Source organism: Telluria sp. AZSoR62 (genome assembly GCF_058111565.1).
Map to the genome: position 1 here is coordinate 54624 of NZ_JBYTST010000004.1, position 56745 is coordinate 111368.

At 68.3% G+C, this 56745-nt stretch carries 47 protein-coding genes and 2 tRNA genes (1 of these 49 cut by a window edge); 19 read left to right on the forward strand and 30 right to left on the reverse strand.

Annotated elements, in window-relative coordinates:
• Positions 1-117 precede the first annotated feature (117 nt).
• From AC3XQU_RS08155 to AC3XQU_RS08180, 6 genes are all read right to left on the reverse strand, one after another.
• Positions 118-1362, reverse strand: coding sequence for a glycoside hydrolase family 1 protein (locus AC3XQU_RS08155; RefSeq protein ID WP_489873656.1), 1245 nt, complete (start codon positions 1360-1362; stop codon positions 118-120).
• Positions 1363-1464: 102 nt separating this feature from the next.
• Positions 1465-1821, reverse strand: a complete 357-nt coding sequence (locus AC3XQU_RS08160; RefSeq protein WP_489873657.1) for a translation initiation factor Sui1 — start codon at positions 1819-1821, stop codon at positions 1465-1467.
• 13 nt (positions 1822-1834) lie between these two features.
• Positions 1835-3211 (reverse strand): multicopper oxidase family protein, encoded by a 1377-nt coding sequence (locus AC3XQU_RS08165; protein WP_489873658.1) that lies wholly within the window; start codon positions 3209-3211, stop codon positions 1835-1837.
• The gene (locus AC3XQU_RS08170) at positions 3208-4578 is read right to left on the reverse strand and encodes a TolC family protein (RefSeq protein WP_489873659.1); all 1371 of its coding nucleotides are present in this window, start codon (positions 4576-4578) and stop codon (positions 3208-3210) included. Before AC3XQU_RS08170 ends, AC3XQU_RS08165 begins: the two co-directional genes overlap by 4 nt.
• The gene (locus tag AC3XQU_RS08175; RefSeq protein WP_489873660.1) at positions 4578-4931 is read right to left on the reverse strand and encodes a hypothetical protein; all 354 of its coding nucleotides are present in this window, start codon (positions 4929-4931) and stop codon (positions 4578-4580) included. The genes AC3XQU_RS08170 and AC3XQU_RS08175 overlap by 1 nt, the downstream gene beginning before the upstream one ends.
• Before the next feature lie 57 nt (positions 4932-4988).
• On the reverse strand, positions 4989-5387 hold the full coding sequence (locus AC3XQU_RS08180) for a hypothetical protein (RefSeq protein ID WP_489873661.1): 399 nt from the start codon (positions 5385-5387) through the stop codon (positions 4989-4991).
• A gap of 116 nt (positions 5388-5503) precedes the next feature.
• Between AC3XQU_RS08180 and AC3XQU_RS08185 the strand changes: the two genes are divergently transcribed.
• A complete protein-coding gene (locus AC3XQU_RS08185; protein ID WP_489873662.1) occupies positions 5504-5899 on the forward strand; it encodes a hypothetical protein in 396 nt (131 codons plus the stop codon).
• A 46-nt stretch (positions 5900-5945) separates the two neighbouring features.
• Positions 5946-8624 (forward strand): bifunctional acetate--CoA ligase family protein/GNAT family N-acetyltransferase, encoded by a 2679-nt coding sequence (locus AC3XQU_RS08190; protein ID WP_489873663.1) that lies wholly within the window; start codon positions 5946-5948, stop codon positions 8622-8624.
• Between the two features lie 158 nt (positions 8625-8782).
• Here AC3XQU_RS08190 and AC3XQU_RS08195 read toward each other — a convergent pair whose 3' ends face one another.
• The 3 genes from AC3XQU_RS08195 to AC3XQU_RS08205 form a co-directional block, all read right to left on the reverse strand.
• Positions 8783-10030, reverse strand: a complete 1248-nt coding sequence (locus tag AC3XQU_RS08195; protein ID WP_489873664.1) for a DEAD/DEAH box helicase — start codon at positions 10028-10030, stop codon at positions 8783-8785.
• 108 nt (positions 10031-10138) lie between these two features.
• The gene (locus tag AC3XQU_RS08200; RefSeq protein WP_489873665.1) at positions 10139-10264 is read right to left on the reverse strand and encodes a hypothetical protein; all 126 of its coding nucleotides are present in this window, start codon (positions 10262-10264) and stop codon (positions 10139-10141) included.
• Between the two features lie 69 nt (positions 10265-10333).
• On the reverse strand, positions 10334-11011 hold the full coding sequence (locus tag AC3XQU_RS08205) for a hypothetical protein (protein WP_489873666.1): 678 nt from the start codon (positions 11009-11011) through the stop codon (positions 10334-10336).
• 215 nt (positions 11012-11226) lie between these two features.
• Between AC3XQU_RS08205 and AC3XQU_RS08210 the strand changes: the two genes are divergently transcribed.
• The 3 genes from AC3XQU_RS08210 to AC3XQU_RS08220 all read left to right on the forward strand — a co-directional run bounded on the left by AC3XQU_RS08210 (position 11227) and on the right by AC3XQU_RS08220 (position 13902).
• Positions 11227-12522 (forward strand): sensor histidine kinase, encoded by a 1296-nt coding sequence (locus AC3XQU_RS08210; RefSeq protein WP_489873667.1) that lies wholly within the window; start codon positions 11227-11229, stop codon positions 12520-12522.
• Positions 12515-13294, forward strand: a complete 780-nt coding sequence (locus tag AC3XQU_RS08215) for a LytR/AlgR family response regulator transcription factor (protein WP_489873668.1) — start codon at positions 12515-12517, stop codon at positions 13292-13294. Before AC3XQU_RS08210 ends, AC3XQU_RS08215 begins: the two co-directional genes overlap by 8 nt.
• A 101-nt stretch (positions 13295-13395) precedes the next feature.
• Positions 13396-13902 (forward strand): hypothetical protein, encoded by a 507-nt coding sequence (locus tag AC3XQU_RS08220; protein ID WP_489873669.1) that lies wholly within the window; start codon positions 13396-13398, stop codon positions 13900-13902.
• Positions 13903-13905: 3 nt separating this feature from the next.
• On the opposite strand, the gene AC3XQU_RS08225 is transcribed toward AC3XQU_RS08220, so the two are convergent.
• Positions 13906-14901, reverse strand: a complete 996-nt coding sequence (locus AC3XQU_RS08225; RefSeq protein ID WP_489873670.1) for an aldo/keto reductase — start codon at positions 14899-14901, stop codon at positions 13906-13908.
• A gap of 213 nt (positions 14902-15114) precedes the next feature.
• On the opposite strand from AC3XQU_RS08225, the gene AC3XQU_RS08230 reads away from it, so the two are divergent.
• Positions 15115-16449 (forward strand): NAD(P)/FAD-dependent oxidoreductase, encoded by a 1335-nt coding sequence (locus AC3XQU_RS08230; protein ID WP_489873671.1) that lies wholly within the window; start codon positions 15115-15117, stop codon positions 16447-16449.
• 57 nt (positions 16450-16506) lie between these two features.
• On the opposite strand, the gene AC3XQU_RS08235 is transcribed toward AC3XQU_RS08230, so the two are convergent.
• Positions 16507-17244, reverse strand: coding sequence for a sensor histidine kinase (locus tag AC3XQU_RS08235; protein ID WP_489873672.1), 738 nt, complete (start codon positions 17242-17244; stop codon positions 16507-16509).
• Between the two features lie 188 nt (positions 17245-17432).
• Here AC3XQU_RS08235 and AC3XQU_RS08240 point away from each other — a divergent pair, with 188 nt between their 5' ends.
• A complete protein-coding gene (locus AC3XQU_RS08240; RefSeq protein WP_489873673.1) occupies positions 17433-17888 on the forward strand; it encodes a hemerythrin domain-containing protein in 456 nt (151 codons plus the stop codon).
• 39 nt (positions 17889-17927) lie between these two features.
• On the opposite strand, the gene AC3XQU_RS08245 is transcribed toward AC3XQU_RS08240, so the two are convergent.
• Entirely contained in the window at positions 17928-19550 is a 1623-nt protein-coding gene (locus tag AC3XQU_RS08245) for a response regulator (RefSeq protein ID WP_489873674.1), read from the reverse strand.
• Positions 19551-19811: 261 nt separating this feature from the next.
• Here AC3XQU_RS08245 and AC3XQU_RS08250 point away from each other — a divergent pair, with 261 nt between their 5' ends.
• Positions 19812-20261: a hypothetical protein gene (locus AC3XQU_RS08250; RefSeq protein ID WP_489873675.1), complete on the forward strand. Its 450-nt coding sequence runs from the start codon at positions 19812-19814 to the stop codon at positions 20259-20261.
• A 370-nt stretch (positions 20262-20631) separates the two neighbouring features.
• On the opposite strand, the gene AC3XQU_RS08255 is transcribed toward AC3XQU_RS08250, so the two are convergent.
• From AC3XQU_RS08255 to AC3XQU_RS08270, 4 genes are all read right to left on the reverse strand, one after another.
• Positions 20632-21630 carry a response regulator gene (locus AC3XQU_RS08255; RefSeq protein ID WP_489873676.1) on the reverse strand — a complete coding sequence of 333 codons (999 nt, stop codon included), beginning with the start codon at positions 21628-21630 and terminating at the stop codon, positions 20632-20634.
• Positions 21631-21762: 132 nt separating this feature from the next.
• Entirely contained in the window at positions 21763-24831 is a 3069-nt protein-coding gene (locus AC3XQU_RS08260) for a hybrid sensor histidine kinase/response regulator (RefSeq protein ID WP_489873677.1), read from the reverse strand.
• Positions 24828-25886, reverse strand: a complete 1059-nt coding sequence (locus AC3XQU_RS08265) for a uroporphyrinogen decarboxylase/cobalamine-independent methonine synthase family protein (RefSeq protein WP_489873678.1) — start codon at positions 25884-25886, stop codon at positions 24828-24830. Before AC3XQU_RS08265 ends, AC3XQU_RS08260 begins: the two co-directional genes overlap by 4 nt.
• A gap of 113 nt (positions 25887-25999) precedes the next feature.
• Positions 26000-26839 carry a response regulator gene (locus AC3XQU_RS08270; RefSeq protein WP_489873679.1) on the reverse strand — a complete coding sequence of 280 codons (840 nt, stop codon included), beginning with the start codon at positions 26837-26839 and terminating at the stop codon, positions 26000-26002.
• 360 nt (positions 26840-27199) lie between these two features.
• Here AC3XQU_RS08270 and AC3XQU_RS08275 point away from each other — a divergent pair, with 360 nt between their 5' ends.
• From AC3XQU_RS08275 to AC3XQU_RS08285, 3 genes are read left to right on the forward strand one after another with little or no spacing between them, the layout of a single operon-like run.
• Positions 27200-29173: a TOL_0244 family TonB-dependent receptor gene (locus AC3XQU_RS08275; protein ID WP_489873680.1), complete on the forward strand. Its 1974-nt coding sequence runs from the start codon at positions 27200-27202 to the stop codon at positions 29171-29173.
• A 27-nt stretch (positions 29174-29200) separates the two neighbouring features.
• Positions 29201-29791 carry a TOL_0243 family YfiR-like periplasmic protein gene (locus AC3XQU_RS08280; RefSeq protein ID WP_489873681.1) on the forward strand — a complete coding sequence of 197 codons (591 nt, stop codon included), beginning with the start codon at positions 29201-29203 and terminating at the stop codon, positions 29789-29791.
• A 5-nt stretch (positions 29792-29796) separates the two neighbouring features.
• The gene (locus tag AC3XQU_RS08285) at positions 29797-31683 is read left to right on the forward strand and encodes a sensor histidine kinase, YfiR-like protein-associated (protein WP_489873682.1); all 1887 of its coding nucleotides are present in this window, start codon (positions 29797-29799) and stop codon (positions 31681-31683) included.
• Positions 31684-31800: 117 nt separating this feature from the next.
• Here the strand turns inward: AC3XQU_RS08285 and AC3XQU_RS08290 are convergent, their stop codons facing one another.
• The 3 genes from AC3XQU_RS08290 to AC3XQU_RS08300 form a co-directional block, all read right to left on the reverse strand.
• Positions 31801-32346, reverse strand: a complete 546-nt coding sequence (locus AC3XQU_RS08290; RefSeq protein ID WP_489873683.1) for an FxDxF family PEP-CTERM protein — start codon at positions 32344-32346, stop codon at positions 31801-31803.
• A 485-nt stretch (positions 32347-32831) separates the two neighbouring features.
• Positions 32832-32908: transfer RNA gene (locus AC3XQU_RS08295), tRNA-Arg, on the reverse strand.
• Between the two features lie 167 nt (positions 32909-33075).
• A tRNA-Arg gene (locus AC3XQU_RS08300) sits at positions 33076-33152 on the reverse strand.
• A 107-nt stretch (positions 33153-33259) separates the two neighbouring features.
• Here AC3XQU_RS08300 and AC3XQU_RS08305 point away from each other — a divergent pair.
• Positions 33260-37183, forward strand: a complete 3924-nt coding sequence (locus AC3XQU_RS08305) for a sensor histidine kinase (RefSeq protein WP_489873684.1) — start codon at positions 33260-33262, stop codon at positions 37181-37183.
• An 8-nt stretch (positions 37184-37191) separates the two neighbouring features.
• On the opposite strand, the gene AC3XQU_RS08310 is transcribed toward AC3XQU_RS08305, so the two are convergent.
• Positions 37192-38139, reverse strand: coding sequence for a D-2-hydroxyacid dehydrogenase (locus tag AC3XQU_RS08310; protein WP_489873685.1), 948 nt, complete (start codon positions 38137-38139; stop codon positions 37192-37194).
• 191 nt (positions 38140-38330) lie between these two features.
• On the opposite strand from AC3XQU_RS08310, the gene ligD reads away from it, so the two are divergent.
• Complete coding sequence (gene ligD, locus AC3XQU_RS08315) at positions 38331-41000, forward strand: DNA ligase D (protein ID WP_489873686.1); 2670 nt, start codon at positions 38331-38333, stop codon at positions 40998-41000.
• 4 nt (positions 41001-41004) lie between these two features.
• Here the strand turns inward: ligD and AC3XQU_RS08320 are convergent, their stop codons facing one another.
• The 4 genes from AC3XQU_RS08320 to AC3XQU_RS08335 all read right to left on the reverse strand — a co-directional run bounded on the left by AC3XQU_RS08320 (position 41005) and on the right by AC3XQU_RS08335 (position 44884).
• Entirely contained in the window at positions 41005-42489 is a 1485-nt protein-coding gene (locus AC3XQU_RS08320; RefSeq protein ID WP_489873687.1) for an App1 family protein phosphatidate phosphatase, read from the reverse strand.
• A gap of 92 nt (positions 42490-42581) precedes the next feature.
• Positions 42582-42815, reverse strand: a complete 234-nt coding sequence (locus tag AC3XQU_RS08325; RefSeq protein WP_489873688.1) for a hypothetical protein — start codon at positions 42813-42815, stop codon at positions 42582-42584.
• 3 nt (positions 42816-42818) lie between these two features.
• Positions 42819-43889 carry a non-homologous end joining protein Ku gene (ku, locus tag AC3XQU_RS08330; protein ID WP_489873689.1) on the reverse strand — a complete coding sequence of 357 codons (1071 nt, stop codon included), beginning with the start codon at positions 43887-43889 and terminating at the stop codon, positions 42819-42821.
• Between the two features lie 29 nt (positions 43890-43918).
• Complete coding sequence (locus AC3XQU_RS08335) at positions 43919-44884, reverse strand: SDR family oxidoreductase (protein WP_489873690.1); 966 nt, start codon at positions 44882-44884, stop codon at positions 43919-43921.
• A 164-nt stretch (positions 44885-45048) separates the two neighbouring features.
• On the opposite strand from AC3XQU_RS08335, the gene AC3XQU_RS08340 reads away from it, so the two are divergent.
• The 4 genes from AC3XQU_RS08340 to AC3XQU_RS08355 all read left to right on the forward strand — a co-directional run bounded on the left by AC3XQU_RS08340 (position 45049) and on the right by AC3XQU_RS08355 (position 50322).
• Positions 45049-46518: a GGDEF domain-containing protein gene (locus AC3XQU_RS08340; RefSeq protein ID WP_489873691.1), complete on the forward strand. Its 1470-nt coding sequence runs from the start codon at positions 45049-45051 to the stop codon at positions 46516-46518.
• Positions 46519-46577: 59 nt separating this feature from the next.
• A complete protein-coding gene (locus AC3XQU_RS08345) occupies positions 46578-48209 on the forward strand; it encodes a SulP family inorganic anion transporter (protein ID WP_489873692.1) in 1632 nt (543 codons plus the stop codon).
• A 51-nt stretch (positions 48210-48260) separates the two neighbouring features.
• Positions 48261-48416, forward strand: coding sequence for a hypothetical protein (locus AC3XQU_RS08350; RefSeq protein ID WP_489873693.1), 156 nt, complete (start codon positions 48261-48263; stop codon positions 48414-48416).
• A gap of 121 nt (positions 48417-48537) precedes the next feature.
• Entirely contained in the window at positions 48538-50322 is a 1785-nt protein-coding gene (locus AC3XQU_RS08355) for a DUF1302 domain-containing protein (RefSeq protein ID WP_489873694.1), read from the forward strand.
• 3 nt (positions 50323-50325) lie between these two features.
• Here AC3XQU_RS08355 and AC3XQU_RS08360 read toward each other — a convergent pair whose 3' ends face one another.
• Positions 50326-50958: a 1-acyl-sn-glycerol-3-phosphate acyltransferase gene (locus tag AC3XQU_RS08360; protein WP_489873695.1), complete on the reverse strand. Its 633-nt coding sequence runs from the start codon at positions 50956-50958 to the stop codon at positions 50326-50328.
• Positions 50959-51238: 280 nt separating this feature from the next.
• Here AC3XQU_RS08360 and arsC point away from each other — a divergent pair, with 280 nt between their 5' ends.
• Positions 51239-51586, forward strand: a complete 348-nt coding sequence (gene arsC / locus AC3XQU_RS08365; protein WP_489873696.1) for an arsenate reductase (glutaredoxin) — start codon at positions 51239-51241, stop codon at positions 51584-51586.
• On the opposite strand, the gene AC3XQU_RS08370 is transcribed toward arsC, so the two are convergent.
• Complete coding sequence (locus AC3XQU_RS08370; protein WP_489873697.1) at positions 51587-52795, reverse strand: right-handed parallel beta-helix repeat-containing protein; 1209 nt, start codon at positions 52793-52795, stop codon at positions 51587-51589.
• A gap of 133 nt (positions 52796-52928) precedes the next feature.
• Entirely contained in the window at positions 52929-53366 is a 438-nt protein-coding gene (locus AC3XQU_RS08375) for an acyl-CoA thioesterase (protein ID WP_489873698.1), read from the reverse strand.
• Between the two features lie 129 nt (positions 53367-53495).
• Between AC3XQU_RS08375 and AC3XQU_RS08380 the strand changes: the two genes are divergently transcribed.
• Positions 53496-53843 carry a hypothetical protein gene (locus AC3XQU_RS08380; RefSeq protein WP_489873699.1) on the forward strand — a complete coding sequence of 116 codons (348 nt, stop codon included), beginning with the start codon at positions 53496-53498 and terminating at the stop codon, positions 53841-53843.
• 25 nt (positions 53844-53868) lie between these two features.
• Here AC3XQU_RS08380 and AC3XQU_RS08385 read toward each other — a convergent pair whose 3' ends face one another.
• The 3 genes from AC3XQU_RS08385 to pepN all read right to left on the reverse strand — a co-directional run.
• Positions 53869-54255: a VOC family protein gene (locus tag AC3XQU_RS08385; protein WP_489873700.1), complete on the reverse strand. Its 387-nt coding sequence runs from the start codon at positions 54253-54255 to the stop codon at positions 53869-53871.
• Between the two features lie 61 nt (positions 54256-54316).
• Positions 54317-55027: a hypothetical protein gene (locus tag AC3XQU_RS08390; protein WP_489873701.1), complete on the reverse strand. Its 711-nt coding sequence runs from the start codon at positions 55025-55027 to the stop codon at positions 54317-54319.
• Between the two features lie 3 nt (positions 55028-55030).
• Positions 55031-56745, reverse strand: the 3' portion of a protein-coding gene (pepN, locus tag AC3XQU_RS08395; RefSeq protein ID WP_489873702.1) for an aminopeptidase N. The gene runs 931 nt beyond the window's last position; the window shows 1715 of its 2646 coding nt (coding positions 932-2646); its start codon lies beyond the right edge, outside the window; it ends in the stop codon at positions 55031-55033.

The following is a 56745-nucleotide window of genomic DNA, read 5'->3' on the forward strand; positions in this document are numbered from 1 at the left end:
GTGGATGGGCGACAAGGCCGGCGGCCCGTCAGCGCGCAGTATGCAGCGCATCTCCCGGATGATCAATGCGGGGTGCATCGCAGGCCTGCCAATGCCGCATCCGCGTCGCGCGAATCGTCAGGACCAGTCCTTGTCCGCCTGGGGATCGAGCCGGTGCGCCGCATCGACCACGTCCTGCAGATCCACCGGGTCGCTGAAGGGGGCCTCATCGAGCTGGGTGACACGGTTCAGTTCCTTTTGCCAGCGCCGCAACTCGTCGACGAATTCCGGGTGCGGCACGCGCTTGAGGTCCCCGTTGTCCTCGACCACGTCGCAGATCCCGTTGTGCACCCACTCCCCGGAATGCCAGTCGGGCATGTCGACCGCGGGGAACATGCAGATCCCCTGCAGGTCGATCCCGCGCCGCACCGCCGCCAGCGATTCTTCCATCACGTCCTTGAGCCAGCTGGCGCGCCCCTGGCCCAGGCCACTGGTCTCGCCGATGATCATCGGCCGGCGGTAGCGCGTCCAGATCATCTCCAGCATGTCGCACAGCGGCGCGATGCGGTCGTCGCCCGGCGGCAGCGGCGCATGCGGGCCCTGCTCGCGGTATTCCATCTGCCCGAACGAATAGGCGTTGGCGCCGACGATGTCGAGGATCTCGGGCGAGCCGCCGAATTCGGGATGCTCGCGCCCGAACAGGATGTCCCAGGCGAGGAAGGTGTCGACATGGGTCTCGTGGCGCGCGGCCTCGATCTGGTCGGGGCGCTCGCGCGGCGCCACCACCCACACCAGGGGGTCGACGTGCACCATGCGCGCTTGCGGATCGACTTCGCGGATCGCCTTCACCCCCGCGATCGCGGCGCGCGACAGGGCCAGCAGCAGGCGCGTCCTGTCCTCGCGGCTGCACTGGTAGGGCGCGGCCCAGCCCCATTCGCCGGCGCAGAAGGAGAAGAAGGTGATCTCGTTGATCGGCGTGAAAAAGTGCGGGCCGCGCACCTCCGGCACGACGTATTCGGCGGCGGCGCGGCAATAGGCCGCGAAACGGCTGACGAAATCGTCCGAGAACGGGTCGAGGTCGTCCGGGTAGCCATAGTGGCACAGGTCCCAGATCGGCAGGATCTTCGATGCGTTCATGGCTTCGATATACGGGTCGACGCAGGAAAAATCGTAATTGCCGCCCTGGTCCACGGTCGGCCAGGGGATGCCTTCGCGCGCCACCGCGATGCCCAGGCTGGCCAGGATCCGGTAATCTTCCAGCGCATGGCGGTCATGCCCCGTTTCCGCCACCAGGTTGCGCCGCACGCCGCCCTTCCACAAGAAGTTGGAGCATTCGAAGCCGGACAGGAAGAAGGTGGGGAAGATGCCTGGATGACGTGCCATGCGGGGCTCCTTTGCGGTGTGAGGTAAGCGCAGCCAGAGCCGCAGATTACCCTTCACCTGCCCCGCGCGGCGCAGCGCAGGGCGCGTGCCGGACAACGGTGCTCAGCCGCCGGAGCGCCTTGGCCTGTGCCCCAGCTTCTCGAGCGTTGCCATGACCAGCTCACAATGGTCGCCCTGCACCTCGACCACGCCATCCTTGACCGTCCCGCCCGAGCCGCAGGCAGTGCGCAACTGCTTGCCCAGCACGGCCAGTTGCGCAGCGTCGAGCGCCAGGCCCTTGACCAGGGTGACGCTCTTGCCGCCCCGGCCCTTGGTCTGGCGCGAGACGCGCACCACGCCGTCGCCCGCGGGCACGGCGCCGGCCTTGCACGCGCACTGCGCGACGGGGTGCCGGCATGCCGGGCACATGCGCCCGCTCTCGGTGGAGTAGACCAGGCTGCTGCCTGCACTGTTTTTCATGCCGCCCCCACGCTCAATGCCCGTGCCCATGCGGCTTGCGCACCTGGTGCGGTGGAGCCGCCGGCTGCGCGGGCGCGGCCGCCTGCGGCGCCGCCGGCGCCGCCGGCAGGGGACCGGTCCACTCGTGCGCCACGGTCCCCGCCGGATGGCGGTACCAGCCCGGGTCGCGGTAGTCGCCGCGTGCGAGGCCTTCGCGCACCTTCAGCACCGTGAACATCCCGCCCATTTCCATGTTCCCGAATGGCCCCTTGCCGTCCATCATCGGCAGCGTGTTTTCGGGCAGGCGCATCTTCATGTCACCCATCGAGCCGCCCTTGTCGCCCATGACCATATAGCCCGGCACCAGGTCGTTGATCTTGCGCGCCACGCCGCGGTGGTCGACCCCGATCAGGTTGGGCACGTCGTGACCCATGGCGTTCATGGTGTGGTGCGACTTGTGGCAGTGGAAGGCCCAGTCGCCCGGATTGTCGGCCACGAATTCGATGGCGCGCATCTGGCCCACGGCGATGTCGGCCGTGACCTCCGGCCAGCGCGCGGAAGGCTGGACCCAGCCGCCGTCGGTGCCGGCGACTTCGAAGCGGTGGCCGTGCAGGTGGATCGGGTGGTTGGTCATGGTCAGGTTGCCGACCCGGATGCGCACCTTGTCGTTCAGGCGCGCCACCATCGGGTCGATGCCGGGGAACACGCGGCTGTTGAAGGCCCACAGGTTAAAGTCGAGCATGGTGTTGGTGCGCGGCGTATAGCTGCCAGGCTCGATGTCGTAGCTCGAGAGCAGCAGCACGTAGTCGCGGTCCACCGCATGCTGGCGCGGATTCTTCGGGTGGGTCACCCAGAAACCCATCATCCCCATCGCCATCTGCTGCATCTCGTCGGCATGCGGGTGGTACATGAAGGTGCCGGCGTGGCGCGCCACGAATTCGTAGACGAAGGTTTTCCCGGGCGGGATGCCGGGCTGGGTCAGGCCGGTGACGCCGTCCATCCCGCAGGGCAGGATCTGGCCGTGCCAGTGCACGCTGGTGTGCTCGGGCAGCTTGTTGGTGACGAAGATGCGCACGCGGTCGCCCTCGACCACTTCGATGGTCGGGCCCGGGCTCTGGCCGTTGTAGCCCCACAGGTTGGCCTGCATGCCGGGCGCGAATTCGCGCACCACCGGTTCGGCCACCAGGTGGAATTCCTTGACGCCGTCCTTCATGCGCCACGGCAGGGTCCAGCCGTTGAGGGTGACCACCGGGTTGTAGGGACGGCCGCTCGGTGGATGGAAGGGCGCGGCGGTGGCGCTCGATGCCTGGACGGGCGCTTCGGGCAGGCCGGCGGCGCCGGCCTTGCTGACCAGCGAGGCGCCGAGGACGGTGACGCCGGCATTGGCGAGGAAGTTTCTGCGGTCGGTCATGGTGTCTGTTCCTGGTGCGGATGCGCGGCGGCATCCGGGCGGCCGCCGAGCGCGCTGTCGAGCGCGGCGTCGGCGAGCCAGAATTCCTTGAGGGCGTCGAGATAGCTGCTCACGGCCTGCGCCTGCTCGCGCGAATCGCTCAGCAATTCGAAGGGACTGGCCAGCATGCCGTTGTAGCGCAGCAGGGTTTCGTCGGCGATCTTCTTGCGCAGCGGGATGACCTCGTCGCGGTAGTGGCGGGCCAGGTCGTAGCTGGCGCGGTAGCCGAGATAGCTCTCGCGCGCCTGGCTGCGGGCGGTCACCCCGATGTCGGCCACGCGGTGCAGGGCCTGCATGTAGGTCGCCTCGGCGCGCGCCACACGCGCGCCGCCCCAGTCGAACAGCGGCAGTTCCAGTCCGACCTCATAGCCCTTCGCGCGTTCGGCGCCGGTCTCGCGCTTGTCGTGCGCGCCGAGCTCCAGCACGTTCACGAAGCGCGTCGTGCGCGTCAAGCCAAGGTCGGCGGCCGTGTGCTGCGCGGCCAGGCGCGCGGCCTGCACGTCCAGGCGCCGCTCGAGGGCCGTCTGCTCGATGCGGGCCGGTTCGCGCGGCGCCGTAGGCAGGTCGGGCAGGCGTTCGGGCAGGGTGTAGCCGGCCTGGCTGCCCCACAGGCCGAGCTGGCGCGCCAGGCCTTCGCGCGCGGCGTCGAGTGCGCGCGCGGCGCGCATCACGCCGGCGGCGGTGTCGGCATAGGCCGCCCGCTCGCGCGCCAGGTCGAGCGTGCTGGCATTGCCGGCCTTGACCATGCGTCCCATCAGTTCCGCGGCCGCTTCGGCCGAGGCATTGACCTGGCGCGCATAGACCAGCGCCTGCTGCGCGGCGACCGCCTCGACCCAGGCCTTGCGGGTCTCGATCGCATGGCGCTCGATGGCTGCCGCAACGCTGAGCCGGGCCGCCTCGAAGCGCCGGGTTTCCATGCGCTGGCGCAGCGGCAGGGTGAGCAGGCCGGCCAGGTCGAAGGAGATCGAGCGCTCGATCTCGACCTCGCCGCCGCCGGCCAGGCGCGAGAAGCCGAGCGAGGGATTCCTCAGGCGCGCGGCCTGGGCCAGGTCGGCCTGGGCCACGCCGACGTCCCAATAGGCCGCCTGCAGGCCCGGGTTGTTGAGCAGGGCGATGCGCACCGCTGCGTCCATCGACACCGGCTGCGCGAGCAGGGCGTTGACCTCCTGGTTCAGGGCCTGGGCGTCGCTGCCCGCCAGGCGCGGCGTGGCGCCGGTGCGTTCCTGCACCATGCGGGCGACCTCGCTGGCCGCGTGTTCGGGGCTGGTCGTCGCGCAGCCGGACAGGGCGAGGGCGGCGCAGGCCAGCGTCAAGGTAGAAAGGCGCATCAGTGCCGTCCTTCCTTGCCGTGGCCCGCATGCGCGCCGTGACCCGCATGCCCGCCATGCTCGCTGGCAGGCTGCGGCGCCGCCTCGGACGGCTCGGCTGCACGCGGCGCCGGGCGCTGCGGCATCGTCAGCATCATCGAGTTGTAGCCGGATACGGTGCGGTTGGCCTCGATCCAGTGGCGGTCGGGCGTGGCGGCTTGCGCCTCGGCGGCGCGGTAGGCGCCAGGGGCGCGGTAGCGCGTCTCGGGCACCGCGGCGGCGGCATCGTCGGGGCGCGGCGGCGCGCCGGCGCAGGCGTGGAAGCTGGCCAGCGCGAGCAGGGCGGCGCAGGCCTTGAATAGGGAATGGGACATGCAAACCTCGTTCGGTCGAATACGGGGCAGCCGCGCGTGACGCTGCGGCCGGGCGGATCAGGCGAGGAGGAGGCGGGGCGGGCGCTCGGGGAGGTCGGGGGCGATTGCGGCGACCCGCGCCTGGGCCGCGCCGGGACCGCAACTGCAGGGGCAGCAATCCGGGGACGCGCTTGACGCCGCCGGTGCGATGGCGGCGCCGACCGAGCAGGCGGCGCAGTTACCGCATGTTTCGTGGTGGGGTTCGCCGTCGTCCGGGGCCTGCTGCCCCGCTGCCTGCTGGTGGCAGGGCGGCTTGGCCTCGTCGCCGCGATGGCTTGCAGCCTGCGCCGGGACGCCGTGGGCGGCCGGGGCCGCGCTCGTTCCGTGCGCGCAGCGCATCGCCGCCGCGGCAAATCCCTGGAAGGGAACCGCAAGCAGGACGAACCAGACGAGGAGGGTACGGGCGAGCATCTTCACCGGGGCATTCTAGCATGGGTTTTTACAACACTCCCGGGCTGCAAAATTGCTGGCACACGGCTCTACTGTTAGTATCCTTCCAGACTATTTACAAGAATGACACCAGGAGCGCAGCGATGGAGATCCTCTCCCGCCTGTTCGAACCACGCCGCAGGAAGAACCAGGAAGAGATCGCCAGCCGCGCCGCGCAGATCGTGGTGCAGGTGCTGTTCGACGTCGGCGCGGACCGCTTCCTCAACGGCAGCATCCGCCTCGACCGCCAGTTCCGCCTGCGCTTCTACGCCGCCCCGCCGCTCGCCTCGCCCGACACCCTGGCCACCTTGCCCGTGTTCGAACTGAGCGAAGCCCACGTGTTCCGCGCCCATCTCCAGGGCGCCCGGCTCGATGCCGCCACCGTCGGCCGGCACACGCCCTTCCTGGTAGATGGCCTGATGCGCGAATTGCGCGCCCGCTCGCCGGCGCTGTGCGCCTTGCCCGCCTCGCGCGCCGGCAAGACCGCATCCGCCGGCTGAGCGGTACGGTGCGCGCCGCCTTTCGAAGCGGCGCTATGCTCTCCGCATGAGCGTACGCAACCTCCAGCACCTGTTCGCGCCCGGCTCGGTGGCCCTGGTCGGCGCGTCCTCGCGGGCCGGCAGCGTGGGCGCGACCCTGCTGCACAACCTGCTGGCGGGCGGTTTCAAGGGCGAGGTCTGGCCGGTCAATCCCAAGTACCAGGAGCTGGCAGGCCGGCGCTGTTATGCCGGCGTCGCCGAGCTGCCGCAGGCGCCAGCGCTGGCCCTGATCTGCACGCCGCCGGCCACGATTCCGGCCATCGTGCGCCAGCTGGGCGAACGCGGGACCCGCGCGGCGCTGGTCTTGAGCGCGATCCCGCAGGGCGCGCGCGACCTCAAGGGCCGCAGCCTGCGCCAGGCGATGCTCGACGCCGCCAATCCCTATCTGCTGCGCCTGCTGGGCCCGAACAGCGCCGGGCTGCTGGTCCCTGGCCTGGGCCTGAATGCCAGCGTGGCCCACAGCGGCGCGCTGCCCGGGCGGATCGCCTTCGTGTCGCAGTCGGGCGCCTTGATGGCCGGGGTGCTGGACTGGGCACGGACGCGCGGCATCGGCTTTTCGCACTTCGTCGCACTGGGCGACGCGGCCGACGTCGACCTGGGCGACGTGCTCGACTACCTGGCCAGCGATGGCGGGACCGGCGCCATTTTGCTGTACGTGCAAGACCTGCGCCACGCGCGCAAATTCATGTCGGCCGCGCGCGCGGCGGCGCGCAGCAAGCCGGTGCTGGTGCTCAAGGCCGGCCGCCAGGACGATTCGCTGCCGGCCGCCGCCAGCGAAAGCGGGGCGCTGGCCCATCCCGACGACGTGTTCGACGCCGCGATCCGGCGCGCCGGCATGCTGCGCGTGTACACCACCGACCAGCTGTTCTCAGCGGCCGAGACCCTGGCCTATGCGCGCCCGCTGCACGGCGAGCGCCTGGCCATCGTCAGCAACGGCGCCGGGCCGGGCGTGCTGGCGCGCGACGCGCTGGCCTATGGCGGCGGGGTCGAGGCCCCGTTTTCAACGGCGTCGCTGGAACGGCTCGATGCGCTGCTGGCGCCGGGCTGGCGGCGCGGGAACGTGGTCAACCTGCAGGGCGGGGCGCTGCCCGCGGTCTATCGCGAGACGGTCGAGATCCTGCTGCAGGACCCGCAGGTCGATGCGGTGCTCGTCATCCAGTCGCCCACTGCCACCGTGGCCAGCCGCGACGTGGCCGACGCCGTCGCGCCGCTGGTGCGCACGGCGTCCAAGACCATCCTGTCGTGCTGGCTGGGAGGCGCGTCGGTAGCGGACGCGCGCGCGATCGCGTCCAACGCGCGCCTGCCGGCCTACCGCACGCCGGAAGACGCGGTGGCCGGCTTCCTGCAGCTGGTGCACTACCGGCGCAACCAGAACCTCTTGATGGAGGTGCCGCCCTCGATGGCCGGCACGGTGGCGCCGGACCGCGCCGCGGCGCGCGCACTGGTGCGCGAAGCCCTGGCCAACGGGCGCTACCTGCTGTCCGACCCCGAGACCAAGGCCATCCTGCGCACCTATGGCATGGCGGTGGTCGAGTCTCGCGCGGCGCGCGACATCGAGGCGGCGGTGCAGGCGGCGCAGAACATCGGCTATCCGGTGGCGGTGAAGATCCTCACGCCCGACGTGATGCACAAATCGGACTTCGGCGGCGTGGCGCTCGACCTCGATACCGGGGAAGCGGTGCGCGCCGCGGCTGCGCGCATGCGGCGCCGGCTGGGCGAACTGTTCCCGGAGGCGCGCTTTGAAGGCTACGCGGTGCAGGCGATGGTCCGGCGCGGCAATGCCCACGAGCTCATTGTCGGCGCCGCGCTCGACGCGGTCTTCGGGCCCGTGATCGTGTTCGGGCAGGGCGGGGTGACGGTGGAGGTGGCCGACGACCATTCGGTCGGCCTGCCGCCGCTGAACCTGGTGCTGGCGCGCGACCTGGTCGACCGCACCCGCGTGGCGCGCCTGCTGGCCGGCTACCGCAGCCGGCCGGCAGTGAACATGGACGCGGTGCTGGCCAGCCTGGTCCAGGTCTCGCGCATGGTGTCGGACATTCCCGAGATCGTGGAGCTGGACCTGAACCCGCTGCTGGCCGACGCCAAGGGCGCCGTGGTGCTGGATGCGCGCATGCGCCTGGCGCTGGCCGACCGCTCCGGCAGCACGCTCGACCGCCTCGCGATCCGGCCCTATCCGCGCGAGCTGGAAGAGACCGTCGAGTGGAATGGCGCGCCGCTCCTGCTGCGGCCGATCCGGCCCGAGGACGGGCCGGCGCACCTGGCGTTCTTCGATGCGCTCACGCCGGACGACGTGCGCTACCGGATGTTCGTGCGCATCCGCGAGCTGCAGCCTTCGCAGCTGGCGCGCTTCACCCAGATCGACTACGACCGCGAGATGGCCTTCATTGCGACGCGTCCGAATGCGGACGGCGTGCCCGAGACGCTGGCGGTGGGCCGGGTGGTGGCCGATCCGGACAACATCACGGCCGAATTCGCGGTGACGGTGCGCTCGGACCTGAAGGGCATGGGGCTGGGGAAGATGATGATGGAAAAGCTGATCGCCTACTGCCGCTCGCGCGGCACGCGCGAGATCGTGGGCGAGGCGCTGCCGCAGAATTCGCGCATTACCGGGATGGTGAAGAAGCTCGGGTTCACGGTGAAGTCGACCGGGCTGGAAGGCATGCGCGAGATGAAACTGGTGTTGTAGGGTGGGCAGGTTTCCTGCCCACGCGGTCAACGCAAGAGTGCATGCCGAAGAAGCAGGCCCCGGATAGGTCATTTGACCGCGTGGGCAAGGGACTCGCCCACCCTACGGGCCGACGATGAAATCTTATTTCATGGAGGCTGCTCATATGAAATAATATTTCACCGCCTGAAGCGTACATCCTCCGTCACCACCGGCGCGTTCCCTTTCGGCTTCTCGGGCTTCTTCGGCTTTTTCACGATCTGCCCACCGGCCTGCGTCAGCGGCACCCGGTGATCCGGCACGAAGCCGTTTTCCTCGATCCGCGCCAAAGTCTGGCGCGTGAGCGCCTCGATCGCCGCCAGCTGTTCGACCTCGTCCGCGCATACCAGCGACACCGCTTCGCCCGAAGCGCCGGCGCGGCCGGTGCGGCCGGTGCGGTGCACGTAATCCTCGGCCACGATCGGCAGGTCCACGTTCACCACCACCGGCAAGTCCTCGATATCGAGTCCGCGCGCGGCCACGTCGGTGGCGACCAGCACCCGCACGTCGCCCGCCTTGAAGCGCTCCAGCGCGCGCAGGCGCGCCGGTTGCGGCTTGTCGCCGTGGATCGAATCGGCCGGGATGCGCTTGGCCTCGAGCAGCGTGACCAGCTCGTCCACGCCTTTGCGCGTCTTGCAAAAGGCCAGCACCTGCGGCCAGTCGTGTTGTTTGAGCAGGTGCAGGAACAGCTCGGACTTGCGCTTCTTGTCCACCGTCACCAGCCACTGCCTGATCGCCGTGACCGTGGAGTTGCGCGGCGCCGCCTCGATCCGCACCGGCTCGCGCAGCAGGCGGTTGGCCATGGCGCGGATCTGGTCGGAGAAGGTGGCCGAGAACAGCAGGGTCTGGCGCTTTTTCGGCAGGGCGGCGAACACCTGGTCGAGCTCGCGCGAAAAGCCCAGGTCGAGCATGCGGTCGGCTTCGTCCAGTACCAGGGTCTCGACCAGGTTGAAGGTGACCGCGTTCTGGCGGTGCAGGTCGAGCAGGCGGCCAGGCGTGGCCACCAGCACGTCCACGCCCTTGCGCAGGCTCATCATCTGCGGGTTGATGCTGACGCCGCCGTAGGCGACCATCGTGCGCAGCATCAGGCCGGCGCCGTAGGTCTTGAAACTCTCGTGCACCTGCTCGGCCAGTTCGCGCGTGGGCACCAGCACCAGCACGCGCGCGGCATTGCTGCCGACCGGGGTGCTTTTCCTGCTGAGCCGCTGCAGCAGCGGCAGCGCGAAGCTGGCGGTCTTGCCGGTGCCGGTCTGGGCCGCGGCCATGACGTCCTTGCCCGCGAGCACGGCGGGGATCGCCTGCTGCTGGACGGTGGTCGGGGTGGTGTAGTCGAGCGAAGCGAGGGTCTGATTGAGGTGGTCGATCAGCCCGAGGGAAGCAAACGGCATGGGTAAGGTGCGGAAATAAATGAACAGGCGCTAGTGTCTCACATCGAGACAGGCGCCGCGCCGCCTGCAGGGGCAGGCAAGCAGGGGACGGGGAAGCAAGCCCCCGGCTCAGTCGGCCACGACGGTGCGCGACAGGTCGACGATGGGCTTGGCAGGCTCGCGCTGGTCCTTGCAGCCGGCAAGGGCCAGGCAGGACAGGGCGAAGGCGGCGGCGAGCAGAAGGCGCGGTGGCATGGCGGATCCTCCAGGGGAGCTTCCATCATACGCCGGTCCGCGCCGGAAATGCATATGCCCGTGGTTTTTTTAGAAACGGTACGACAGGCTGGCGCGCAGCACCGGATACACCTTGAAATCCGACACGTCCTCGCTCAGGCGCAGTTCCTCGACCGCCACGTCGCGCGCCAGCTGGCTGCACAGGGCGTTCGAGGTCACGCAGCCGCGCGGGATCAGGTTGACGGTGGCCTTGCCCTGGTAGAACGCGCCGAGGTCGGCGCTGAAGTTCCAGCGCTTGTTCGGGTTCAGGGCATTGCCCCAGCCGATGCCGATATAGGGCGCTGCGCGGCGGAAGGTCACGTCGCCTTCCAGGACGCCGATGTCCCGGCTGGTGTAGGTATTGCCGTTGAAGCTGAAGCTGCCCGCCACGCCCGGCTTGCCGACGGCGTCGAAGCGGGTGCCGTTGTACACCAGGCCGCCGGTCAGGCGGAAATCGCCCTGCGGGCGCAGGTACCAGTCGAACAGGATGTCGAAGGTCTGCAGCTTGCCGTCGAACTGGTAGTCCACCAGGCCGGAGCGCTTGTCGAAGTCGTGCTTGAAATAATTGGCGCCGAAGCGGCCGTTGAGGTAGGTCTCCATCGGGACCACCACGTGGAAACCGGCGCCGGTGGTGCCGATGTCGGCGGTGAGGGCGACGCCAGCCTGGGCATGGGCGGAGGTGGCGGCGAGCAGGGCGCAAGCGGCGAAGACGGTGTGTTTCAGGGACATGCGGAAAACCTTTCAGTGTCGATCAGCGCAGGCATTGTAGCCGCAGGGCATGCCAATGCGCGAGCGCGGCGCGCCGGATGAGACGGATGCGCAACGGATTATTTGCGCCGCTCCTCCCCGGTTTCGTCGCCCTTATCCCGGCTCCGTCGCATAATGTCACCCGGCAATGAAGACCGGGCTTAATCTGGCGCTGCCCTGACTACTGAGAGAACATCATGATTTCAAGTACCTTCCACTTCGGCCGGCTCCTCGTTGCCTGGCTCGCGGTTTACATCATCCTGTGCATTTTCCTGGTCGAATCGATCTTCCAGCACACCGAATGGGGTACCCGGGACCTCGGCGGCTACCTGGTGCTGCTCGGTTTCGTGCTCGGCCTGTGGGTGCTCTCGGGCGTGTTCTCGCACATCCGCCGGGTGCGCCTGGTGTCGGGACAGGTCAATGCCGGCACGCTGTCGAACCGCCAGCGGCGCCAGATCGAGATCCCGTTCGAGGCGGGCGAAGCCTTCGACCTGATCGACGCGGCCATTCGCGAACTGCCGGGCGCGGTGATTTCCGAGAGCGCCCGCGACAGCCTGCAGGTGCGCGCCAAGGTGGCCAGGGTCGACCCCTACGGCAACAACGAGCGCAGCGACAGCGCGCTGTCCAACTGGGCGCTCGACCATTTCGGGTCGCGCCGCAACCAGATCCTGGCCACGGTCACCCCCAACGGCGACGAGGCCGGCAGCGTGACCCTGGTCTGCGAGCCGGAAGGCGCGGCCTGGACCGACTGGTTCCTGGTCGACCATGGCACCAACCTGGAAAACGCGGAAGCCATCGTGCGCGCCATCACCCGCCGCGTGGCCGAGCGCCGCCGCGGCGAGAAGGCCAGGGTACGCCAGACCACCACCGAAAAAGAGCTGACCGTCGCCAAGCTGAACCTGCTGCACGCCCAGGTCGAGCCGCACTTCCTGTACAACACCCTGGCCAGCGCCCAGGTCCTCACCCGGACCGACCCGGCGCGCGCCGACGAGATGCTCGGCAACCTGATCCAGTACCTGCGCCACTCGCTGCCGCGCACCGAGGACGCGCCCTCGACCATCGGCGAGGAACTCGAGCGGGCCCGGGCCTACCTCGACATCCTGAAGATCCGCATGGGCCCGCGCCTGCAGCTGCAGGTCGACATTCCCGACGCCCTGCGCGGCGTGCTGTTCCCGACCATGATGCTGCAGACCCTGGTGGAGAACGCGATCAAGCACGGCCTGGAGCCCAAGCCGGGCGGCGGCACGGTCTGGATCCTGGCGCGCCAGGTCGACAATGCGGTGGCGGTGACGGTGGCCGACGATGGCCGCGGCTTTACCGCCGAGGGCGGCGGCACCGGGGTCGGCCTGCGCAACGTGCGCGAGCGCCTGCGCCTGGCCTACGGCAGCGCCGCCTCGTTCTCGATCGTGGCCAACTTCCCGAGCGGCGTGGCGGCCACCATCACCGTGCCCAATGCCGTCAACAGCACCGGCGAAGGAGTCCATCATGCCTAGATGCGTCATTGCCGAAGACGAAGCCCTGCTGCGCGAATCGCTGGTGCAGCTGCTTGGCCAGGTCTGGCCCGAGCTGGAGATCGTCGCCGCCTGCGAGGACGGCGGCAGCGCCCTGGAAGCGATTGCCGCCTACCAGCCCGAGGTCGCCTTCCTCGATATCCGGATGCCGGGCCTGAGCGGCCTGGAGGTGGCATCGAGCGTGCTGGAATCCGGGATCAGGACCGAGGTCGTGTTCGTGACCGCCTACGACCAGTATGCGATCGACGCTTTCGAGCGCGGCGCCGTCGACTACCTGCTCAAGCCGGTGGCGCGCGAGCGCCTGGCCGGGACGGTGGGCCGGGTCAAGGAACGCCTGGCGCGCGGCGGCCAGGACCAGGGGCAGATGGGCCAGCTGCAGGCGCTGCTGCAGCAGCTGGCGGGCGTGGCGCCGCCCCAGCGCAAGGCGCCGCCGCTGGTCTGGCTCACCGCCAGCCGCGGCCAGGAAACGCGCCTGATCCTGGTCGACGACGTCGCCTACTTCCAGGCCGACAGCAAGTACACAGTGGTCATGACGCAGGAGGGCGAAGCGCTGCTGCGCAAACCCATCCGCGACCTGCTCGAGGTGCTCGACCCGTCCATGTTCAAGCAGGTGCACCGCTCGACCATCGTCAATTTGCGCGCGGTGGCCGGCGTGACGCGCGACGATACCGGGCGCGGCATCGTGCGCCTGAAGAACCGGCCCGAGACCCTGGCCGTGAGCCAGCCCTTCATGGCGCTGTTCCGCAACATGTAAGCGAGTGTGAAAGGGTGCCCCAAAACGGGAAATGTTCGGTACCGTACATCCGAACAACGTTCCCAATGGTAACGTGTGGACATTCACTCCAAGAGGCACCCATGAAATCCCTGATCCTTTACGCAGCCCTGGCGGCCGCTTCCTTCCCGGCCCTGGCCCAGACCAATGTCAGCATCAGCATCGGCCAGCCGGGCTTCTATGGCCGCCTGGATATCGGCGACTACGGCCCGCCGCCGGTCTACCTGGCGCAGCCGGTGATCGTCGAGCGCCACTACCGCACCAACGTGCAGCCGGTCTACCTGCGCGTGCCGCCGGGCCACCGCAAGAACTGGAGCAAGCATTGCCGCAAATACGGCGCCTGCGGCCAGCCGGTGATGTTCGTGCAGGACCAGTGGTATTCGAACGTGTATGCGCCGCGCTACCGCGAGAGCCACGGCGGGTATGAGCGCAGCGAGCGATACGTCCGCAGCGACGACCGCCGCGACGACCGCTACGAGCGCCGCGACGACCGCTACGACGACCGCGGGCATGGCAAGCACAAGGACAAGCACCACGACAAGGGTCATGGCAAGGGCCACGGCAAGGGCCACGGCCGCGGTCACGACTGAGTTTCAGCCGGGGCCCTGGCCCGGCAGCGGCGCTTCGCGCGGCAACAGGCCCTCCGCGACCAGCTCTTCCCAGAACGCGGCCGGGATCGGTGCCTCCATCAGGCCCGCATTGCGGCGCAGGTGGTGGGCGCTGCTGGCGCCGGGAATCGTCGCCACCACCTCCGGATGGGCCGCGCCGAACTGCAGCGCGGCGGCGGCCAGGTCCACGCCATGGCGCGCGGCCACCCGGCGCAGGCGTTCGCGCTGGGCATGGCGCTGTGGGCTGGCCGGCAGGTAGTCGTAATGGTCGCCCCCGGCCAGGAAGCCCGAATTATAGGGGCCACCGAGCACCACCCCGGCGCCCTGCCTTGCGCACAGCGGGAACAGGGCGTCCAGGGCCGTGGTTTCCATCAGCGTGTAGCGCCCGGCCAGCAGGAAGATGTCGGGATCGGACTGCTGCAGCGCGCGCAGGCAGGGCTCGACCGTGTTCACGCCCAGCCCCCAGCCCTTGATCATGCCTTCCTCGCGCATCCGCACCAGGCCCTCGAAGGCGCCGCCGGGACCGGAGGCCACCCTGAAATAGTGCTCGAATTCCGATCCGAACGCGTCGGGCGACAAGTCGTGCACATACACGATGTCGATGCTGCCCAGCGCCAGGCGCTGCAGGCTATCCTCGACCGCGCGGCGCGCGCCGGCGGCGGTGAAGTCGATCACGCGCCGGAACGGCATCGAGGACACGAAGGGCGCGGCGAGATCGCCCGCGGGGTGCGGCACCAGCAGGCGCCCGACCTTGGTCGAGAGCGTATAGTCGGCGCGCGCGCGGCGGCGCAGGGCCTGGCCGAAGCGATGCTCGGACAAGCCGGTGCCGTAGTGCGGCGCGGTGTCGAAATAGCGGATGCCGGTGTCCCAGGCGGCATCGACGGTGGCGTGCGCGGCCTCGTCGCTCGTGGCGTGGTACATGTCGCCCAGCCCGGTGCCGCCCAGGCCCAGGTGCGTGATCGGTCGGTAGCGCTGGTGCATTCTCGTTTCCTTTCGTGTCTCGTCGGCAGGGCAGGAGCGGTCGGTCCTGCCAGGCATCCTACACCCGGCGCGCCCCGCGCATGATTGCGGCCGGGCCGGCGCTTGCCCGTCGCACCGCGGCCGCCTCATGGGCCCGGCACCCGCGCACGCCGCCAGCCCAGGCGTAGTAAGATTGCCACATCGCCCATGTGCTGGCGTTGCCGGACGGGCGACATGAAGGAGCTTACTGTGCGTAGCGATATCGTGATCGTGGGAGGTGGGGCGGGCGGCCTGGAGCTGGCCTGCAAACTGGGCCGCAAACTCGGGCCGTCGAAGGTAACGCTGGTGGACAGCCGGCTCTACCATATCTGGAAGCCCTCGCTGCACGAGGTGGCCGCCGGCACCCTGGACATCCACCAGGAAGGCCTGTCCTACCAGATGCTGGCGCACGACAATGGCTTCAATTTCGTGTTCGGCCCCATGACGGCGCTCGACGCCGCCGCCAAATCCCTCACCGTCGGCGCCATCGTCGCGGCAAGCGACAAGGACGAAGTCCTGCCCGAGCGCAAGCTCGCCTACGGCGCGCTGGTGCTGGCCATCGGCAGCACTTCCAATTATTTCGGCGTGCCCGGCGCACGCGAACATACCATTTCCCTGAACGCCACCGAAGACGCCGAGCGCTTCCGCCTGCGGATGCTGCGCCTGATGCTGGCCGCGGAACAGGACCAGGAAGAACAGCACGGCAATGGCCATGGCAAGGGCGAGGGCCTGGACGTGGTGATCATCGGCGGCGGCGCCACCGGCGTGGAGCTGGCGGCCGAACTGCGCGAAGCGTCCGGCGCCTACGTCACCTACGGCTTCGACCAGCTCGATGTGCGGCGCGACGTGCGCATCACCATCCTGGAAGGCGCGCCTCGGGTGCTGGCGCCGCTGCCCGAGAAAGTGTCGCAGGCCGCGGCCGACCTGCTGGACAAGCGCGGCATCCGCGTGGTCGCCAACTGCCGCGTCACGGCCATCGAGAAGGACCGCGTGATCGACAAGGACGGCAATGTCTATCCGTCCAAGCTGTGCGTCTGGGCGGCGGGCATCCGCGCGCCCGAACTGCTGGAGGGTTTTGGTTTGCCGCTGGCCAAGGGCGGCCAGGTCGAGGTCGATGCGCACTTGCGGGTCAAGGGCATGCCCGACCTCTACGCGCTGGGCGATTGCGCCGCCTGCGTCGACGGCAACGGCGCCGTAGTGCCGCCGCGTGCCCAGGCCGCCCACCAGCAGGCCGATTACCTGGTCACGACTTTCCTGCGCAAGCACAAGGGCGAGGCGCCGCAAGCCGCGCCTTACGAGTACCGCGATTATGGTTCGCTGGTGTCGGTGGGCCGCAGCACCAGCGTGGGCAGCCTGATGGGGTCGCTGCGCGGGGCGAGCTGGTTCGTGCAGGGCTGGATGGCGAGGTTGATGTACACCAGCCTGCACCTGATGCACCACCGCGCCGTGCTCGGCACCATGCGTACCGGGGTGCTGGCGGTGGCGCGTTTCCTGGTACGGCGGGCGACGCCGCTGGTGAAGCTGCACTGAGGCAGCCCGGGCCTGTTCCCGCCAGACGGGAGCCGGCCCGCTGCCGGGCCGCGGACGCTAGGCGCCCGGCGCGGCCTTGGGCAGGGTCATGCGCAGCAGGGCGCCGCCGGCGTCGAGCGTGGACAATTCCAGCGTGCCGCCCAGGAAGCGGGCGCGTTCGCGCAGCAGGCGCAGGCCATGGCAGCTGTTGGTTTCCATGACCTTGGCGCCGGGCGGCAGGCCGACGCCGTTGTCGCGCACGGTGAGCATCAGCTGCTCGCCGTCGTCGTCGAGCACCACGTCCACCTCGGTCGCCTGCGCATGCGCGGCGACGTTGCGCAGGCCTTCCTCGGCGCAGCGCAGCAGCACGACGCCCTGGGTACGCGTGTAGGAACCATCTTCGTCCGGCAGGCTGGCGCGCGCCGTCAAGCCATGCTCGGCGCCGAACTCGGGCACCAGCTCGGCCAGCGCGGACTTCAGGCCGAGGAATTCGAGCTTGTCGTTCCACAGCTCGAGCTGCATCTTGCGGTTGGTCTCGATGATGTTCGCCAGCAGGGTCTTCATCTGCGCACCGCGGTCGCGCATCGCCTGGTTCTCGGCAGGGATGTGCTGGCTCAGCAGCGCAAGGTGCATGGTCAGCGCCGTCATCGACGAGCCGAGGCTGTCGTGCAGCTGGCGTGCCAGCAGGCGCCTTTCCTCGTCCCAGCAGCCGGACACATAGGCCAGCATCTCGGTGAGTTCAGCGGTGCGGTCCGGGACCGGCGCATGGGATGCGCTTGCTGCGGTGTCGGACAGCGGATATGCCGGTTCGGTCATCGTAAGCTCGGTTAAATGTTTCCCAAATCATACAACAGTTGGACGGATGGCGGCGCGCAAGGAAGATGCCCTGCTTGCCGGGCTGCATGGCGGGGAATGCGTGCGGTGCCGTACGGTGCGCCCGGCGGTTTCGCGCGATGCTGGGGCTGTGGGAGATACCACTTTATTAACATAATCGGGGGTAACAAATGACGACCGCAACCAAGCCGCAGGATGCCATCACGCTGCTCACCGCGCAGCACCGCGAAGTGAAATCCATGTTCGATGAATTCGAGAACATGACCGACCGCGCCAAGGTCAGCAAGAAAAAGCTCGCCGACAAGATCTGCGACGCGCTCATCATGCACACCACGATCGAAGAAGAAATCCTGTATCCGGCCGTGCGCGAAGCAACCGAGGAAACCGAAGACATGGTCGACGAGGCCGTCGTCGAGCATGGTTCGGCCAAGGACCTGATCGCGCAAATCCAGGAAATGGACCCGGGCGAGGACCTGTACGACGCCAAGGTGAAGGTGCTGGGCGAACTGGTCGAGCACCACGTCGAGGAAGAAGAGAAGGAAATGTTCCCGAAGATGCGCGAGCTCAAGCTCGACCTGGTGGGGCTGGGACAGGAACTGGCGGCGCGCGCCGCCGAACTGCAGTAAGCCTTATTTGCCCGGACGCCAGGGTCCGGGCAAGGCGGCTCAGGCCGCGTCGGCCGGCATGCTTGCCGGCGCCAGGGCTTCGAGCAGCTGGTCCATGCTCACGGGTTTCACCAGGTGCTGGTCGAAGCCCGCTTCCAGCACGCGCCGCTGGTCTTCCGCCAGGCCATACCCCGTCAGGGCAATCAAGCGGATGCCGGCGGTGGCAGGATCGCGCCGCAGGCGGCGCGCCACTTCATAGCCGTCGATACCGGGCAGGCCGATGTCAACCAGCGCCGCCGCCGGCAGGCCGCTGATGGCTGCCGCCACGCCCTGCAAGCCGTCGGCCGCCTGGGCCACCGGGAAGCCATGGGCGGCCAGCATGGTCGCCATCATCTCGCGGCCGTCTTCATTGTCTTCGATCAGCAGCACCGACGGCTTGCCGGTATTGTCGCCCAGCGAATGCTGGGGCGCTTGCGGCGCCACGGCGGGTTCCGTGCGCGGCAGGCGGATCAGGAAGGTCGAGCCGTTGCCGCTGCCTTCGCTCTGCGCGCTGACGCTGCCGCCATGCAGCTCGACCAGCCGGCGCACCAGCGACAGGCCGATGCCCAGGCCGCCCTGCGAGCGGTCGATCGAGATCGCGCCCTGCACGAAGACGTCGAACACATGGGGCAGCAGGTCGGGCGGGATGCCCACGCCGCTGTCGCGCACGGTCAGCACGGCTTCGTCGGCAGTCTCGGCCAGGTTGATGTCGATATTGCCGCCGGCCGGGGTGTACTTGATCGCGTTGTCGAGCAGGTTCGAGATGATCTGCTCGAGGCGGGTCGGGTCGCCATCCACCCAGCCGGGGGCCAGGTCGACGCTGAAGCGGTAGCCGGCGGTGCGGCCTGTGGCGCGGAAGGTTTCCAGGCAGCCGGACACCAGGTTGGCCAGGTCGAGCGGTTTGCGGGCCAGCAGGATCTTGCCCGACATCGCGCGCGACAGGTCGAGCAGGTCGTCGACGATGCGCGACAGGTGCTGGCTCTGGCGCTGGATGATCTGCTTGGCGCGGCCGACGGTCTCGCTGTTGGCGCCTGGCAGGCCGATCAGGGAAGAAGCGCTGCTGATGGCCGACAGCGGGTTGCGCAGCTCGTGGCCGAGCATGGCGAGGAACTCGTCCTTGGCGTGGCTCTTGCGCTCGGCGTCGCGGCGCTCTTCCATCTCGCGCACGAGGCGCCGGTTGGTCGCGGTCAGCTCGGTGGTGCGCTGGGACAGCTTCTCGGCCTGGCGCTTGAGCTGCTCGTTCTTCATGGCCAGTGCCACGAACACTGACACCTTCGCGTGCAGCACCTGCGGGATCACCGGCGTGAACATGAAGTCGGCTGCGCCGCGCTGGTAGGCTTTCAGGCGGTCGATCTCGTCGGCCAGGAAGGCGGTGACGAAGATGATCGGGATGTCGGCCGAGCGCGCGCGCTGGTGGATCGCCTCGGCGGTCTCGAAACCGTCCATGCCCGGCATGTTCACGTCGAGCAGGATCACGGCAAAGTCGTACAACAGTACCTGGCGCAGGGCTTCCTGTCCGGACCGGGCGGAGTGGACGGTGTAATTGCTTTCGTCCGCCCATTGGTCGAGCAAGCTCGTCAGGGCCAGCAGGCTTGCCGCATCGTCATTCACGACAAGGATTTTCGGTTTATCAGTATGTGCCACGATGTTTGCGGTACTTTCGCCAAAAGGATGTGCCTTCGGAACAAGAATACCGGAGCCGAATGTTGCGTTAAAGAAAGCCTGCGTAATAACAGCGAATGATAGCACGGCGAATAAAGTGCATTAGAGCAAAAAACTCAATTGTGTGCAGCATTACCGGTACGGTGCCGCACATACGCCACACCACCCCCTGTGCGATAGTAAAAGCGTCCAGTTCAGCCGTATCGACATGCAGGACCGGGGCCCCAACTTGAAAGGACAATCATGAATATCGATAACATCGTAAATCAACAATTCCACGGCAAGTCATTTAGCGAGCTCGTCAACGCGCCGCTGACCGCCCTGAGCGGCATTACCGAACAGCAGGCCAGCGCGTTCGCCGCTGCCGGCGTGCGCACGGTCGGCGACCTGGCGAAGATGGCGGTCGTGAATTATGCAGTGGCCATCCATGCCCTCGCCACCTGCGAAGGCGCCTCCAGCAAGGATCAGGCGGAAGAATGCCTGCTCGACGACGCCGTCGAAATGACCTTCCCGGCCAGCGACCCGATCTCGGTCGATTCGGGCATTACCCGCATCGAAGTCGCACCGGACAAGGTCGACGCCGCACGCGACCACCAGGGCGCCCAGGCCATGGAAGCGCACTCCGAAGAGGCGCTGCGCAATGCCGAGGTGCGTACCGGCTACCTGCAGAAGGACGAGGGCGGCAACCGCTGATACCAGCCGTTTCCTTCAGTCCCTAAACAGGCCACGGGCGGCGCACGCTGCCCGTGGCCTGTTTGTTTCCGAAGCTTTTTTCCGAACGCGGGTGAGGGCAGTGCGCTGCAAAACCGAAGCACTGCAAACACCGGGGTCAACAACCAACCGGGGTCACAACAACCAACCGGGGTCAGGTCTGACATTCGGACACAAGCTCATCCGTGTTTCAGTTGAGTCCGTGTCCGAATGTCAGACCTGACCCCGAAGTTGGGTATCCTCGTGTCCGAATGTCAGACCTGACCCCGAAGTATCCTTGCGCTTGTCGGGCGCCACAATGGACTTGGGCCCCGATGGGGCCCAAGTCGAACGCAGCGGTGCAGGCAGGGGCCTAGCGGTGCGGCGCGAGCTCCGGCACCGGTGCGCTGGCCGGCAGCGGCATCTTGGCGGCCGACTGGCGGTTGGCCGCGGGCGAGCAGAAGCGGTTCTTGCCGGCGCGCTTGGCTTCGTACAGGGCGTAGTCGGCGATGCTGATGAGCGAATCGACTGACTCGGCGTCGTCAGGATAGATGCTGATGCCGATCGAGGTCGACAGGCGCAGCGTCAGGTCCTTGATGAAGAAGGGCTCGGACAGGGCCTCGACCAGCTTGGCGGCCGGGCCTTGCGCATCGGCCAGGCAGTGGATATCGCCCAGCACCACCATGAATTCGTCGCCGCCCAGGCGCGCGACGGTGTCTTCCTTGCGCGAGCTGGCCAGCAGGCGCTGCGAGACCATCTTCAGGATCTCGTCGCCGTAGGCGTGGCCATAGGTGTCGTTGATCGCCTTGAAGCCATCCAGGTCCAGGTACATGATCGCGGCCTTGGCATGGCTGCGGTTGGCGTGCTGGAGGGCCGTTTCGATGCGGTCTTCCAGCAGGCGGCGGTTGGGCAGGCCGGTGAGGGCGTCGTGCAGCGCCAGTTCCTGCTGTGCGCGGGAATACTGGGCCAGCTCCTTGTAGAGCAGGCGCACTTCGAGCATGTTGTGGATGCGCTTGTGCACCTCGAGCAGGTCGAAGGGCTTGCTGATGAAGTCGCGCGCACCGGCCTCGAGCGCGGCGATCTTGAAGCTCGGCTGGGCGGTCAGGGCCAGCACCGGCAGGTAGCCGCCCTGTTCGATTTCCTTCAGGCCCTTCATGACCTGGAAGCCGTTCATGCCCGGCATCTGCAGGTCGAGCAGGATCAGGTCGTAGTTATGCTCGCGGTGCAGCGGGCACACCTGGTCCGGGAACATGGTCGAACTGACGCAGGTGTAGCCTTCCTCGCGCAATATCTCTTCCATCAATTCGATATTGTCCGGCGAGTCGTCCACCACCAGGATTTTTGCGTTCAAAATGTCTTGTCTGCTCGGCATGCTTGGTCTCTTCTACTCGGTCTGGAGTGCCTGTTCCATTTCTTTCTGGAATGGGCTTGTCCCATCTCTGCATAGTCTAGCAAAGCCTACAAAATTTCTTGTAGGACAGCGCCGCGTGAGCCGGTAGGAACTTCAACGACCGTGTCCCCGGGGCGTACCGGCCACCATTTGCGTCCCCGGGGCGGCCACCGAAGCGACCATTGCAATCAATTCGCTCGGTTCGACCGGCTTGGAAATATGGGTGGAAAAACCGGCTTCCAGCGCCCGCAGCCGGTCTTCGGAGCGGGCAAACGCGGTCAGGGCGATGGCCGGCACCTGGCCGCCGGCCTCCACCGGCAAGCGGCGCACCCAGCCGATGAATTCGAAGCCGTCGACCTCGGGCATGCCGACGTCGCTGATCAGGAGGGCGGGCCGATTCTCTTTCAGGGCCTCGAAGGCTTCGCGCGCGCTGGCGGCGACCCGCACGCGCGCATGGCAGTCGGTCAGGATGCGTGCGATCAGCTCGCGCGAGTCGCGGTCGTCGTCCACCACCAGCACCGTGATGCCGGACAGGTCGCGCACGGCGTTCTCCGGCAGTTCGGCGGGCAAGGGGAGTGCGGCGCCGCCGTCGCCGGCGCGGCGCCCGCTGCCTGGCGGCGCCTTGGCCAGCGGCAGTTCGATCGTGAAGCTGGCGCCCAGGCCTTCGCCCGGGCTTTCGGCGCGCACCGTGCCGCCATGCTGCTCGACCAGGTGCTTGACGATCGACAGGCCCAAACCGAGGCCGCCGTGGCGGCGCGTCATCGACGCGTCTTCCTGGCGGAAGCGCTCGAACACGTGGGTGATGAATTCGGGGCGGATACCGGCGCCGTTGTCGCGCACCGTGATCGCGACCGAGCCCTCGCGCTGGCCCACTTCCACCGCCACGGTGCCGTCGCGCGGGGTGAACTTGATGGCGTTGGACAGCAGGTTCCAGACCACCTGCTGCAGGCGCCCGGTGTCGCCCGCCACCAGCAGGGCGGCGTCGCCCGGTCCGCCGTAACGCTTCTCGAGCGTGATCTGCTTGGCCTCGGCCGCCGGGCGCACGGTTTCGATGGCCGCATCGATGAAGGAGCTGGGGCTGATCGGCTGCATCTCGAGCAGCACCTTGCCCGAGGTGATGCGGCTCATGTCGAGCAGGTCTTCGATCAGCTGGGCCTGGGCGCGCGCATTGCGCTCGATGGTCTGCAGGCCGCGCTGCAGGTCGGCGCCGTCGCGGCTGCCGCGGCGCAGCACCTGCGACCAGCCGAGGATGGCCGACAGCGGCGTGCGCAGTTCGTGCGAGAGCGTGGCCAGGAATTCGTCCTTCATCTGGCTGCTGCGCTCGGCCTCGGCGCGTGCTTCGCGCTCGTTCTCGAGCAGCACCTTGCGTTCTTCGGCGGCGCGGCTGGTTGCTTCGTACAGGCGCGTGTTGTCCACCGCGATCGCCGCCTGCAGCGCGATGCCCGCGACGATCCGTTCGCTGCGTTCGGTGAACACGCCCGGTTCCGGATCGCCGAACAGCATGGTGCCCAGCAGCTCTCCGGAGCGCGCCACCACCGGCACCGCCATGTAGCTGCGCACCGGCGGATGGCCTTCGGGCAGCCCGAATTGCGAGGCGCTGCCGGCATAGCGCCCGTCGCGCTCGATGTCGTCGACCCGCACCAGGCCTTGCGCGCGCTGGATCGGGCCGAACAGCGCGCCGGCCTGGGCCGCGCCGATGCTGTGGAACTGCGCCGAGGTGCCGCCGCCCAGCGTGTAGAGCGAGAACAGGGTGCCGTCGGACGCCGCGTCGGCGCTGCCGTCGGCTGCGGGGTCGACATGATAGAAGGCGCCGAAATGCGCGCCGCTCACGCCGGCGGCCGCTTCGGTGGCGGCCCGCAGCAGCGAGCGCAGGTCGCGCGTCGAGGCCAGGATGCTGCCGGTGCTGTTGAGCAGTTCGAGCACGTGCGACTCGTCGCGCAGGGCCTGCTCGGTGCGTTTCACGCCGTCGACGTCGGTATTCGTGCCGAACCAGCGCAGCACCCGGCCTTCGGGATCGCGCACGGCGCGGATCCGGGTCAGGTGCCAGCGGTAGCGGCCATCGAGCCCGCGCAGCGGGAATTCCATCTCGAAGGGCTCGCCGCTGCCGATGGTGTCCTGCCAACGCGCCATCACGGCCGGCAGGGCGTTCGGCTCGATCGCGTCCTGCCAGTTCCAGCCCACGCTCTGCTCGGGTGTGCGGCCGGTGTAGTCGTACCAGCGGTCGTTGAACCAGACGATGGCGCCGTCGGTGCCGGCCATCCAGGCCAGCTGCGGGATCGAGTTGGCCAGCGCGCGCAGCAGCTCTTCGCTCTGGCGCAGCGTGTCTTCGGCGTGCTTGCGGCTGGTGATGTCCTGCACCACGCCGGTCATGCCGACCAGGGTTTCCTGGCCCCTGATCTCGAGGTAGTCGGGACGCCCGACCAGGGCCACCCAGCGCGCCGGCTGGGCGCCGGTGTCGACCCGGCATTCGATGTTCAGGTCGGCCCGCGCCTTGAACGCGGCCACCACGGCGCGCCGCACCTGGCGCCGGTGCCCGGGATGCAGGCGCGCGCGCAGCTGCGGCCAGCGTAGAGGTGTGTCGGCCGGCAGGCCGAGGATGCCGGCGGCGCGCACGCCCAGCTGCACCCGGTCGGGGGCGGCGTCCCAGCGCCAGTCGCCCAGGCGCCCGGCGGCCAGCGCCAGCTGCAGGCGGGTATTGTTCTCGACCAGGGCCTGCTGGTCCAGCTTGCGCTGGGTGATGTCCTGGAAGTAGAGCGTGAGCCCGTCCGGCGACGGATGCAGGCGCATCTCGACCCAGCACTGCAGGCGCGCGTAGTAGAAATCGCGCACCACGGTCTCGCGCTGCTCCATCGCGCGCAGGCAGTCCTGGGCCACCGAGGTCCCGTGCAGGTCTTCGAATTCGTCCCACAGGTTGCGGCCCACCAGGCCGGCGCGGCTCTTGTCGAGCGGCGCGATCATGTCCAGGGCGCGCCCGTTGATGTAGGTGATGCGCCAGTTGCGGTCGACCGCGCAGAAGCCGTCGCTCAGGCTTTCGAGCATGTTTTCCATGCGCTCGCTGGCGCGGCGCAGGGCTTCCTGCGCGCCCATCAGTTCTTCTTCGGCGCGCTGGCGCGCGGCCAGCACGCTCTGCGCATTGCGCAGTGCCGCCGAGCGCATCCGTTCGAGTTCGTGGTCGTCGCTCATGCCGCTCCTTCCAGCATGCGGGCCGCCAGGCGCGTGCCCTCGACCCGCGCGCGCACCTTGGCAAAGGCGGTGTCGCGGCCGACCCCGGCGTCGTCGTAGAAGGGCGCGAAGCCGGCGTCGTCGGTGGTGCCCAGGCGCTGGGGCGCGAGGTAGGTGGCGGCCAGCAGCACGCGGTCGCGCACCTGTTCGGCCGTCTCGACCTGCGGGTTGGACGGGTCGGTGACGCCGACGAACACGCGCTGGTCCGGGCGCGCATAGTCGCGCGCGATGCGCAGCACGCGCTCGGGGTCGGGCTGGCCGGCCAGCGCGATATAGAAGCTGCCGGCGCGGATCTCGAACAGGGCCGGCAGCAATTCGGCATAGTCGACCGCGAGGTCGCCGGCGCCGTGCACGCCGGCAGGCGACACGTGCAGGCCGATCAGCGCGCGCTGGTCGCTGGAGAAGCGGTCGAGCGCCATGTTGTTCAGGTGGACGAAGCTGGCCAGCAGGGCGCCGCTCGGGTCGAGCCGCATCGCCAGCGGGCCTTCGGCGAAATCGACCTGCACCTTGTGCGCGCCGGCCTCGAGGCAGCGGCGGATCTCGGTCTCGTGTTCGCGCACGAGGTCGTCCAGGAACTGCTCGCGCGAGTAGCCCTCGATGCCGTCGGCCGGATACAGCAGCGACAGCGCCGAGGGGGAGATGATGGCCTGCTTGAGCGGCAAGGTGGCATGCAGGCGCGCGGCGCGCACGAACTCGTCGGCGTAGCGCCGGTAGCGGAAGGGGCCGTGGGTCAGGCGCGGCATGCGCTGGCGCGCGCCGCTGCCGATCGGGATGCGGAAGCCGTCGGGAGCGGTATTGGCCGCGCCGTGCACCGGATAGCTCCAGAAATTCTCGAACTTGCCCTGCTCGCCATCGGTGATGACGGGGGCGCCGGTGGCTTCGAAGTCGGCCACGGTGGTGCGCACCGCCGCGTCGACCAGCGCCGCGAGCTCGCGCTGGCCGGCGCCGGCGCGCACTGCTGCGACCAGTTCTGGCGGGCGGGGCATGCTGCCGATGGGTTCAGTCGGGATCGTCATCGCTGGCCGGGCGCTGCGCCCCCGTGGGCGCGGCAAAGAATGGGACAGGGCTGTCCCAATTCCGTCCATTGTAGCCCAGCCGCGTCGCGGCGGCACCACGTGAGTCGCACGCCTTAACCGTGCGCCGGCAGGCGCGCCACTTTGGCCAGGGCGTCCTGGAGCTGGTCCAGCTCGTAGGGCTTCTGCAGCGACAGGTAGGGGAATTCGAGGTGGCGCAGCAGCGAGTCGCCATAGCCCGAGGCGAAGATGACCTTCAGCGCGGGGTCGTCGCCGACCGCCTTGCGCGCCAGGTCGACGCCCGACATGCCGGGCAGGCTGACGTCCGAAAACAGCACGTCGTAGCGCTGGCGCCCGAGCAGATCGAGCGCGTCGTTCGGATGGGCCACGCCGTCGGCTTCGTGGCCGAAGGCCTTGAGCATCTCGCATACCAGGTACTGGGAGTCGATATTGTCTTCGACCACCAGGATGCGCAGGCTGCCGCTGCCCGCGTCGGGCGCCGGCGCCGCGGCGACCGGAGCGGGCGGGGCCAGCAGGACGTGCACGCCGGCGACGCCGCCGTCCGCATCCATGACCGGCGTGAGCCACAGGTCGCAGTGGTAGTCGAGCGGGCCTTCCGCACGGCGGAAGGTGGGCGCGGCGCCCTGGACCACGCGCGCCTGGCCGTCCCAGGCCGCCTGCAGGGCGCTGCCGGCGCTCGAGAGCGGCGGCGGCAGCACCGAAGGCACCGAACCGCCCGGCACCCGGCCGCAGCCGAGACCGGCCAGCGCGGCATACGCTTCGTTGAACACCAGGATGGTCTGGCGTCCCCATACGAGCAGGCCCGGCAGGGGCGAGTTCAGCAGCAGGTCGGCTGCCGCGCGTAGCGGGGCGGGCCAGCCGGCGGGATCGCCCAGTGCGCTGGCGGACCAGTCGTAAGAGAGCGCAGTACGCGGCGACGATTCGAATTCAGGCATGGGCGGAGTGTTATAGGAACGAAAACATGGCGGTCATGCTACACCAAATGCAGCGGTGTTGGCGGTTCGATCCGCGCGCCCGTCCGTCGGGGTCCTGTATGCCGGCGCCCAAAAAAAAGCCCACTTCGTAAGAAGTGGGCTGAATCTATTTCCTTGGAGGAGAATAGAGGAGACAGGCCGATCATGCTGCATTGCCGCAAATCCGTCCAATTTATATTTCTAATGAAGGCCATCAATTTTATTGATGGCGGCGCGGCGCCAGACCCGTTTGTCAAGCGCCACGTCATCTGCATAGCAGGGAAACCACACGCCTATCGTGCGCCCTTGGTGCATGACAGAAAATGTTCTACGATGGCAACTATGTTAAGACTTCATCCGCTTGCCTGCATCTTGTCGGCACTGTTCCTGCTGCCGGCCGGCGCGGCGCAGGCGGCCGTGCGTGCGCCGGCCGGGGACAAGCTGCAGGATGCGGCGCCCGCGAGCGCGCAGCAGGATGCTGGCAACGATGTCGCGCTGGCCGACTTTTCGCTCGAGCAGCTCTCCGAGATCGTGGTCACCTCGGTCTCGCGCCAGACCGGGCGCCTGGGCAGCGCGCCGGCCTCGCTCTACGTGATCAGCGGCGCCGAGATCGCACGCTCCGGCGCCACCAGCCTGCCCGAAGCCCTGCGGCTGGCGCCCAACCTGCAGGTGGCGCTGGCAAGCAGCCTGGAATACGCCATCAGCGCGCGCGGCTTCTCGTCCCAGCTGACCAACAAGCTGCTGGTGCTGATCGACGGGCGCAACGTCTATTCGCCGCTGTTTTCCGGGGTGTTCTGGGAAGCCCAGGACGTGCCGCTGATGGATATCGAGCGCATCGAAGTGATCAGCGGCCCGGGCGGCACGATCTGGGGCACGAACGCCGTCAACGGCGTCATCAACATCATCACGCGCAGCGCCGCCGATACCCAGGGCGGGCTGGCCGTCGTCCATGCCGGCAACCGCCAGGCCGGCGCCACGGTCCGCTACGGCAAGCGCCTGGCCAACGGCGCCCACGTGCGCGTCTATGGCAAGCGCGACGAGTTCGAGCGCGCACCCGGCCAGGCTCCCGGCATGGACGGGGGCGGCGCCGGCCGCCGCCAGGCCGGCTTTCGCCTCGACTGGGAGGGCGCCGAGCAGGGCGTGAGCCTGAGCGGCGACATGGTCGGTGGCGCGCTGCGCGCCTCGTACGAGCCGCGCACGAATTTTTCCGGCGCCAATCTCGCCGCGCGCTTCACTGCACGCCTGGCCGGCGAGGCCGAGCTGCGCCTGCAGATGTATGTCGAACAGACCCGGCGCGAGCAGCGCGGTGCGGGGCGCAGCGAGCTCGATGTCTTCGATGTCGAGGCGCAGTACGCCAAGCGCATCGGCGAGCGCCATGCGCTGACCTGGGGCGGCGGCTACCGCCACGGGCGCGACCGGTTCGCCAACGGCCCGGTGCTGCAATTCGTCCCGAACCACCGCCACCTGAGCTGGACCAACCTGTTCGTGCAGGACGAAGCCAGCATCACGCCGCGTTTGCGCGCGACAGCCGGCCTGCGCCTGGAACACAATGTGTACACCGGCATGGAGCTGCTGCCCAACCTGCGCCTGGCCTGGGACGCGGCCCCGGGCGCCTTGCTGTGGGCCTCGGCTTCGCGCACGGTGCGCGCGCCGGCCCGTATCGACCGCGAATTGCAGCTGGTCGACCCGGCATCGAACGGCCAGCGTTACCTGATCGGCCGCTCGCCAGGCATGCAGTCCGAAAGCGCGCGGGTGTTCGAGCTGGGCTGGCGCGCCCAGCCGGGCCCCGCGCTGTCGTATTCCGCCACGCTGTTCTACAGCGATTATGCGCACCTGCGCACGCTGGAACTGCAGGGCGGCGGGGCGCCGGCGATGTTTGGCAACCTCGGACATGGCCAGGTACGCGGCCTCGAAGCCTGGGGCAGCTGGCAGGCCGCGCGCGGCTGGCGCCTGTCGGCCGGCGTGGTGCTGCAGGATGTGAGCACCGGCGTGGCGCCGGCCAGCACCGATGCATCGGCGCGCACGGGCCTGGCCACCAACGATCCGCGCAGCTACTGGAGCCTGCGCTCGTCGCACGAGCTGGGCGCAGGCTGGCGCGCCGACCTGATGCTGCGGCGCGTCGCGCGCCTGCCGCAACCCGCGGTGCCGGGCTATCATGAGCTCGATGCACGGATCGCGTGGCAGGCGCTGCCCGACCTGGAACTGGCCCTCGTGGGCCGCAATTTACTGCATGCCCGCCATCCCGAATTCGGGGCGGCGCAAGTGCGCCAACTGGCCGAACGCAACCTGTTCGCCAGCGCTACGCTGCGCTTCTGAGCGCGGACCCAAGTGCCGATGACAACGATGACGAATCTACCTCCCGACCGAACGCGACGCCGCCTGGCTTGCCGGGCGCTCGCCTTGCCGCTGCTGCTGGCGGCCGCGGGAAGCGCGCCGCGCGCGCTGGCCCAGGGGCCGGGCGCGCAGGCGCTGGAACGCCGGGTCAAGGCCGCTTTCCTGTACAAGTTCCTCGGCTACGCCGATTTTCCGCCGAGCGCCTTCGCCGACGCCGCCGCCCCGCTCACGATCGCCGTGGTCGGCTCGGACGACATGGCGGCCGAGCTGGCCCGCATCGCGGCCGGCCGCATGATCGCCGGCCGCCCGATCGCGGTGCGGCGGGTGGGCGAGCACGAGGCGCCGCCGGCGGCGCACCTGCTGTTCGTATCGGGCCATGACAGCGAGCGCGCCGGCCGCGTGCTGCGCAGCGCCCCCGGCGCGCTGCTGACCGTCACCGAATGCGAGCTCGGGCTGCGCCATGGCAGCGTGATCAACTTCCGCATCGTCGACGAGCGCGTGCGCTTCGACGTCTCGCTGGACGCCGCCGAAAAGAAAAACGTCAAACTCAGTTCACGCCTGCTGACCGTGGCGAACCGGGTGCAGAAGGGAGGATCGTGATGGGCATGCACGATACCAATTCGGTCCGCAGCAAACTGATCCTGATGGCGGTGGCCACGACCATCGTGGCGCTGCTGTCGGCGGCGATCGCCATGCTGGTGGTCGACGTACGCACCTTCCAGAAGGTCTGGGTCGACGACCTCACCACCCAGGCCGACATCATCGCCGACGTCACCGCGCCGGCCGTCTCGTTCAACGATGCGGCCGCGGCCGGGCGCAACCTGAGCGTGCTGCGGGTGCGCCCGCAGATCGTGGCCGGCGCCATCTATACCAACAGCGGCCAGCGCTTCGCCACCTATGCGGCGGCGGGCAGCGCGCCGTCCTTCCCGGCGCGCCCGGAAGCGGCGGGCTTTCGCATCGAGCGCGGGGAACTGGTGGTGTTCCGCCCCATCGTCGAGAATGGCGAGCCGCTGGGCACCGTCTACCTGCGCTCGCGCTACGGCCTGCTGGAGCGCGTGATCAGCTATGGCGCGATCCTGGGCGGCGTGATGCTGGGCGCGCTGGTAATCGCGGCCCTGGTGGCGTCGCGCCTGCAGGCCTCGATCACGCGCCCGCTCGAAGCGGTCACCAACGTGGCGCGCCAGGTGATGCTCCGGCGCGACTTCACCTTGCGGGTGCCGGGCAACGAGAAAGGCGAGATCGGGGTGCTGGTCGAGGCCTTCAACGACATGCTGGCCGAGATCGGACGGCGCTCGGACGCGCTGCAGGCGGCCAACCGCACGCTGGAACACGAAATGACGGTGCGCGAGCGCGCCGAGCAGGCCCTGATCCTGGCCGACCGCAGGAAGGACGAATTTCTCGCGACCCTGGCGCACGAACTGCGTAATCCGCTGGCGCCGATCCGCACCGGCCTGGACATCCTGCGCATCCGCAGCGGCGACGCCCAGGCCACCCAGCGCGCCACCGACATCATGGAACGCCAGCTGCGCCAGATGGTGCGCCTGGTGGACGATTTGCTGGACGTCTCGCGCATCAATACCGGCAAGTTCACCATCAAGATGGGCCGCGTCGAGCTCAAGGCCGTGGTCAACGACGCCCTTGAAGTGGTGCGCTCGTATATCGAGCTGCATGGCCACGAGCTGGAAATCGACCTGCCGGACCGCCCGGTCTTCCTGCACGGCGACGCCACGCGCCTGGCGCAAATCCTGTCGAACCTGCTCAACAACGCCGCCAAGTACACCAACCGCGGCGGGCGCGTGAGCCTCTCCGCCACCGTCGAGGACAAGACCCTGGTGCTGGAAGTGGCCGACAGCGGCATCGGCCTGGCGCCGGACATGCTCGACTCGGTATTCGAGATGTTCGTGCAGGTCGATTCCACGCTCGAGCGCAGCAATGCGGGCCTGGGCGTGGGGCTGTCGCTGGCGCGCAAGCTGGTCGAGCTGCACGGCGGCACCATCGAGGCGCGCAGCGAAGGCCTGGGCCACGGCAGCCAGTTCGTGGTGCGCCTGCCGATCGTGGTCGAGCCCGAGCCGCTGACCAAGCCGACCCCGGCCGCCTTCATCAGCACCGAGACCTACCGCATCCTGCTGGCCGACGACAACGTCGATTTTGTCAACAGCATCGGGGCGCTGCTCACGGCAATGGGGCACAGCGTGGTCATTACGCACAACGGCCCGGACGCGCTGGCCGCGGCGGCGCGCTTCTGCCCGGACTACGCCTTCCTGGATATCGGCCTGCCGCACATGTCGGGCTACGACCTGGCGCGCGGCATCCGCAAGCTGCAGTGCGGCGCCATGACGGTGCTGATCGCCGTTACCGGCTGGGGCCAGGAAAAGGACCGCCAGCTGGCCTTCGAGGCCGGCTTCGACCATCACATGGTCAAGCCGGTGCGCTTCGAGCAGATCGAGGAAATCCTGAGCAACCGCGCAGTGATCAAGAAGCTGCGCATGTGATGGGGCAGGGCGGCGATGGCCTCGCCGTCCTGCCTGCGGTTCACTTGGCGCCGCCCGTGGGCGAAAAAAAACGGAAGCGCATTGCGCGCTTCCGTCGATCTTTACACCAGGTCTCGTTCAAGCCTGTTTGGCTTTCCGGCGGCGTGCCAGGAAGCCCAGGACGCCAAGTCCGCCCAGCATCATGCCGTAGGTTTCTGGTTCAGGAACCGGGGCCAGCATGACGGCGCCGCCAAAGGAGGCGCCGGCATCGGAGACCAGGGTGCCGCTGACCTGCAGGTAGTAGTTACCGGCAGTCAGGTTGTCGCTCGAAAGCGACCAGACATCCATTTCGCCGCTCATCAGCGAGGTGCCGGTCGTGATCAGGGTGTCGCCTTCGCCATACAGGGCCAGGCCGGTGATGTCCAGACCGGTATCGGCAGTCCGGCTGATCGACGAGATGATCGCATCCAGATTCATCCCCATGCCACCATCGACAGTGAAGGTGAAACGGTCAGCGAAGGTATTGCCTTCGTTACCTGCTTCGAACGTATCGCCAAAGAAGGCGCTGTCATCGATCAGGTTCAGTGCTTGCGGAGAGTCGCCAATGACGTCTTGCGCCATCACAGCCGACGAACCGAACGAAGCGGAAGCCAACACAATTGCAGCAATCAATGATTTTTTCATTTCTTTCCTCGCATAGAATCAGCCGCGTCCTGCAGCCTGGGTTTCAAGAATCGGGGAACTTCATGCTAACAAAACAACATGAAAATGCACGCGGATTCATGATTGGCGCACTGTGGGAGCGACACATTCTAAAAATCAACCAATTTCCGACAAGCCATCCCAAAAGGCGAGCCGCCATAGGAGAACCCCGCTTTTCGTAGTTGTCGAACAGAAAAATCCAGTTCAGTTGCATAAAATATGTCAGTTTCGTCCTACGCAAAGAGAAGTGCGTCTCCTGTGCTGAGTACGCACGGATTGCCACAATTTTATTGAACGAGTAGCAAAAGATCGTGTGAAATCAAGGCTCTTGCTGAGTTAGCCCGGCAGCGGAGCGAGGCAAGCTCATGTAGGACAGCAGAAATGGAAAACTGGAAAGCGCCGGCACCGGAATCTGATGCGGAAAAGAAAAATGGCCCAGAATCGCTTCTGGACCATTTTGAAAAAGTTGGTGCGGCTGGCAGGAATCGAACCCACGACCCCTTGGTTCGTAGCCAAGTACTCTATCCAGCTGAGCTACAGCCGCCCGAGGCACGCATTATAGCAGCACCGCGCGAATTGGCAAACCCCTTGCGCCCGGGCCGCCGGATCACCCTGCTGCCCATCGCCGGGCCGGGGCCGGGCGGTCGCCGCCTGGCCGGCGCCGCAAAGAAAAAAGGGACCAGATTTTCCAATCTGGTCCCTCATGTCTTCTGGTGCGGCTGGCAGGAATCGAACCCACGACCCCTTGGTTCGTAGCCAAGTACTCTATCCAGCTGAGCTACAGCCGCCCGATGCACGCATTATAGCAGCCCGATTTTGTTTCCGGAAGCCTCATTTTTTTCCGCGGGCAAAGCTGCTCTGGTAGATTAGCCGGGTTGGAACACTTTGGACACGTATGCTTGCCTCGAAGCCGCGACCGCGCCCCGCACTGACTGCCTTGATCTTCCTCGTACTGTGGCTCGCGTGGGCAGCCGGCGCCGGCGCCGCGCCGCGCAGCCTGCGCTTCGAGCGGCTGTCGATCGAGCAGGGCCTGTCGCAGCAGTCGGTGCTGGCCATCCTGCAGGACCGGCGCGGCTTCATGTGGTTCGGCACCCAGGCCGGCCTGAACCGCTACGACGGCTACCGGATGACGGTCTACCGCAACGATCCGGACAATCCCGACAGCATTCCCGACAACTATGTGATGGCCGCGCACGAGGATGCCCAGGGCCGGCTGTGGTTCGGCACCAAGGGCGGCCTGACCCGTTTCGACCACGCCACCGGCAAATTCATCCGCTACGCGCCGCCGGTCGACGCCACGCGCGGCGCCGGCAACCGCAGCGTGCTGGCTATCGTGGCCGCACCCGGCGGCGGCCTGTGGCTGGCCACCGGCGACGGCCTGCTGCACATCGATCCGGCCAGCGGGCGCTTGCGCAGCTACCGGCACGATCCGCTCGATGCGGCCAGCCTGCGCGACAACCGCGTCTCCGCCCTCGCGCTCGACGCCAGGGGCCATCTATGGGTCGGCACGGCGGCGGGCCTGGAGCGGCTCGCGCCCGGCAGCGCCGGCTTCGAGCACTACGACGTCGACCCCGCCGACCCGCAGCGCAATACCGTGACGGCCCTGTCGATGGGCCCGCGCGACACCCTGTACATCGGCACCGCCGCCGGACTGGAGGCATGGCGCCTGGGCGAGGGCGTGCCCGAACGCCGCCGCCTGGGCGCGGCCGAGGGACTGGGCGCGGGCACAGGCACGGCCGGGCCGCGCGTGCTCAAGCTCTACCAAGACAGCGGCGCCACCCTGTGGGTCGGCACCGACATGGACGGCCTGAAATGGCTCGACCCGGCCAGCGGCCGCTTCACCAGCTACCGCAACGATCCGGCCGACCAGCATTCGCTGTCCGACAACCAGGTCAGCTCGATGCTGGTGGACCGCACGGGCACCCTGTGGGCCGGCACCCTGTTTGGCGGCGTGAGCCGCACCGACCTGGCCAGCGGCGGCTTCCTGCGCTATGGCGGCAACGATGGCCTGGGCCGGGCCAAGGTGCGCGCCATCATGGAAGCGCCGGACGGCGGCCTGTTAATCGGCACCACGGGCGATGGCCTGATGCGGATGGACCTGGCCAGCAGCCGGGTCGAGCGCATCGGCCACGGCGGCATGCCGGGCGAGGTGGCGACTTCGCTGGCGCTGGCGCAGGGCCGCACCTGGATCGGCACCCCGACCGGCCTGGTATGGCGCGACAGCGCGGGGCGCTTCGGCCAGGTATCGCTCGGGAACAGCCCGGGCGCGAACTACGTGCACGCCCTGCACGCCGGGCGCAGCGGCACCCTGTGGATCGCCACGCGCGGGGGCCTGTCGGCGCTGGCGCCAGGCGCCGCCGCCGTGCGCAGCTGGCGCCACGACCCGGCCGATTCGTCCAGCCTGGGCGAGAACTACGGCTTCACCGTACTGGAAGACAGCAAGGGCATCGTCTGGATCGGCACCGAGACCGGGCTGGAACGGTTCGACCCCGCCACCAGGCTCTTCACGCACTACCGGCGCGACCCGGCCCGCGCGGACTCGCTGCGCCACAACCGAGTGTACTACCTGATGGAGTCGGCCCGCGGCGCGCTCTGGGTCGGCACCGCCGGCGGCCTGCACCGCATGGAGCAGGGCAAGGGTGGCGCGCGCTTTCGCTTCTATCCGTTCGCCAGCGCGCGCGATGCGCTGCCGATCGGCGCCATGCTCGAAGACCGCCACGGCGTCATCTGGGCCAGCACCACCGCCGGCATCACGCGGGTCGACCCGGCCACCGGACAGGTGAAGAACTACACCTCGAAAGACGGCCTGGTGGACGGCTCGTATTTCGTCGGCGCCGCGCTGCGCGCCGCCGACGGGCGCCTGTACTTCGGCGGCATCAACGGCATGACCGGGTTCGAGCCGGACGCGGTGCGCGACAATCCCTTCCCGCCGCCGGTGGTGCTGACCGACCTCCTGGTGCTGAACCGCTCGCGCGCCGCGCCCAGCTTCCACGAGCAGCGCGAACTGACCCTGTCGCACCGCGATTCCGTCTTTGCGCTGGAATTCGCGGCCCTGCATTACGCCGACCCGGACGGCAACCGCTACGCCTACCAGCTGGAGGGCTTCGACAGCGCCTGGGTCGACACCGATGCGCGCCGGCGCTATGCGACCTATACCAACCTCGATCCCGGCACCTATGTGTTCCGCGTCCGCGCGAGCAACAAGGACGGGGTCTGGAGCCCGCAGGCCACGGCGCTCACCATCCATATCACGCCGCCGTTCTGGAAGACCTGGTGGTTCCGCACGCTGGCCGTGCTGGCGACCGCGGCCCTGTTCAGCTTCGGCTACCGGCTGCGCATCCGCGCGCTGGTGGCGCAAAAGCTGCTGCTCGAACGCGAAGTGGGCGCGCGCACCGAGGAACTGCGGCGCCAGAAGGAATCGGCCGAGCGCCGCAAGCAGGAAGTCGAGGAGCAGAAGGAAGTGGTCGAGCAGGCCCACCGCAACATCGCGCTGCTGTCGGACATCGGCCGCACCCTGACCGCCAACCTCGACACCGAAGCGATCATGCGCACCCTGTACGAGCACGTGCGCGCGCTGATGGACGCGACCCTGTTCGCGGTGGTGCTGCGCCAGCCGGAACGCGGCGAGCTCGAATATCTCTATACCGTGGTGCAGGGCGAGCGCCAGGACGCTTTCGCGCTGCCGGAAGACCCGGCCTCGCACCTGGCCGCCTGGTCGATCGCCAATGGCCGCGAAGTGCTGGCCGGCGACCTGCCGCGCGGCCTGGCCAACTACCTGCCGGCGCTGTCGCCGGTGAACGCCATCCAGGCCGCGCTGCCCTACGCCTGCCGCCACGGGCTGGTTCCGCGCTCGCTCCTGATGGTGCCGGTGATGGTGGGCGAGCGGGTGCTGGGCGCACTCACCGTGCAAAGCCCGGCGGCGCAGGCCTATGGCCAGGTCCACCTCGACATGCTGGAAACCCTGGCGGCCTATGTCGGGGTGGCGATCGACAATGCCGAGGCTTATGACCGGCTCAAGGACACCCAGGCCCAGCTGGCCGCCCAGGAAAAACTCGCTTCGCTCGGCTCCCTGGTGGCGGGCGTGGCGCACGAACTCAATACCCCGATCGGAAACAGCCTGCTCATGGCCAGCACGCTGCAGGAAAAGACCAGCGAGGTGGCCACCCGGTTCGATGCGGCGACCTTGCGCCGCTCCGACCTGGCCGACTACATGGAGGCCTCGCGCGAGGCGTCCAACCTGATCATGCGCAGCCTGCACAATGCGGCCGAACTGGTCAACAGCTTCCGCCAGGTGTCGGTCGACCAGGCCAGCGCCCAGCGCCGCCGCTTCGACCTGGCCCAGGCCTGCCAGGAAATCGCCGCCACCCTGATGAATACCGTGCGCCTGTCCGGCCACCGGCTCGAGCTGGCCGTGCCGGCCGGGATCGTGATGGACGGCTTCCCCGGCCCGCTCGGCCAGGTCGTCATCAACTTCGTCAACAACGCGCTGCTGCATGCCTTCGAGGGGCCGGGCGGGACCATGCTGCTCACCGCCACCCGCCAGGAGGGCGCGGTGCGCATCGAATTCCGCGACGACGGGCGCGGCATCCCCCATGAACACCTGGTGCGCATTTTCGACCCCTTCTTCACCACCCGCATGGGGCAGGGCGGCACCGGGCTCGGGCTGAACATCACCTGGAACATCGTCACGTCGCTGCTGGGCGGGAGCGTGCGGGTGGAGAGCGCGCCCGGCCAGGGCGCCGCCTTCATCCTCGAGCTGCCGCTGCGCGCGCCGGACGCGCAGGCCGCCCCGATGGAGCCGCAGGCGCGTCCGGCCTGAAGCCAGGCCTAGGCGAGCACGTTGCGGGGCGCGCCCGCCGCCCATGCTTCGATGTTATCGACCAGCATATCGGCCAGCGTCTGCATCGCGCCGGCGCTGGCCCAGGCCACGTGCGGCGTCAGGATGAAATTCGGCAGGCGCAGCGCCAAGAGCGGGTTGCCCGGCAGCGGCGGTTCCTTGCTCAGCACGTCGAAGCCGGCGCCGCCGATGGTCCCGGCGCTCAAGGCCGCGGCCAGGGCCGCTTCGTCCACCAGCCCGCCGCGCGCGGTATTGATCAGGAGGGCGGTGTTCTTCATCAGGCCCAGTTCGCGCGCGCCGATCATGTGGCGGGTGTGTTCCGTGAGCGGCAGGTGCAGGCTGACGACGTCGGCGCTGGCCAGTAGCTCGTCCAGCGGCAGCTGCAGCACGCCTTCGTCGGCGATGGGCGAGCGCGCGGTCGCGGCGATCTCCATCCCGAAGGCCCGGCCCAGCTGCGCCACCTTGCGGCCCAACGCGCCGTAGCCGACGATGCCCAGCCGGCTGCCGGCCAGGTCGCCGATCGGGTGGTCCAGCAGGCAGAAGCGGCTGGACGCTTCCCAGCGTCCCGCCTCGACGTCCGCCATGTAGGCGCGCAGGTTGCGGCGCAGCCCCAGGATCAGCGTGAAGCAGTGCTCCGGCACCGACACCAGCGAGTAGTCGCGGATGTTCGAGACCACGATGCCGCGCGCCCGGCAGGCGTCGAGGTCGACGTTGTCGGTGCCGGTGGCGGCCACCGCCACCATCTTCAGGTCGGGCAGGAGGGCCAGGCTCGCCGCGCGCAGCGGCACCTTGTTGGTCACCGCGACCGTGGCCCCGCGCAGCCGTTCGACGACCTGGTCTTCCGTGCTGCCGCCGTGGTCCTGCCATTCGTGGGCAAAGCCCGGCGCGCGCACGCTGGCCTGCAGGCTGTCGCGATCAAGGAAGACGATTCGGTGCATGGCGGCCTCGCTGAAGTCAAAACCCCATTGTAGACCCGGCAATAACAAAAGGCAGGGCGGACCCTGGATGTTGGGCAGGGCATCGACTCGCTTTACCCGATGTGCATGCCGCCGCACACAGGGTTAGGTGCCGTACAGTCGCGTCCACGTTAGCGGCCTACACTTTCGGCAGACAGTTGCCGGGAGGCCCCATGCCAGACGCGCTCAAACTCTATAAAGCCAAGCGTAATTTCGATATCACGTCCGAGCCGAGCGAGGGCGGCGTTGCCGGCGTCGACGCCCTGACCTTCGTCATCCAGAAGCACTGGGCGACACGGCTGCACTACGACCTGCGCCTGGAACTCGACGGCACCATGAAAAGCTGGGCCGTGCCGAAAGGGCCGAGCTACGACACCCACGACAAGCGCATGGCCGTGCATGTCGAAGACCATCCGATTTCCTATTCCGATTTCGAAGGCACGATTCCCCCTAAACAGTATGGCGCCGGGAAGGTCATCATTTGGGACAAGGGCACCTGGGAGCCGATCGGCGATCCGCACGAAGGCTACCGCAAGGGCAACCTGAAATTCGCCATGCACGGCCACAAGATGCAGGGGCGCTGGGCCCTGATCCGCATGAAGGGCCGCGGCGAGAAGCAGGAAGCCTGGCTCCTGATCAAGGAAAACGACGAGTTTGCCCGCCCGGCGGAAGCGTTTTCGGTGGTCGACGAACTGCCCGACAGCGTCAAGGCGCTGCCGATGCCCAAGCCGGCGCGCGCCAAGGTGGCGGCGCTCAAGGCCGAAGCGCAAGCGGACGACGCCGCCAAGCCGGCGCGCAAGCGTGCCGCGGCGGCCAAGCCGGCAGCCAAGCCGGCAGCCAAACCGGCAGCCAAACCGGCGAAACAGGCTGCTGCCAAACCGGCCGCCAAAGGCGCGAAGCCGACGGCCGGTATCAAGGGGATCCCGGCAGGGGCCGTCGAAGCGGCGCTGCCCGAAAAATTCTCCCCGGAGCTGGCCACCCTGGTGGACGCCCCGCCGCACGACCCGGGCGAATGGGTGTTCGAGGTCAAGTTCGACGGCTACCGCATGCTGGCGCGGGTCGAGAACGGCGAGGTGCGCCTGGTCACGCGCAACGACAACGACTGGACCGACAAGCTCGCGCCCATGCGCGAAGAGCTCGAGCGCATGGGGCTGCCGGACGGCTGGTACGACGGCGAGATCGTCGTCCACGACGAGCAGGGCAAGCCCAATTTCGGCCTGCTGCAGCTGGCCTTCGACGGCGTGCGCAATGCCGACATCGAGTACTTCCTGTTCGACCTGCCGTACTGCGGCGGCTACGACCTGCGCGATGTGCCGCTCGTGGAGCGGCGCGCCGTGCTCGAGGCGGTGCTGGCCAAGGCAAAATCGAGCCGGGTGCGCTTCTCCGCCGAGTTCGGCGACAAGCCCGACGAGCTGGTAGTGGCCGCCTGCAAGATCGGCCTGGAAGGCGTGATCGGCAAGCGCCGCGATTCACGCTACGTCTCGCGCCGCTCGCCCGAATGGATCAAGCTCAAATGCGGCCTGCGCCAGGAATTCGTGATCGGCGGCTTCACCGACCCGAAGGGCTCGCGCAAGGGCGTCGGCTCGCTCCTGCTGGGCACCTACGACCGCGAGGGCGTGCTGCGCTATGCCGGCAACGTGGGCTCGGGCTTCAACCATGCCACGTTGATGGACATCAGCAAGCAGCTCGAGGCCCTGCGCACCGACGAGAGTCCCTTCCCGCCGCGTGCAGTACCGGGGCGCCAGCACCACTGGGTCAAGCCGGTGCTGGTGGCCGAAGTGAGCTTCTCGGAGTGGACCAGCACCGGCTCGGTGCGCCATCCGGTGTTCCAGGGCCTGCGCGCCGACAAGCCGGCGCGCGGTATCACGCGCGAGGAACCGCGCCACATCGAGGACAGCGAAAAGCCTGCGCTGCCGAGCGAGCCGGTGGCGCCGCCCCCGGCCAACCTGCACGGCAAGCTGCCGGAATCGCTGCGCGTGACCAATCCGGACCGCATCGTCGACCCGTCCACCGGCATCACCAAGCTCGACGTGATCCGCTACTACGCCCTGGTAGGCGAGCTGATGATGGAACACCTGAAGCGCCGCCCGCTGACCCTGGTGCGCGCCCCGGCCGGCATCGGCGCCGAGCTGGTGTTCCAGAAGCATGCCGACGTCAAGAAGCTGCCGGGCGTGAAGCAGATGGATGCGGCGCTCGACCCGAGCAACCCGCCGATGCTGGAAATCGCCGGCGTCGAAGGCATCCTGTCGGTGGCGCAGTGGAATGCGATCGAGCTGCATACCCAGAACGCGCTGGCCAGGAGCTACGAAAAGCCCGACCGCATGGTGTTCGACCTCGACCCGGGCGAGGGCGTGGAATGGCCGGCGATCCAGGAAGCGACCCAGATCATGCGCGCCTTCCTGGAAGAGCTGGGCCTGCCGTCCTTCCTGAAAACCAGCGGCGGCAAGGGCCTGCACGTGGTGGTGCCGATCAAGGGCGAATACGGCTGGGATACGGTGAAGGCCTTTTCGCAGGCCATCGTGCGCCACCTGGCCGGCACCTTCCCGGACCGCCTGGCCTTCAAGAGCGGCCCCAAGAACCGGGTCGGCAAGATCTTCATCGACTACCTGCGCAACGGCCGCGGCGCCACCACGGTCGCGGCCTGGTCGGCGCGGGCCCGGCCGGGCATGGGGATCTCGGTGCCGCTCGAATGGGACGAGCTATTGAAGCTCAAGTCGAGCGCCCAGTGGACGGTGGCCAACGTGCACACCCGGCTGGACCGGGGCAACGAGCCCTGGGCCGGGTATGACAAGGCGGCCAAGGGAATCACCAAGGCGATGAAGGTGCTGGGCTTCGAGGACTAGCAGTTCAAGGCTGCGCGGCTGCTCCCGCATCGCCCGCAGCCACCCCGGTCGGCACCGCCTTGGCCGTCTCGTCCTGGCGCTTGTCCGAGCGCACCGACGGTAGCCGGTCCACCGCGATCAGGCCCTCGGCGGCCGCATGCGAGGCCGCGAACACGCTGTCCGGCGACAGCACCAGTTGCGTGCCCGTGCTGCTGACCTCGTCGATCAGCCGGTCCAGCGCATCGATCCGCGAGGGATCGGGATTGACGTTGCGGATGTAGATCATGCGCACCGCCTGCGGGTGGCGCCGCACCACTTCGGTATAGATCTCGGGATCCTGCTCGCCGCTGTCGCCCACCAGCACGAACTGCATGTCCGGATAAAAATCCAGGATGCGTTCGATCTGCTCGAGCTTGTGGTTGCCGTGCTGGTTGATCTTGAGGACGTGGCGCACGCTCAGTTCGCGCAGCATCAGCGGGCCCACCGGAATGCCCTGCAGCTTCAGGAAGTCGACCAGCGGTCCGTACAGATGCCAGGGACTGCTCGAGACATAGAACAGCGGGTTGTTCTCGCTGCCGCCCACGCCGTCGTTCAACGCGCGGTAGAAGGCGGCCACGCCCTTGAAGGGCTTGCGCGTATGCGAATTGGTGCGCGCCAGCATCAGGGCCATGTTCAGCTTGTTGGTGACGTTGGTCCACAAGACCGTGTCGTCGATGTCGCTGATGATGCCGAAACGCGCGCCCGGCGCCGGCACGATCACTTCGGCCACGGCGCGCAGGGGCTCGCCGTTCGGCTGGGCGTTGTCGGGGAATGTGAGTTCGACCTTGTGCCAGCCGCCCTCCAAAGGCGTGCCCACCGCGATATCGAAGGAAAAATACCCGCCATTGTCGGTGACGCCTTCATGGACCTCGCCGCCGAAATGGGCGAGCACGCGCGAACCGGCCACTTCGTCCGATTCCAGGCGCTGGTAGAGCGCTACCAGGTTGTTCCAGCCGCTGTCCTCGCCCGTCTGTTCGCGAAAGCCGCGCTCGTCGAGCAGGCGGCCCTTGAGCCAGATGCGCTTGGCGTTGCCGAACCCCAGGTAGGGCACGGCCATCAGGGCGCGCCCGCTCTCGGGCTGGCGCAGCAGCCGCCAGGCATGCGAAGCAAAAGCGCCCGCGCTGCGCGCCAGCCGATGGCGCAGCGGGGTCTCGGGGGTGATCTCGTCTTCGGCGCGCTGGCCGGTCGCCACCGGAATACCGGCGCGCGCCGCGCCGCGCTCGACCCAGACGCTGCCGGCTTCCTTGCGCGTCAGGAGCAGCGCCTGCTGCACTTCCTGCGGTTTGAGCGGATCCACCGCGGTGGCCATCACGTGCACGGCGGTGCCGCTCTCGCGCAGGCGCGCCACGTCGTCTTCCGAGACCAGCCCGGGGTTGAGGTAGAGGGTGGCCCGGCCAAGGTCGACGCGTGCGGCGATGTCGTCGAAACCGGCCCGGGTCAGCACGAGGAAAGGCATGGGAGAGGTGGTCATGGCATGGTCACAAGCTTGTCGATGTGTCAAGTATCCCCGATGCGGGCGGAAAGCAACGCACGCTTGCCGTCCGCTCGCCCGGGGCAGTACGCTCAAGACTCGTTCTTGAAGATACCCCGCACATTCGTCACCAGGAGCGCGGCCTGCAGCGCGATCAGCGCCCATGCCTCGTCGTGCCAGCCCCAGGCGATCCACAGCAGGTTACTGAGGATGAACATGCAAAAGCCGAACACGCGCCGCTCGGCGCGCTTCGAGCCGATCAGGTAGGCCGCGAACAGGGTGACCAGCATCGCAGGCCACTGGAGGAAGTCGATGAATTCATCCATCCTCTACGCCGCCTTCTTGCGGCGCGCCGGGGCGCTCGACGGCGCGGCCGTGGACTTGGCGGCTGCCTTCCTGGCCGCCGGCTTGGCGGCCGCCTTTGCGCCCGATCGCTTGGGCGCGGCGCCGCTGGCGGCGACCCGGTCGACGCTGTGGCTGCCCGTCTTGCGCGTGCGCGGGGGCGGGGCTTCTTCTTCCTCGTCTTCTTGGGCCGGCGCCTTGCCCTTCTTCGGCGGCGGCGGCTCGTCGTCGTCCTCGTCGTCGTCAGGCGCGGCCTTGGCCGGCTTCTTGCCCAGGCTCGCCTGCAGCAGCGAGACCAGGTCGATGACCTTGCCGGTCTCGCGCTTCTTCTCGCCCGGCTCGGGCATGGTGATGGTCTTGGTCTGGTGCGCTTTGACCTTCTTCTCGATCAGCGCCATGATGTCTTCGCGGTAGGTGTCGTGGTACTGCTCCGGCTCCCAGTCCTCGGCCATGCCCTGCACCAGGGCCATGGCCATCTTGAGTTCCTTGTCGGTGACGGCGGCCTTTTTGTCGCTCGCGGACGGGATCTTGAGCTCGCCGGAGTCGCGGATCTCGTCGGCATAGCGCAGGGTGTTCAGGACGATGGTGTCGCCCACGCACACCAGCGCGCACAGGTGCTGCTTGACGCGGATGACGACGCGCGCGATGCCGATCTTGCCGGCCTTGCGCAGGGTTTCGCGCAGCAGGGCGTAGACCTTGTCGCCGCCCTTGCCGGGCGCAAGATAGTAGGGCTGCTCGAAGTACAGCAGCGACACGTCCTCGGCATCGACGAAGCCGACGATGTCGATGGTCTGGGTCGCCTCCGGGTTGGCGCGGCGCAGGTCTTCGTCGGACAGCACGACATACTCGCCGCTGGAATATTCATAGCCCTTGACGATGTCGTCCCACGAGACTTCCTTGCCGTTGCCCTTGTTGTAGCGCTTGAACCCGACGGGCGAGAAATCGCGCCGGTCGAGCATGGTGAGGTCGAGGCCCTTGTTGGCGACGGCAGGGTACATGTCGACGGGGATGTGCACCAGCCCGAAGCTGATCGCACCTTTCCACATGCTGCGCGGCATGGCGGTTCTCCTTGTTGAATGTTGTCCGCTTATTCGCCGACCACGCCGGTGACCGGCAGGACGATGCCCGTGATGTAGCCCGAGCACACGCTCGAAGCCAGGAACACGTAGGCCGGCGAGAGTTCTTCCGGCTGGGCCGGGCGCTTGTAGGTGGTGCTGGCGCCAAAGTCCTTGATCTTGTCGGGCGACTGGTCGGCCGGGTTCAGCGGCGTCCACACCGGGCCCGGGGCCACGGCATTGACGCGGATGCCCTGTTCGATCAGGCTGGCCGCCAGCGACATCGTGAAGGCGTGGATCGCGCCTTTGGTGCTGGAATAGTCGAGCAGCTTGCCGGAGCCTTTCAGGCCGGTGACCGATCCCGTATTGACGATCGCGGCGCCGCGTTTCAGGTGTGGCAGGGCGGCGCGCGCCATGTGGAAGTAGCCGTAGATATTGGTGCGGAAGGTTTCGTCCAGGCGCTCGTCGGTGATGTCGAGCAGCGAGCCGGCATGCTCCTGGAAGGCGGCGTTATTCACCAGCACGTCGAGCCGCCCGAACTCGGCGACGGCCTTGGCCACCGCATCGTTGCAGAAGGCCGGGTCCTTGACGTCGCCGGCAATCGTGATGCAGCGGCGGCCCTCAAGCTCGATGCAGCGTTTGGTTTCCTCGGCGTCCTCGTGCTCGTTCAGGTACATCACGGCGACGTCGGCGCCTTCGCGCGCGAACAGGACCGCAACCGCGCGCCCGATGCCGGAGTCGGCGCCGGTAACGATGGCGGCCTGGCCCTCGAGCTTGCCGCTGCCCTTGTACTGCTCGGCCAGGAAGCGGGGCTTGAGTTCCATCTCGGCTTCGATGCCGGGCTTGGCCAGGTGCTGCTGGGGAAAGGGCGGCGCCGGCTCGTCGATGCCGGTCTGTACGGCCTCGTCGCTTTCGGGTTTCTGCCCGCGCGCGTCCTTCTGGTCTTGCTGCTGCTGGATTACCTTCTGCTTGTTCGCCACCTCGTCCTGATTTGCCATCACATGCTCCCATGAACGTTCATTCGACCGCATGAGTATCGGCGGCAGCCGAAGCGGCGACGGTGCGCTCACGTACATTCGGCGACAAATCCGCTACCGGGCAGGGTGGCTTTATGGCAAACTTGCCCTCGCCTTGTAACAATGTTGCTTGTAAGGGAGAAAACATGTCTCAGCAGGAAAGCGCGCCCCGCCGTCCCACCGGCCTGTTCGTCAATCCGGTCGGCCAGCGCCGCGCGGATTTCCAGCATGCCTGCGCCGACCTGTTCGACGCCTTGCGCGTGGCCGACGGCACCGAGCAGGCCGCCGCCATGCTGGCGGACGCCGCGGCCGACGTGCTGGTGCTCGATCTGGAGCGCTTCGAGCTGGGTATCGACCTGCCGGCGCTGGGCCAGCTGGTGGCCGCGCGCGGCGGCCGGCCGGTGCTGGCCTTGTGCCCGTTCACGAATGCGCGCTGGCTGCCGGCGCTGATGCAGCATGGTCCTCTCGACTACGTGATCGGTCCCCTCGACGCGGGCCAGACGCGCGCCCAGGTAGCAGGGCACCTTGAAGGTGGCTTCGCGCCGGCGATCGCTCCCAGCGCCAGGGAAGCCGAACTGGCCGCGCTGCTGGCCGTGCGCACCGAGGCGCAGGCGGCCCTGTTGGACGCCGACGACGCCATCCGCTTTGCCGAGCGCCTGTGCGCGGCCCTGCTGCACTGGCCGGGCGTGTCGCATGCGGCGGTGTTCGGCCTGCACGAAGGAGGCGACCTGCGGCTCGACGCCCAGCATGGGGCGCCTGGCCTGGACCTGGCCGCGATCCTGCAGCGGCGCGAGCGCCTGCTGCAGTCGCCGCTGCGCCATGCCTTCCCCGGCCTGCTGGCGGCGTCAAGCGGCGAGGCGGCCCTGCTCGACGCGCCCGAGAAAGCGGGCGAGCCGGAACTGGCGGCAGCGCTGCGCGGCCACGGTGTGCAAATGGTGCTGGGCCTGCCGATCCCGGCGACCGGGCCCGGCGCGCCGCGCGGCGCCCTGTGCCTGCTGTTCGACCATGCGCGGCCGTTTTCGCTGGCCCAGCTCGGGGCCTGCGACGACCTGGCCCGGATGGCGGCCTTCGGCCTGCGCATGGCGGAGCTGACGCGCGAAAGCGAAGAACTGCTGGCGCGTGTCACCCACCTGGCCACCACCGACGCGCTGACCAACGTGGCCAACCGCCGCCAGGGCGAATTCCTGATGGAGCAGGAGATCCGGCGCGCGCGCCGCTACCGCCTGCCGCTGGCCCTGATCGCCTTCGACATCGACCGCTTCCGCGCCATCAACGACAGCTTCGGCCACCCGGTGGGCGACATGGCGCTGCGGGTGGTGGCCGATACCGCGCGCGGCCTGCTGCGCTCGAGCGACGTGCTGGTGCGCTCGGGCGGCGAGGAATTCCAGGTGATCGCGCCGCACACCAGCGCGATCGACGGCCTCAAGATGGCCGAGAAGCTGCGCGCGGCGATCGAAGCGGCCGAGATCCCGGGCTGCGACCATGTCACTGTCAGCCTGGGCGTGGCCCAGCTGGGCGAGACCGAATCGGCCGATTCGCTGGCGGTGCGCACCAACGCGGCGCTGGCGCGCGCCAAGCGGGCAGGGCGCAACTGCGTCGAACTGGCGATGCAGTAAGTCCGTTTTTGCCGGCTGTGCCTGTGGTAGGCTAGCGGTTTTTCTCTCAGGCAATACCCATGCTCTCCTGGTTGCAGCACTACCGGCGCGCGATGCTGCCCGGCGATATCAGCGCCGGCATCGTCGTGGCGATGATGATGATCCCGCAGGGCATGGCCTACGCGCTGGTGGCCGGCCTGCCGCCGGTGGCCGGCATCTACGCGAGCATCGTGCCGCCGCTGCTGTACGCGTTGTTCGGCACCAGCAGCACGCAATCGGTCGGGCCGATGGCGATCACCTCGCTGATGGTGGCTTCGGCGCTGGCGCCGCTCGCCGCGCCCGGCAGCGCCCTGTACGGCGTGCTGGCCGCCCAGCTGGCCTTGCTGTCGGGAGCGGTGCTGCTGGCCTGCGGCCTGCTGCGCATCGGCTTCGTGGCCAACTTCTTTTCCCGTCCCGTGATGAGCGGCTTCACCATCGGCTCGGCGATCCTGATCGCCTGGGGACAGGTAGCCCCCCTGGCGGGAGGCAGCTTGAACGATGTGCACGGGACCAGCGCCGCCATGGGACTGGGCGCGCTGGCGCTGCTGCTGTGGGCGCGCAGCTATCTTGCCGGGACCCTGCGCCGCACGGGCTTGTCGCCGGCCGCCGCCGACATCGGCAGCAAGCTCGCGCCGATGGTGGTCGTGATCGGCGCTACCCTGTTGGTCGCCGTGCTGGGGCTGGAGGCGCAGGGCGTGGCCACGACCGGCGCGGTGCCGGCCGGGCTGCCCGGCCTGAACCTGGCCACCTCGCCCACGCACTGGCAGCCGCTGCTGCAGCCGGCGCTGCTGGTGGGCTTCATGATTTTCCTGATCAGCATGTCGGGCGCGCAGGCGCTGGCGCTCAAGCGCGGCGAGAAGCTGGGCAGCAACCGCGAACTGGTGGGTCTGGGCGCGGCCAACATCGGCAGCGCGCTCTCGGGCGGCTTCCCGGTCACCGGCAGCATCTCGCGTTCGGCCGTGAACTTCGCGGCCGGCGCCAACAGCCAGCTGGCGAGCATCATCACGGCGGCGCTGCTGGCGCTGGCCCTGGTCGCGCCGTCCGGCTGGCTGGCGCTGCTGCCGCTGCCGGTGCTGGCCGCGACCATCATCGTCGCCGTGCTCGGCATGCTCGACCTGTCGCTGCTGTACACGGCCTGGCGCTACGACCGCGCCGACGCCGCGGCCCTGCTGGCGACGGCCGCCGGCGTCCTGGTGCTGGGCGTCGAGGCGGGCGTGGTGGTGGGCGTGGCGCTGTCGATGGGCGCCCTGATCTGGCGCGCCAGCCGTCCGCACATCGCGGTGCTGGGACGGATCGCCGGCAGCGAGCATTTCCGCAACGTGGAGCGCTATTCGACCGAGACCGCTCCTGGCCTGCTGATGCTGCGGGTCGACGCCGGCCTGTTCTTCGGCAACGTGGAAGCGGTGAACGAACGCATCGAGGACGAGCTGAAGGCGCATCCGGCCACGCGCCACCTGGTGCTGGTGCTGTCGGCGGTGAACGCGATCGACACCTCGGCCCTGTTTGGCTTGCAGGAACTGAATACCTCGCTGCGCCAGCGCGGCGTGCTGCTGCACCTGGCCGAAGTGAAGGGGCCGGTGATGGACCGGCTCAAGCACAGTAGCCTGCTGCAGGCCCTGAACGGGCGCCTGTTCCTGAGCGCCGCGATGGCCTGGGACGAACTGGCCGCCTAAGCCTGCTTTAATACGGACGGGTTATCGTCGCCGTACTTACCGGAGAACACGATGCGCCGTCACCTGATCACCCTGGCCTTCCTCGGCGCTGCCGCCACCCTGTGGTATCTCGGCCTGCGCGACGACGCGGCCCTGCTCATCGCGGGCGGCATCCTGTTCGAGATCGTGTTCTGGAAGCGCCTATTCCGGCGGCATAAAACGCGCTGAGCGCACAATCTTTTGTTGACCGGGAACTGACCCGCCTCTAGGATTCTTCCGACGCGTATTGACAATGCGGCGAGCGAACAGCTGCAGCGCGCGCAGGATTTTCCACGGAATAGGGGCAGGGATGACCCGAGACGAGATGCCGGCGACCGCGGTCGCCATCGGCCGGACGGCGGTCGCCCTGGCGCTGGCCGCGCTGACGGCGGGGCCGGCGCGGGCCGCCGATATCCAGGCCAGCGGCCGCCTCATGGCGGGCAATATCTACCGGGTGCAGGACCGCGACCCGCAGCTGCTCACCGGTGTGAACGCCGCCGCCATCGGCTTGCCGGGCTACGGCAGCGGCGGCAACGCGGACGACGCCAACACCAACTACGCCAAGGGCGACGCCGTCTCGCGCGTGGTCAAGGGCTGGTTCGAGGTCTCGGTTCAAGAGGGCGACTGGTCGGCCCTGGTACGCGCGAAGGCCTGGCATGACGCCGGCCTGGAACACGACGACCGGCCCTGGGGCAATGTGCCGAACCGGTATGCGGCCGGCACACCCCTGCGCGACGATGGCGCACCGCGCTTGTCGCGCTTTTCCGGCATCGCCCTGCTCGACGCCTGGGTGCAGCACAAGTCCGTCGTGCTGGGCGCGCCCCTGCTGCTGCGCCTGGGCCAGCAGAGTCTGGGCTGGGGCAGCCACTCGCTCACGCCCGGCGGCCTAGAAGCGCTCGATCCGCGCGACATGCCCGGCCTGCACCGCGCAGCGCCGGTGGCCTCCGAGACCGTGGTGCCGCGGCCGATGCTGTTCGCACGGGTCGAGGCCACGCCCAACCTGGGCATCGAAGCCTACTACCAGGGCGCCTTCCGCCCGGCCGCGCTGGACGAATGCGGCACGATCTGGTCGATGAGCGACTACATCGTGGACGGCTGCGACCTCATCATGTCGGGCCAGCCGGTGGTGAGCGACCGTTCGCGCCTGGTGGTGGGCTCGTTCAAGAAGCGGCTGCCGACACCCAAGCCCGACGCCAGCGAATTCGGCGCAGGCATCACCTGGCGGCCGCCTGCCTCCGGCACCGAGCTGGGCCTGTACCACGCCCGCTATACCGGGCGCATGGCCCAGCCCGGCCTGCGCAGGACGACCCGCTTGACCGGGCCGGCGCTGATCGCGGGCGACCCGGACGGCCGCAACCAGGCCTATTACACCGAATACCCGGAAGGACTGCGCATCAGCGCGGCGACGCTGGCGCACAGGCGCGGCCGCACCACCGTGCACGGCGAACTGTCCTTCCGCGACGGCGTGCCCTTCATGCTGGCGCCGGGCGACGTGATGCCGCCCTTCCTGAGCCCGACCGCGCCTTCGCTGCTGCGCGCGCGGGCCAATGCGGTGCCGCCCGGCGGCCTGTTCCGCGGCTACGACCTGTATGCGATGTGGCAGCTGCAGTTGGGCTTGAAGCGCGAATGGACCCTTGCCGGCCTGCCGGTGACGGCCACTATCGAGGTGGCGGGCAAGCATGCGCGCGGCTTGCCTCCACCGACCGTGATGCGCTACGGGCGCGCCGACATCTTCGGCGCCGGCGCGGTGTTCGGCGTGTGCTCGGTGCATACCGGGGACGCCGCGCGGCAGTGCAGCCTGCGCGGCTATGCCACGCCCAACTCCTGGGGCTACCGCCTGCGGGTCGACGCGCGCCTGCCGGCGCTGGCGCCGCAGCTCGTGACCAGCGCGAGCGCGCTGTTCGTCCACGACGTCAAGGGCTGGTCGGGCGACCTGCTGCTCAATGAGGGGCGCAAGTCGGCGAGCGTGGCGCTGCGCTTCGAGTACCGCCAGCGCTACCTGGCCGAACTGGGCTACCAGCCGACCTGGGGCGGGGACTATCACCAGGCGGCCGACCGCGATACCGCGTCGGTGGCGGTGGGGGTGCGTTTTTGATGTTCAGGCGCGGCGGCGCTGCGGTTCGGAAGCGTCGCGCGGGGGCGCGAGCTTGATCGGGGCGGCCTGGTCGGGATACAGGGCCTGGCGGCCTTCGTAGACGGCGGCGATGGCCGCCATGTCCTGCCCGGCGTCGCCGCTGAGGACGAGCGTATCGACGACGCTGAGCACCTTGCTGCCGTAATCGATGTAGACCAGCAGCAGGGGCACCTTGGCCATCGTGGCCAGGTGGTAGAAGCCGCTCTTCCAGTGCGGGCGGTAGCTGCGCGTGCCCTCGGGGGTGATCCCGATCCAGCACCAGTCGGCGCTGAGCATGGTGTCGGCCAGCTGGCGCGTGGCGCCCATCGAGGCGCGCCGGTCCACGGCGATGCCGCCCCAGTAGCGCATGAGCGCGCCCATCGGGCCGCGGAACAGCGAATCCTTGGCGACCCAGCGGAACTTCAGGCCGACCGCCCACTTGCCGAGCAGCCCGATAGGGAAATCCCAGTTCGAAGTGTGCGGATACACCACGGCGATGCCGTGCGGCCCCGGCAGCGGCTTGTAACGCAGCTTCCAGCCGGCCAGGTGCAGCAGGCGCAGCGCGAGGCGTTGGCTCCAGGTGGGAAGGTCTGCGGCGCGCAGCATGTAATCGCTCATCGAATCTCCGTCGCTATCGAAATGCTATTTTTCTGCAACCAATGTTACCGCGGAAAAATAAGCGACGAATTCTATAGTGCGGCAGGGAGGGCAACAAGCAAAAAAGTTGCTGGGGGCCATGCGCTGTGGTTATCATGCCGCTGCATAACTGGCAACAGGACGGCACCAGGGCGGCAATCGGGAGAACGAATTCTATTTATCCGCGCCGTCGGTGGCTCGCCCAGTGAGTCCGACGACATATTGAACAATCACACCAGCCCGAGCGCGAGGAACACTGCAGATGGATATCACGATTTACCATAACCCGAACTGCAGCACCTCGCGCAATACCCTTGAGGCGATCCGTACGGCCGGTCATGAACCGCAGGTGGTGGAATACCTGAAGGCGCCGCTGGGCCGGGAGCAGTTGCAGCAGATGCTCGCCGCTGCCGGATTGAGCGTGCGCGAGGCCGTCCGCAGCAAGGAGGCGAAGTTCGTCGAACTCGGGCTCGAGGCGCCGGGCCTGGATGATGCGGCGCTGCTCGATGCGATGGCCGCGCATCCGGTCCTGCTCAATCGTCCCTTCGTGGTGACGCCCAAGGGCGCACGCCTGTGCCGCCCGGTCGAGCGGGTGCACGAGATTCTCTGATCACTCGGTGGCGGTGGACATCGGGGTGGCCAGTTCGGGCGGCGTGTAGGGAACTGCGCCGATATCGGTGGGCCGCCTTGGCTTGCCGCCGGCCGCCTCGGCTCCGCCCAGCGCCAGGCCCCTGCCGATCGCCGGCGAGCCCGGCTGCAGGCGGAAATCCGGTTCGGCGCCTGTGCGCGTGTAGTCGACGAACATCGGCCCGGAGCTGACGGTGGCAAGATGTTCGCGGCCGGCCGGCAGCTTCCAGTCGCTGCCCCCATTCTGGTAGACCAGGTTGTTGCGGTAGGTGATGTCCGGCCCGGTCTCGCCCTGTTCCACGATGCCGTGGCCGTTGTCGACCACGATGTTGTTGATCGTGTGCGTATGGTCGTTCGGGCCCTTGCTGTGATAGTACTCGCCGCCGCCGACGACGATGCCGGTACCGGAGGCCACCACGGTATTGCCGCGGATGGTCACCCCGGTAGCGTCGTGCCACAGGTGGATGCCGCTGCCCGAGGCCCGGTAGATGATGTTGTCGCGCACGCTGGCCCGGGTGCTGATGTAGATGCCGTGCATGGTGCGGCAATCGGGCGGGCCGATGTCGTGCACCTGGTTGCCGACCACTTCGGCGTCGTTGCCCTTGTAATAGCTGTCGATGCCGATGCCGGCGCCGCCCCGCGTCTCGCAGGGCACGTCGTTGCCGATGTGGTGGATGCGGTTGTGGTGCACGCCATTGTGCGAGCCGGCATTGTAGATGCCGCTCAGCCATTTCATGCCGCTCTGGTACTGGGTGCCGTCGATCTCGAAGCCGACGATATCGAGGTAGCTGGCGCGGTTGTCCCAGGCCGCCGGACGGCGCGAGTCGAGCGGCGGCACCAGCCGGGCACCCCAGCGCTCGGTGGATTCGAACACGATGCGCGCCTCGGCCGTGCCGTGGGTATTGGTGCGGATGCCGCCGAAATAGGTGCCCGGCGCCACATGCACGGTGGTGCCGGGCGTGGCCGCCTGCGCGGCCCGCGTGAGCGTGCGGAAGGGTTCGTCGCGGGTGCCGGGATTGCTGTCCGAGCCGGACGGCGCGACGTACAGGTGGGTGCGCACCAGTTCGGGGATGACGAGGTCTTCCTGCCCGGCCTCGCGCAGGCGGCAGCTAGACAGGAGCGCGGCAAGCGCCAGCGCCGCCAGCAGCGGAAATGGCAAGGCCAGGACATGGTTGGATAGTCGACGCAGCATCGTTCCCTCGTGGCAGCGGATGAGACCAGGCCAGTTTGACGCCGCACAAGCCGGAACGGGGCCGGTTGGCTCAATGTATTCCTTGAGCGTGCTCAACACGCTTGCCGGCCGCGCCGGGGGGGGCACCGCGGGCTCAGGCCGCGGGCGCCACCGCCGCCATATAGGTGTCGACGAATTCCGCCGGCATGCGGCGCACGCGGCCGCTGCTGATCTCGATGCAGACCAGGTCCCAGCGGCCGCGCAGCACGGTGGCGCCGTCGCTGTCGCGCACCAGCTGGAAGCGGCGCTCCATGGCCAGCTTGCCGTCGCCCGCTACCAGCCAGGTGGCCAGGGTCAAGGCTTCGCCCGCGAAGGTCGGCAGCAGGTAATCGTATTCGCCGCGCCGGATCGCCATCGCACGGTCGAGGCGCCGGTAATCCGCCAGCGACAGGCCGAGCTGCTCGGAATGGGCCCAGCCGGCCTGCTCGCACCAGCGCACGTAGACGGCATTGTTGGTATGGTCCAGGCCGTCGATGTCGCCGGCGCCGGGACTGACGGGCAGGGTGAAGGGGTGCGGGTAATCCCAGTCCAAGCTGTGTCCTCGAGAATGCGGGTGGAAGCGGCGCGCAGCCGCGAAACCGCTATTTTACGTGCTGGCGCCGCGCTGCAAGACCGGCCATGGCATGCGATGATGGGGCCGCGACCCATGCCTGGAGAATTGATGTTCACGATGATCCTCTTGCTCTACCTGCAGCAGCACCGCGACGTGACCCTGGAAGCGAGCAGCCTGCGCGGCAGCTACAAGACCAGGAAGGCCTGCGAAGCGGCGGCCCTGCGCCTGCGCGGGCCCTTGCCCACGCCCGACGGCTACGCCGCCGCCTGGCACGACGCGGTCTGCATCCCGATCAACCGCAACGTGGAAGTCAATGATGCCAAGCCGCTCGACCTGGGCAAGCTCTTGCAGGGACGCCCGCCGGTCGTGTGCGAGGGCACGGGCGCCTGGCGGCGCGTGGCGGAATTGTGCGTGCCGGCCGCCAGGGCTCCCGCGAGTAAGAACGGCGCGAACTAGGGATGGGGCTGCCGCCTGGCGTTGCTCACTGGCCCGCAGGCGGTTCCCACAGTTCGACCTTGTTGTTCTCCGGGTCCATCACCCAGCCGAACCTGCCGTACTCGGAGTCTTCCTGTTTTTCCAGTACGGTGCAGCCTTCTTCGCGCAGCACGGCGAGCAGGCTATCCAGGTCGGCGACGCGGTAGTTGATCATGAAGCTTGCCTTGCCCGGGGCGAAATGGCCGTTGTCCTGCGCGCCGACCGACCAGATGGTGCTGCCGGCAGCCGGCTGGCCCGTCTCGTCGGTCCAGGTAAAGGCGGCGCCGCCCCATTCCTGCACGTCGATGCCCAGGTGGCGCTGGTACCAGGCGCGCAGGGCGGCCGGGTCTTGTGCGTGGAAGAAGATGCCGCCGATGCCAGTCACGCGTTTCATGTCAGATCTCCAATCTGGAAAAGTGCCAAAACATTAGCACAGAGCGATGCGCTATAGAAACCTAATCGCGCTTCCAGGTGACACCGCTCGGACACTTGATCAGGCCGGCGGTGCCGTTGCCGCCCTGTACGTCGAAGGCGCTCGGGCCGATGGCGTTGCCGATGCCCGGCTTGACGCCGCCGCTGATGCGGCACAGGACCCGGCCGCCTTGGCGGAAGCGGTAGACGATTTCGCCGTCCGGCGCGGTATAGGTTTCGCTGACCAGGGTGCGGCTGGTGTCGATGTAGGCGCCCTCGAGCGCGCGCACCAGGCGTGCCCCTGGCGTGTCCGCTAGCTCCGGCACCCCGGACTTTCCCTTGCGCAGTTCGCGGTCGATGGCGCCGGCATCGCGGCGCGCACGCCCCAGCACCGCGTCGAGCGCTGCGCCGGCCGGCGGCGCAGGTGGGGCGATGGCGAGCGGGTCCTCGACCGGCGCGGGCGTAGCGGCCGGCGCCGTCACTGCCTCCGGCTCGCGCACGGCGCCTGGTGGCGCCGGCAGGCGCGGGCGCGGCGCCCTGCTGCGTACGGGCTCCACCTGGCGGCGTGGAGCCGCCAGTTCCGGCGCCTTCGGGGGGACCGGGACCAGGTCGAAGACGCGTTCCACCAGCGTGTCCTCGGCCGGCGGATGCGCAATCCGCCAGCCCCAGGCCAGCAGCAGGTGCAGTCCCAGCGTGGCCGCGAGCGGCCAGCCGGGCCTGCGGCGCGGCCAGGCCGCGTCGCCAGGATCGGTCAACGCTTAGGACTTCGGCGCCGTCATGGCTTTTTTGATCGCCACGCAGCGCTGGTCTTCCTGCAGCGTGTCGAGCAGGGCGCGGCGGGTGCCGGCCGACAGGCCTTTCATCGTTTCCGCTGCGCGGCTCAGGCGCTGCACGCTGGCCGGGGTGCAGCTGGCCGGGATCATCGAGCCCGCGTAGGAACGCATGTAGACCGGACCTGCGGCCTTGTCGATCGCAGGCAGTTGCGCCAGGCGGCTGGCGGCCGTCTGCTCGGCCAATGCTGTTTGCTCGGCCGGGTACAGGCTGCCCATCGCTGTGCGTACCTTGGAGAAGGGCAGCTTGGTCTGGAGGTCCTGTACCGTGGCCAGCCACTCGGCCTTGACCTTCGGGTCGGGACGCACCACGGTGGCGGCCAGCGCCGCGCCCTGGCCGGTATCGGACTTGTCGCGGGCCTGTTCGGCTTCCACCAGCGCCGCAGCGCCGCTGGCGTTGTAGCGGTTCAGGCGGCCGATGATGGCCCAGCGCTGGTCCTGGCCGATGTTCAGGCCTTCGGTGCCGCGGCCTTCGAGCATGCCGGCCAGGCGCGCCAGCGCCTCCGGGCTGCTGGCCACGCTCAAGTAGGTCGCGAACCAGCGGCGCTGGAAGTTGTCGTTGCCCTTGTGCGCGAGCACGCCGTTCCAGGCCATGTCTTCCAGCTGCTTGCCGGTCTGGCGGCTGTACGCGTTATCCAGGGCCATCGCATCGAGATAGGACTTCGATGTGCTGACCTTGCCCAGCACGTCGCCGAGCAGGGTGTAATCCTTTTCCTGGGGCGCGTTGGCCAGGGCCACCTTGATGAAATCGTTCAGCGGCAGCTTGGCGTCGCGCACGCCGTCCCACAGGCTTTGCCACAGCATCGCGCGCAGCAGCGGGTCGTCCACGCCGGCCAGGGTGGTGCGGGCGGTGTCGAAGGAGCGCTTGTCCAGCTGGACCTTCACGAAGCCCCAGTCCTGGTAGTTCGGATAGACCAGGTCGGGGCAGGCCGCGCCCACCATGCCGGGCACGTTCGTCTTCGCGCCCGCATAGGTGACCGGGACGTTCTTGGCCAGCACCAGCCTGCCGTTCTCCAGCTTGAAGGCGGCCACCTGCACGCGCTGTTCGCGCAGCGTCGGCAGGGCGCGGCTGGCTGCGCTCTGCTGCAGCGAGAAGGCATTGATCTTGCCGCCCGCGCAGCTGTAGTTGGCGGCGATGGTGTTCACGCCGGCCTGGTACAGCCAGTCCTGGGTCCATTTGGACAGGTCGCGCCCGGCCGCTTCGCCCAGGCTGCCGATGAAGTCTTCGAGCCTGGCGTTCTGCCACGAATACTTCACCAGGTAGTTGTGCACGCCCTTGCGGAACACTTCCTCGCCCAGCATGTGGCGCAGCTGCTTCAGGGTCGAGGCGCCCTTGGAATAGGTGATGGCATCGATGTTGTCGAAGGCGTTCGCCGACGAGGGTACCGGCACCTCGATCGGGTGGGTCGAGACCTTCTGGTCCTGCGCGTAGGCGTTCTGCTTGTCGTCCTGGAAGAAGGCCTGCCAGGCGTCCTTGAACTCGGTCGCTTCGGCGGTGGCCAGGGTCGCCATGAAGGCGGCGAAGCTTTCGTTGAGCCACAGGCCGTTCCACCACTTCATGGTGACCAGGTCGCCGAACCACTGGTGCGCCATCTCGTGCATGATGACTTCGGCCAGGCGCGCCTTCTGGGCGGCGGTCATCT

Bases quoted from the DNA above. Each gene is read 5' to 3' on its own strand.
- AC3XQU_RS08260 (WP_489873677.1), bottom strand. From the start codon at position 24,831: ATGAGCGACGACCACGAACTCGAACGGATGCGCTCGGCGGCACTGCGC.
- AC3XQU_RS08175 (WP_489873660.1), bottom strand. From the start codon at position 4,931: ATGTCCCATTCCCTATTCAAGGCCTGCGCCGCCCTGCTCGCGCTGGCC.
- AC3XQU_RS08270 (WP_489873679.1), bottom strand. From the start codon at position 26,839: ATGCCTGAATTCGAATCGTCGCCGCGTACTGCGCTCTCTTACGACTGG.
- AC3XQU_RS08255 (WP_489873676.1), bottom strand. From the start codon at position 21,630: ATGCCGAGCAGACAAGACATTTTGAACGCAAAAATCCTGGTGGTGGAC.
- AC3XQU_RS08205 (WP_489873666.1), bottom strand. From the start codon at position 11,011: ATGTCCCTGAAACACACCGTCTTCGCCGCTTGCGCCCTGCTCGCCGCC.
- AC3XQU_RS08370 (WP_489873697.1), bottom strand. From the start codon at position 52,795: ATGCTGCGTCGACTATCCAACCATGTCCTGGCCTTGCCATTTCCGCTG.
- AC3XQU_RS08335 (WP_489873690.1), bottom strand. From the start codon at position 44,884: ATGGCAAATCAGGACGAGGTGGCGAACAAGCAGAAGGTAATCCAGCAG.
- arsC (WP_489873696.1), top strand. From the start codon at position 51,239: ATGGATATCACGATTTACCATAACCCGAACTGCAGCACCTCGCGCAAT.
- AC3XQU_RS08185 (WP_489873662.1), top strand. From the start codon at position 5,504: ATGGAGATCCTCTCCCGCCTGTTCGAACCACGCCGCAGGAAGAACCAG.
- AC3XQU_RS08285 (WP_489873682.1), top strand. From the start codon at position 29,797: ATGCACGATACCAATTCGGTCCGCAGCAAACTGATCCTGATGGCGGTG.
- AC3XQU_RS08165 (WP_489873658.1), bottom strand. From the start codon at position 3,211: ATGACCGACCGCAGAAACTTCCTCGCCAATGCCGGCGTCACCGTCCTC.
- AC3XQU_RS08215 (WP_489873668.1), top strand. From the start codon at position 12,515: ATGCCTAGATGCGTCATTGCCGAAGACGAAGCCCTGCTGCGCGAATCG.
- AC3XQU_RS08230 (WP_489873671.1), top strand. From the start codon at position 15,115: ATGAAGGAGCTTACTGTGCGTAGCGATATCGTGATCGTGGGAGGTGGG.
- AC3XQU_RS08200 (WP_489873665.1), bottom strand. From the start codon at position 10,264: ATGCCACCGCGCCTTCTGCTCGCCGCCGCCTTCGCCCTGTCCTGCCTG.
- AC3XQU_RS08360 (WP_489873695.1), bottom strand. From the start codon at position 50,958: ATGAGCGATTACATGCTGCGCGCCGCAGACCTTCCCACCTGGAGCCAA.
- AC3XQU_RS08325 (WP_489873688.1), bottom strand. From the start codon at position 42,815: ATGGATGAATTCATCGACTTCCTCCAGTGGCCTGCGATGCTGGTCACC.
- AC3XQU_RS08275 (WP_489873680.1), top strand. From the start codon at position 27,200: ATGTTAAGACTTCATCCGCTTGCCTGCATCTTGTCGGCACTGTTCCTG.
- AC3XQU_RS08320 (WP_489873687.1), bottom strand. From the start codon at position 42,489: ATGACCACCTCTCCCATGCCTTTCCTCGTGCTGACCCGGGCCGGTTTC.
- AC3XQU_RS08235 (WP_489873672.1), bottom strand. From the start codon at position 17,244: ATGACCGAACCGGCATATCCGCTGTCCGACACCGCAGCAAGCGCATCC.
- AC3XQU_RS08280 (WP_489873681.1), top strand. From the start codon at position 29,201: ATGACGAATCTACCTCCCGACCGAACGCGACGCCGCCTGGCTTGCCGG.
- AC3XQU_RS08310 (WP_489873685.1), bottom strand. From the start codon at position 38,139: ATGCACCGAATCGTCTTCCTTGATCGCGACAGCCTGCAGGCCAGCGTG.
- AC3XQU_RS08340 (WP_489873691.1), top strand. From the start codon at position 45,049: ATGTCTCAGCAGGAAAGCGCGCCCCGCCGTCCCACCGGCCTGTTCGTC.
- AC3XQU_RS08345 (WP_489873692.1), top strand. From the start codon at position 46,578: ATGCTCTCCTGGTTGCAGCACTACCGGCGCGCGATGCTGCCCGGCGAT.
- AC3XQU_RS08195 (WP_489873664.1), bottom strand. From the start codon at position 10,030: ATGCCGTTTGCTTCCCTCGGGCTGATCGACCACCTCAATCAGACCCTC.
- ku (WP_489873689.1), bottom strand. From the start codon at position 43,889: ATGCCGCGCAGCATGTGGAAAGGTGCGATCAGCTTCGGGCTGGTGCAC.
- AC3XQU_RS08355 (WP_489873694.1), top strand. From the start codon at position 48,538: ATGACCCGAGACGAGATGCCGGCGACCGCGGTCGCCATCGGCCGGACG.
- AC3XQU_RS08250 (WP_489873675.1), top strand. From the start codon at position 19,812: ATGAATATCGATAACATCGTAAATCAACAATTCCACGGCAAGTCATTT.
- AC3XQU_RS08350 (WP_489873693.1), top strand. From the start codon at position 48,261: ATGCGCCGTCACCTGATCACCCTGGCCTTCCTCGGCGCTGCCGCCACC.
- AC3XQU_RS08190 (WP_489873663.1), top strand. From the start codon at position 5,946: ATGAGCGTACGCAACCTCCAGCACCTGTTCGCGCCCGGCTCGGTGGCC.
- ligD (WP_489873686.1), top strand. From the start codon at position 38,331: ATGCCAGACGCGCTCAAACTCTATAAAGCCAAGCGTAATTTCGATATC.
- AC3XQU_RS08265 (WP_489873678.1), bottom strand. From the start codon at position 25,886: ATGACGATCCCGACTGAACCCATCGGCAGCATGCCCCGCCCGCCAGAA.
- AC3XQU_RS08210 (WP_489873667.1), top strand. From the start codon at position 11,227: ATGATTTCAAGTACCTTCCACTTCGGCCGGCTCCTCGTTGCCTGGCTC.
- AC3XQU_RS08240 (WP_489873673.1), top strand. From the start codon at position 17,433: ATGACGACCGCAACCAAGCCGCAGGATGCCATCACGCTGCTCACCGCG.
- AC3XQU_RS08225 (WP_489873670.1), bottom strand. From the start codon at position 14,901: ATGCACCAGCGCTACCGACCGATCACGCACCTGGGCCTGGGCGGCACC.
- AC3XQU_RS08170 (WP_489873659.1), bottom strand. From the start codon at position 4,578: ATGCGCCTTTCTACCTTGACGCTGGCCTGCGCCGCCCTCGCCCTGTCC.
- AC3XQU_RS08380 (WP_489873699.1), top strand. From the start codon at position 53,496: ATGTTCACGATGATCCTCTTGCTCTACCTGCAGCAGCACCGCGACGTG.
- AC3XQU_RS08385 (WP_489873700.1), bottom strand. From the start codon at position 54,255: ATGAAACGCGTGACTGGCATCGGCGGCATCTTCTTCCACGCACAAGAC.
- AC3XQU_RS08290 (WP_489873683.1), bottom strand. From the start codon at position 32,346: ATGAAAAAATCATTGATTGCTGCAATTGTGTTGGCTTCCGCTTCGTTC.
- AC3XQU_RS08220 (WP_489873669.1), top strand. From the start codon at position 13,396: ATGAAATCCCTGATCCTTTACGCAGCCCTGGCGGCCGCTTCCTTCCCG.
- AC3XQU_RS08160 (WP_489873657.1), bottom strand. From the start codon at position 1,821: ATGAAAAACAGTGCAGGCAGCAGCCTGGTCTACTCCACCGAGAGCGGG.
- AC3XQU_RS08305 (WP_489873684.1), top strand. From the start codon at position 33,260: ATGCTTGCCTCGAAGCCGCGACCGCGCCCCGCACTGACTGCCTTGATC.
- AC3XQU_RS08155 (WP_489873656.1), bottom strand. From the start codon at position 1,362: ATGGCACGTCATCCAGGCATCTTCCCCACCTTCTTCCTGTCCGGCTTC.